This is a genomic window from Novosphingobium aquimarinum (assembly GCF_009746585.1).
Lineage (GTDB): Bacteria > Pseudomonadota > Alphaproteobacteria > Sphingomonadales > Sphingomonadaceae > Novosphingobium > Novosphingobium aquimarinum.
Genome location: NZ_WRPO01000009.1, coordinates 57,672 through 113,741 on the forward strand (window position 1 = coordinate 57,672; position 56,070 = coordinate 113,741).

54 protein-coding genes and 1 other RNA gene (2 of these 55 running past the window's edge) are annotated in these 56,070 nt (G+C 64.0%); 23 read left to right on the forward strand and 32 right to left on the reverse strand.

Annotated features, from left to right (window positions below; all coding sequences use genetic code 11):
- The 4 genes from GQO94_RS10985 to GQO94_RS11000 all read right to left on the reverse strand — a co-directional run.
- Window positions 1-660, reverse strand: the 5' portion of a protein-coding gene (locus tag GQO94_RS10985) for a type III PLP-dependent enzyme domain-containing protein (protein ID WP_156841356.1). Its footprint begins 543 nt before the window's first position; 660 of the gene's 1,203 nt are visible here — the first part of the coding sequence; it begins with the start codon at window positions 658-660; its stop codon lies off the left edge, out of view.
- Between the two features lie 353 nt (window positions 661-1,013).
- Window positions 1,014-2,216: a carboxynorspermidine decarboxylase gene (locus GQO94_RS10990; protein ID WP_156841358.1), complete on the reverse strand. Its 1,203-nt coding sequence runs from the start codon at window positions 2,214-2,216 to the stop codon at window positions 1,014-1,016.
- 118 nt (window positions 2,217-2,334) lie between these two features.
- The gene (locus GQO94_RS10995) at window positions 2,335-2,754 is read right to left on the reverse strand and encodes a hypothetical protein (protein ID WP_156841360.1); all 420 of its coding nucleotides are present in this window, start codon (window positions 2,752-2,754) and stop codon (window positions 2,335-2,337) included.
- A complete protein-coding gene (locus GQO94_RS11000) occupies window positions 2,754-3,977 on the reverse strand; it encodes a saccharopine dehydrogenase family protein (RefSeq protein ID WP_156841362.1) in 1,224 nt (407 codons plus the stop codon). The genes GQO94_RS10995 and GQO94_RS11000 overlap by 1 nt, the downstream gene beginning before the upstream one ends.
- 102 nt (window positions 3,978-4,079) lie before the next feature.
- On the opposite strand from GQO94_RS11000, the gene GQO94_RS11005 reads away from it, so the two are divergent.
- The 4 genes from GQO94_RS11005 (at window position 4,080) to rsmA (ending at window position 8,656) form a co-directional block, all read left to right on the forward strand.
- Entirely contained in the window at window positions 4,080-5,042 is a 963-nt protein-coding gene (locus GQO94_RS11005; RefSeq protein WP_232332885.1) for a threonine ammonia-lyase, read from the forward strand.
- A 491-nt stretch (window positions 5,043-5,533) separates the two neighbouring features.
- Window positions 5,534-6,841: a peptidylprolyl isomerase gene (locus GQO94_RS11010; protein WP_408636618.1), complete on the forward strand. Its 1,308-nt coding sequence runs from the start codon at window positions 5,534-5,536 to the stop codon at window positions 6,839-6,841.
- 1 nt (window position 6,842) lies between these two features.
- Window positions 6,843-7,838, forward strand: a complete 996-nt coding sequence (pdxA, locus tag GQO94_RS11015) for a 4-hydroxythreonine-4-phosphate dehydrogenase PdxA (RefSeq protein ID WP_156841367.1) — start codon at window positions 6,843-6,845, stop codon at window positions 7,836-7,838.
- Window positions 7,835-8,656, forward strand: coding sequence for a 16S rRNA (adenine(1518)-N(6)/adenine(1519)-N(6))-dimethyltransferase RsmA (gene rsmA / locus GQO94_RS11020; RefSeq protein WP_156841369.1), 822 nt, complete (start codon window positions 7,835-7,837; stop codon window positions 8,654-8,656). Before pdxA ends, rsmA begins: the two co-directional genes overlap by 4 nt.
- 195 nt (window positions 8,657-8,851) lie before the next feature.
- Here rsmA and GQO94_RS11025 read toward each other — a convergent pair whose 3' ends face one another.
- Window positions 8,852-10,960, reverse strand: a complete 2,109-nt coding sequence (locus GQO94_RS11025; RefSeq protein ID WP_156841371.1) for a malate synthase G — start codon at window positions 10,958-10,960, stop codon at window positions 8,852-8,854.
- Between the two features lie 273 nt (window positions 10,961-11,233).
- On the opposite strand from GQO94_RS11025, the gene GQO94_RS11030 reads away from it, so the two are divergent.
- Window positions 11,234-11,527, forward strand: coding sequence for a hypothetical protein (locus tag GQO94_RS11030; protein ID WP_232332895.1), 294 nt, complete (start codon window positions 11,234-11,236; stop codon window positions 11,525-11,527).
- 71 nt (window positions 11,528-11,598) lie between these two features.
- Here the strand turns inward: GQO94_RS11030 and ssrA are convergent.
- Together ssrA and mscL are read right to left on the reverse strand one after the other, a co-directional pair.
- Window positions 11,599-11,942, reverse strand: a transfer-messenger RNA (tmRNA) gene (gene ssrA / locus GQO94_RS11035).
- A 15-nt stretch (window positions 11,943-11,957) separates the two neighbouring features.
- Complete coding sequence (mscL, locus tag GQO94_RS11040; protein ID WP_156841373.1) at window positions 11,958-12,431, reverse strand: large conductance mechanosensitive channel protein MscL; 474 nt, start codon at window positions 12,429-12,431, stop codon at window positions 11,958-11,960.
- A gap of 150 nt (window positions 12,432-12,581) precedes the next feature.
- Between mscL and GQO94_RS11045 the strand changes: the two genes are divergently transcribed.
- From GQO94_RS11045 to GQO94_RS11065, 5 genes are read left to right on the forward strand one after another with little or no spacing between them, the layout of a single operon-like run.
- On the forward strand, window positions 12,582-13,187 hold the full coding sequence (locus GQO94_RS11045) for a LemA family protein (protein ID WP_156841375.1): 606 nt from the start codon (window positions 12,582-12,584) through the stop codon (window positions 13,185-13,187).
- A gap of 13 nt (window positions 13,188-13,200) precedes the next feature.
- Window positions 13,201-13,998: a TPM domain-containing protein gene (locus GQO94_RS11050; protein WP_156841377.1), complete on the forward strand. Its 798-nt coding sequence runs from the start codon at window positions 13,201-13,203 to the stop codon at window positions 13,996-13,998.
- 9 nt (window positions 13,999-14,007) lie between these two features.
- Complete coding sequence (locus tag GQO94_RS11055) at window positions 14,008-14,691, forward strand: TPM domain-containing protein (RefSeq protein WP_156841379.1); 684 nt, start codon at window positions 14,008-14,010, stop codon at window positions 14,689-14,691.
- Window positions 14,688-15,224 carry an NUDIX hydrolase gene (locus GQO94_RS11060; RefSeq protein WP_156841381.1) on the forward strand — a complete coding sequence of 179 codons (537 nt, stop codon included), beginning with the start codon at window positions 14,688-14,690 and terminating at the stop codon, window positions 15,222-15,224. Before GQO94_RS11055 ends, GQO94_RS11060 begins: the two co-directional genes overlap by 4 nt.
- On the forward strand, window positions 15,224-15,430 hold the full coding sequence (locus GQO94_RS11065; protein WP_156841383.1) for a hypothetical protein: 207 nt from the start codon (window positions 15,224-15,226) through the stop codon (window positions 15,428-15,430). Before GQO94_RS11060 ends, GQO94_RS11065 begins: the two co-directional genes overlap by 1 nt.
- Window positions 15,431-15,460: 30 nt before the next feature.
- On the opposite strand, the gene mmsB is transcribed toward GQO94_RS11065, so the two are convergent.
- The 6 genes from mmsB to GQO94_RS11095 form a co-directional block, all read right to left on the reverse strand.
- On the reverse strand, window positions 15,461-16,330 hold the full coding sequence (mmsB, locus tag GQO94_RS11070) for a 3-hydroxyisobutyrate dehydrogenase (protein WP_156841385.1): 870 nt from the start codon (window positions 16,328-16,330) through the stop codon (window positions 15,461-15,463).
- A gap of 2 nt (window positions 16,331-16,332) precedes the next feature.
- Entirely contained in the window at window positions 16,333-17,115 is a 783-nt protein-coding gene (locus GQO94_RS11075) for an enoyl-CoA hydratase-related protein (protein ID WP_156841387.1), read from the reverse strand.
- Window positions 17,112-18,155, reverse strand: a complete 1,044-nt coding sequence (locus GQO94_RS11080) for an enoyl-CoA hydratase/isomerase family protein (RefSeq protein WP_156841389.1) — start codon at window positions 18,153-18,155, stop codon at window positions 17,112-17,114. The genes GQO94_RS11075 and GQO94_RS11080 overlap by 4 nt, the downstream gene beginning before the upstream one ends.
- Before the next feature lie 10 nt (window positions 18,156-18,165).
- Window positions 18,166-19,311: an acyl-CoA dehydrogenase family protein gene (locus GQO94_RS11085; protein WP_156841391.1), complete on the reverse strand. Its 1,146-nt coding sequence runs from the start codon at window positions 19,309-19,311 to the stop codon at window positions 18,166-18,168.
- A gap of 25 nt (window positions 19,312-19,336) precedes the next feature.
- The gene (locus GQO94_RS11090; RefSeq protein ID WP_156841393.1) at window positions 19,337-19,849 is read right to left on the reverse strand and encodes a hypothetical protein; all 513 of its coding nucleotides are present in this window, start codon (window positions 19,847-19,849) and stop codon (window positions 19,337-19,339) included.
- A gap of 76 nt (window positions 19,850-19,925) precedes the next feature.
- Window positions 19,926-21,350, reverse strand: coding sequence for an aldehyde dehydrogenase family protein (locus tag GQO94_RS11095; protein WP_156841395.1), 1,425 nt, complete (start codon window positions 21,348-21,350; stop codon window positions 19,926-19,928).
- 296 nt (window positions 21,351-21,646) lie between these two features.
- On the opposite strand from GQO94_RS11095, the gene GQO94_RS11100 reads away from it, so the two are divergent.
- Window positions 21,647-22,141, forward strand: a complete 495-nt coding sequence (locus tag GQO94_RS11100; protein ID WP_156841397.1) for a flavin reductase family protein — start codon at window positions 21,647-21,649, stop codon at window positions 22,139-22,141.
- A 96-nt stretch (window positions 22,142-22,237) separates the two neighbouring features.
- Window positions 22,238-23,023 carry an alpha/beta fold hydrolase gene (locus tag GQO94_RS11105; protein ID WP_156841399.1) on the forward strand — a complete coding sequence of 262 codons (786 nt, stop codon included), beginning with the start codon at window positions 22,238-22,240 and terminating at the stop codon, window positions 23,021-23,023.
- 70 nt (window positions 23,024-23,093) lie between these two features.
- Here the strand turns inward: GQO94_RS11105 and GQO94_RS11110 are convergent, their stop codons facing one another.
- The 6 genes from GQO94_RS11110 to GQO94_RS11135 all read right to left on the reverse strand — a co-directional run bounded on the left by GQO94_RS11110 (window position 23,094) and on the right by GQO94_RS11135 (window position 29,247).
- On the reverse strand, window positions 23,094-24,290 hold the full coding sequence (locus tag GQO94_RS11110) for an acyltransferase family protein (protein WP_232332886.1): 1,197 nt from the start codon (window positions 24,288-24,290) through the stop codon (window positions 23,094-23,096).
- A 99-nt stretch (window positions 24,291-24,389) separates the two neighbouring features.
- The gene (locus tag GQO94_RS11115; RefSeq protein WP_156841403.1) at window positions 24,390-25,172 is read right to left on the reverse strand and encodes an enoyl-CoA hydratase-related protein; all 783 of its coding nucleotides are present in this window, start codon (window positions 25,170-25,172) and stop codon (window positions 24,390-24,392) included.
- A 188-nt stretch (window positions 25,173-25,360) separates the two neighbouring features.
- Entirely contained in the window at window positions 25,361-26,146 is a 786-nt protein-coding gene (locus tag GQO94_RS11120) for a LysR family transcriptional regulator (protein WP_156841405.1), read from the reverse strand.
- 84 nt (window positions 26,147-26,230) lie between these two features.
- Complete coding sequence (apaG, locus tag GQO94_RS11125) at window positions 26,231-26,629, reverse strand: Co2+/Mg2+ efflux protein ApaG (protein WP_156841407.1); 399 nt, start codon at window positions 26,627-26,629, stop codon at window positions 26,231-26,233.
- A gap of 54 nt (window positions 26,630-26,683) precedes the next feature.
- Complete coding sequence (locus GQO94_RS11130) at window positions 26,684-28,060, reverse strand: PAS domain S-box protein (RefSeq protein ID WP_332310842.1); 1,377 nt, start codon at window positions 28,058-28,060, stop codon at window positions 26,684-26,686.
- Window positions 28,039-29,247 (reverse strand): trans-sulfuration enzyme family protein, encoded by a 1,209-nt coding sequence (locus GQO94_RS11135; RefSeq protein ID WP_156841411.1) that lies wholly within the window; start codon window positions 29,245-29,247, stop codon window positions 28,039-28,041. The genes GQO94_RS11130 and GQO94_RS11135 overlap by 22 nt, the downstream gene beginning before the upstream one ends.
- Window positions 29,248-29,344: 97 nt before the next feature.
- Here GQO94_RS11135 and GQO94_RS11140 point away from each other — a divergent pair, with 97 nt between their 5' ends.
- Window positions 29,345-30,643 (forward strand): phospholipid carrier-dependent glycosyltransferase, encoded by a 1,299-nt coding sequence (locus GQO94_RS11140; RefSeq protein WP_156841413.1) that lies wholly within the window; start codon window positions 29,345-29,347, stop codon window positions 30,641-30,643.
- Window positions 30,644-30,673: 30 nt separating this feature from the next.
- On the opposite strand, the gene GQO94_RS11145 is transcribed toward GQO94_RS11140, so the two are convergent.
- The 7 genes from GQO94_RS11145 to GQO94_RS11175 all read right to left on the reverse strand — a co-directional run bounded on the left by GQO94_RS11145 (window position 30,674) and on the right by GQO94_RS11175 (window position 35,846).
- Window positions 30,674-31,846, reverse strand: coding sequence for a glycosyltransferase (locus GQO94_RS11145; protein ID WP_156841415.1), 1,173 nt, complete (start codon window positions 31,844-31,846; stop codon window positions 30,674-30,676).
- A 63-nt stretch (window positions 31,847-31,909) separates the two neighbouring features.
- On the reverse strand, window positions 31,910-32,953 hold the full coding sequence (gene leuB, locus GQO94_RS11150) for a 3-isopropylmalate dehydrogenase (RefSeq protein WP_156841492.1): 1,044 nt from the start codon (window positions 32,951-32,953) through the stop codon (window positions 31,910-31,912).
- Window positions 32,954-32,971: 18 nt separating this feature from the next.
- Window positions 32,972-33,580 (reverse strand): DNA repair protein RecO, encoded by a 609-nt coding sequence (gene recO / locus GQO94_RS11155; RefSeq protein WP_156841417.1) that lies wholly within the window; start codon window positions 33,578-33,580, stop codon window positions 32,972-32,974.
- Between the two features lie 13 nt (window positions 33,581-33,593).
- A complete protein-coding gene (locus GQO94_RS11160) occupies window positions 33,594-34,106 on the reverse strand; it encodes a hypothetical protein (RefSeq protein WP_156841419.1) in 513 nt (170 codons plus the stop codon).
- A gap of 30 nt (window positions 34,107-34,136) precedes the next feature.
- Window positions 34,137-34,388 (reverse strand): accessory factor UbiK family protein, encoded by a 252-nt coding sequence (locus GQO94_RS11165; protein ID WP_156841421.1) that lies wholly within the window; start codon window positions 34,386-34,388, stop codon window positions 34,137-34,139.
- Between the two features lie 56 nt (window positions 34,389-34,444).
- Window positions 34,445-34,999: a TspO/MBR family protein gene (locus tag GQO94_RS11170; protein WP_156841423.1), complete on the reverse strand. Its 555-nt coding sequence runs from the start codon at window positions 34,997-34,999 to the stop codon at window positions 34,445-34,447.
- An 85-nt stretch (window positions 35,000-35,084) separates the two neighbouring features.
- A complete protein-coding gene (locus GQO94_RS11175) occupies window positions 35,085-35,846 on the reverse strand; it encodes a TlyA family RNA methyltransferase (RefSeq protein ID WP_198045925.1) in 762 nt (253 codons plus the stop codon).
- A gap of 48 nt (window positions 35,847-35,894) precedes the next feature.
- Here GQO94_RS11175 and GQO94_RS11180 point away from each other — a divergent pair, with 48 nt between their 5' ends.
- Complete coding sequence (locus tag GQO94_RS11180; RefSeq protein ID WP_156841427.1) at window positions 35,895-36,431, forward strand: hypothetical protein; 537 nt, start codon at window positions 35,895-35,897, stop codon at window positions 36,429-36,431.
- Between the two features lie 12 nt (window positions 36,432-36,443).
- Here GQO94_RS11180 and GQO94_RS11185 read toward each other — a convergent pair whose 3' ends face one another.
- Window positions 36,444-39,245, reverse strand: coding sequence for a M10 family metallopeptidase (locus GQO94_RS11185; RefSeq protein ID WP_156841429.1), 2,802 nt, complete (start codon window positions 39,243-39,245; stop codon window positions 36,444-36,446).
- Between the two features lie 203 nt (window positions 39,246-39,448).
- Here GQO94_RS11185 and GQO94_RS11190 point away from each other — a divergent pair, with 203 nt between their 5' ends.
- Complete coding sequence (locus GQO94_RS11190; RefSeq protein ID WP_156841431.1) at window positions 39,449-39,913, forward strand: low molecular weight protein-tyrosine-phosphatase; 465 nt, start codon at window positions 39,449-39,451, stop codon at window positions 39,911-39,913.
- Here GQO94_RS11190 and GQO94_RS11195 read toward each other — a convergent pair.
- Complete coding sequence (locus tag GQO94_RS11195; RefSeq protein ID WP_232332887.1) at window positions 39,910-40,506, reverse strand: GNAT family N-acetyltransferase; 597 nt, start codon at window positions 40,504-40,506, stop codon at window positions 39,910-39,912. The two genes, GQO94_RS11190 and GQO94_RS11195, sit on opposite strands and share 4 nt — an antisense overlap.
- Before the next feature lie 145 nt (window positions 40,507-40,651).
- On the opposite strand from GQO94_RS11195, the gene purC reads away from it, so the two are divergent.
- The 3 genes from purC (at window position 40,652) to GQO94_RS11210 (ending at window position 46,428) form a co-directional block, all read left to right on the forward strand.
- Window positions 40,652-41,449 carry a phosphoribosylaminoimidazolesuccinocarboxamide synthase gene (gene purC, locus GQO94_RS11200; RefSeq protein ID WP_156841433.1) on the forward strand — a complete coding sequence of 266 codons (798 nt, stop codon included), beginning with the start codon at window positions 40,652-40,654 and terminating at the stop codon, window positions 41,447-41,449.
- A 100-nt stretch (window positions 41,450-41,549) separates the two neighbouring features.
- Entirely contained in the window at window positions 41,550-44,408 is a 2,859-nt protein-coding gene (locus GQO94_RS11205; protein ID WP_156841435.1) for a M16 family metallopeptidase, read from the forward strand.
- A 175-nt stretch (window positions 44,409-44,583) separates the two neighbouring features.
- On the forward strand, window positions 44,584-46,428 hold the full coding sequence (locus tag GQO94_RS11210; RefSeq protein ID WP_232332888.1) for a cation:proton antiporter: 1,845 nt from the start codon (window positions 44,584-44,586) through the stop codon (window positions 46,426-46,428).
- Here the strand turns inward: GQO94_RS11210 and GQO94_RS11215 are convergent, their stop codons facing one another.
- Window positions 46,429-47,100, reverse strand: a complete 672-nt coding sequence (locus tag GQO94_RS11215; RefSeq protein ID WP_156841437.1) for an HAD-IA family hydrolase — start codon at window positions 47,098-47,100, stop codon at window positions 46,429-46,431.
- A gap of 60 nt (window positions 47,101-47,160) precedes the next feature.
- On the opposite strand from GQO94_RS11215, the gene glmU reads away from it, so the two are divergent.
- The 4 genes from glmU (at window position 47,161) to GQO94_RS11235 (ending at window position 53,780) form a co-directional block, all read left to right on the forward strand.
- Window positions 47,161-48,525, forward strand: coding sequence for a bifunctional UDP-N-acetylglucosamine diphosphorylase/glucosamine-1-phosphate N-acetyltransferase GlmU (gene glmU / locus GQO94_RS11220; protein WP_156841439.1), 1,365 nt, complete (start codon window positions 47,161-47,163; stop codon window positions 48,523-48,525).
- A 31-nt stretch (window positions 48,526-48,556) separates the two neighbouring features.
- Window positions 48,557-49,390, forward strand: a complete 834-nt coding sequence (locus tag GQO94_RS11225; RefSeq protein WP_156841441.1) for a TIGR00266 family protein — start codon at window positions 48,557-48,559, stop codon at window positions 49,388-49,390.
- 100 nt (window positions 49,391-49,490) lie between these two features.
- Window positions 49,491-51,314 carry a glutamine--fructose-6-phosphate transaminase (isomerizing) gene (gene glmS / locus GQO94_RS11230; protein WP_156841443.1) on the forward strand — a complete coding sequence of 608 codons (1,824 nt, stop codon included), beginning with the start codon at window positions 49,491-49,493 and terminating at the stop codon, window positions 51,312-51,314.
- Between the two features lie 102 nt (window positions 51,315-51,416).
- Window positions 51,417-53,780, forward strand: a complete 2,364-nt coding sequence (locus GQO94_RS11235; RefSeq protein ID WP_232332889.1) for a putative bifunctional diguanylate cyclase/phosphodiesterase — start codon at window positions 51,417-51,419, stop codon at window positions 53,778-53,780.
- A 6-nt stretch (window positions 53,781-53,786) separates the two neighbouring features.
- Here GQO94_RS11235 and purQ read toward each other — a convergent pair whose 3' ends face one another.
- Window positions 53,787-54,467 carry a phosphoribosylformylglycinamidine synthase subunit PurQ gene (purQ, locus tag GQO94_RS11240; protein ID WP_156841445.1) on the reverse strand — a complete coding sequence of 227 codons (681 nt, stop codon included), beginning with the start codon at window positions 54,465-54,467 and terminating at the stop codon, window positions 53,787-53,789.
- Window positions 54,464-54,700, reverse strand: coding sequence for a phosphoribosylformylglycinamidine synthase subunit PurS (gene purS / locus GQO94_RS11245; RefSeq protein ID WP_156841447.1), 237 nt, complete (start codon window positions 54,698-54,700; stop codon window positions 54,464-54,466). Before purS ends, purQ begins: the two co-directional genes overlap by 4 nt.
- 117 nt (window positions 54,701-54,817) lie before the next feature.
- Here purS and GQO94_RS11250 point away from each other — a divergent pair, with 117 nt between their 5' ends.
- Entirely contained in the window at window positions 54,818-55,720 is a 903-nt protein-coding gene (locus GQO94_RS11250) for an SDR family NAD(P)-dependent oxidoreductase (RefSeq protein WP_156841449.1), read from the forward strand.
- Here the strand turns inward: GQO94_RS11250 and GQO94_RS11255 are convergent, their stop codons facing one another.
- A protein-coding gene (locus GQO94_RS11255; RefSeq protein ID WP_156841451.1) for a DUF2794 domain-containing protein crosses the window boundary here: on the reverse strand, window positions 55,721-56,070 show its 3' portion. The gene runs 19 nt beyond the window's last position; 350 of the gene's 369 nt are visible here — the last part of the coding sequence; its start codon lies off the right edge, out of view; the stop codon is at window positions 55,721-55,723. It abuts the gene before it with no gap.

The following is a 56,070-nucleotide window of genomic DNA, read 5'->3' on the forward strand; positions in this document are numbered from 1 at the left end:
CCCGCCTACATCCACCATGTCGATGACCACGCCCGCTTCGGCGATGGCGGCACGCGCGCGCTCGAGCGCCTGAACGTAAGCGAAGGGCGTCATCGCCTGGCTGCCGACATGGAAGCACACCCCGAGCCAGTCGGCGACCTGACGCGTCGCCTGCAGCAGCGGCGCCGCATCGGCGAGGTCGATGCCGAACTTGGAAGCAAGGCTCAGTTCCGAATACTCGGATGAAACGCGCAGTCGCACGCACAGGCGCAGGTCGGTGGCATTCTCGCCGTTCTCGTCCCGCGTGGCCTCGAGGATCTTTTCGACCTCTTCGATCGAGTCCAAGCTGAAGGTGCGTACGCCATGGACCCTGTAGGCCTCCGCGATCGCACTCTTGGTCTTGACCGGGTGCATGAAGCACAGCGTCGCTTGCGGCAGGGTCTGGCGCACGAGGCGCACTTCGGCGATCGAGGCCACGTCGTAATGCGTGATCCCGCCGCTCCACAGCACCTCCAGGAGATCCGGGGACGGATTCGCCTTCACCGCGTACAGCGACTTGCCCGGAAACTTCGTGGCGAAGAAACGGGCTGCGCGCGTCGCGGCATGCGGGCGGTTCAGGATAACCGGTTCGTCGGGCGCGAGGGCGCCCGCTACAGCCGATGCTTCAGGGTAATGGTGCAACTCAAGGGACCCCCAAACGAAATGTCAGACAAAAGCTGCCTTGCGGTTTGGAAGTCCCCTTGGGGCAGCGGAGGGCGGATATAGGTCCGATAGCGTGAAGTGCAAGTTAAAAACGAGGGCTTTCACAAATACGTCATAGAGTCGGACACGGAGCGCGGGACGTGCGCCGGCCTGGGAGCGATTTTCTTGTCATCCCAGTGTCTTATACGCGGCCATTCAGAACCGATCTTCCCTCCTCCTCCACGACCGATCCGTCGCGATCCAAGCGGAAGACATGTTACCAGCCTGGTCCGCGCAAATCGCACCAGCTGGGATCGATCGGGTCTCGATTGGGATGGGCCGAGCCGAGGCCATCAGCTCAAACGGTTCCGGAAATCTTCGTAATCGAAGCGACGGATACACTCGAGCTGATCGGTCTCCGAATCCCACAGCCAGATCGAAGGCAGCGGCACACCGTTGAACGTAGTGGTCTTGACCATCGAATAGTGAGCCTGATCAAGAAACGCGAAGCGCTGCCCCGGCTTCACCGGCTCGGGCAGCACATAATCGCCGATCACGTCACCCGCGAGGCACGAAGGCCCACCCAGGCGGAACCGGCCACCTTGAGCTTCGTCGACGATCTGGTTTTCGTCGAAGGGCGGCTCGCCCAGCATGGAGGGACGGTAAGGCGCCTCGATCACGTCGGGCATGTGGCAAGTCGCCGATACGTCGGTCACGGCGATCGGCATCCCGTTCCAGCCGGTATCGAGGATCGTGCCCACCAGGATCCCGGCATCGAGCGCGACGGCTTCGCCCGGCTCGATGTAGACTTGGGCCCCGGTATCCTCGGCAAGGTCGCTCAGGAACTGCACCAGATTCTCACGCTGATAGTCGGCGCGGGTGATGTGATGGCCGCCACCGACATTGATCCAGGCGAATTGGCCGAAATAGGGCTCGAGAAAATCGAAAACCTTGTCCCAGGTGCGTTCGAGCGGCGCGAAGTCCTGTTCGCACAAGTTGTGGAAGTGAATGCCCTCGACCATCGCCATGTGCTCTTCGGTCAGCTGGTCGATCGGAAAACCCAAACGCGAGTGCGCGGCGGAAGGATCGTACTTCGGCACCTCGCCTTCCGGTTGCATGGGGTTGATCCGAAGGCCGATATCGAAGGCCTCGCCGCGCGCACGCGCGACTTCGATCACCGGGCGCATCAGCTCGATCTGCTGCGGCGAATTGAAAATGACGTGATCCGACAAGCGCAGGATCTCATCGAGCTCATCGGGCTTGTAGGCCGCGCAGTAGGTCGCGATCTCGCCATCGTAGAACTCCGAGGCCAGCCGCGCTTCCCACAGGCCCGAGGTGCAGACGCCATCGAGAAATTCGCCCACGATCGGCGCGACCGACCACATCGAGAAGGCCTTGAGCGCGGCCAGAACCTTGGCCCCCGAGGCTTCGCCGACGTCGCTCAGGATGCGCAAGTTGTCGCGCAGCTTGGCCGCATCGACGACGAAGGCAGGCGAATCGACGCGCGAGAGATCGAACTGCGCAAAGGCGCCCGGATCACCGGCTCGTGTTTCCATCAGGCGTAAGTCTCCAGGCAATCGTTCATCAGTCACACGAAGCAGGCGAGTTCGGTCTCAGGCAGCATGGGGACGGCGTCCGGGAGTGCGACCAAGCGAAGCGGCGGGAACAACCGCCTCAGTCCACGCAGATCGCATAGGCCGGCTTGCCGCCGAGGATTTCGGAATAGCAGCCGAACAGCTTGTCGTCTTTCTGGCACGAGCCCGCGGTCTGCTGCGTCTCCGGCCCCGGTTGGCCCACGCACTTACCCTCGCATTGCGACGAATCGGTGCAAGCCTTGCCTCCGTCGGCATAGGTATGGAGGCATGCTTCCATGCCCGCCATGCCGCGCGCTTCGACGGTGCCGCCGGATGCCTCGCACTGCGCGCGCTTGGCGGGCGACATCGCCTTCTGGAACGGGCTTTGTAGACTTCGCTTGGCACCGGATGCAGGGGCCGGCGCCACCGTCTCGCTCGTCGTCGGCGCCGGCGGAGAGGCATTCTCCTGCGGCGCGCAGGCCGCGAGCGCCAGGCTGAAAAGAACCGGAAGGATGCGCATCAAAACGGCAACGGCTCGGTCAGTTCCTCGACGGTCCAGGGCAGGCCCTGCTCGCCCAGCATCGCCAGGAACGGATCGGGGTCGAACTGCTCCATGTTGAACACGCCGCCCTCTCCGTTGGCACCCTTCCATTTGCCGGTGACCAGCATCGCCGCGCCGACCATGGCGGGAACCCCGGTGGTGTAGCTCACCGCCTGGTTGCCCGTTTCCTCGTAGGCGTCTTCATGGTCGCAGATGTTCTTGATGTAGAACGTCTTCTCGCCGGACCCGTCGAGTGCTTCGCCGGTCGCGATATCGCCGATGTTGGTCTTGCCCTTGGTCGTCGGACCAAGCGAGGCGGGCTCGGGCAGAACCGCCTTCAGAAACTGCAGCGGGATGATCTCCTGCCCGTTGTAGATTACCGGATCGATCCGCGTCATGCCCACGTTCTGGAGCACGGTCAGGTGCTGGATATAGGCATCACCGAAGGTCATCCAGAACCGCGCGCGTTCCATCTCGGGGAGGAACTTGGCGAGGCTCTCGAGCTCCTCGTGGTACATCATGTACATGTTCTTGGCGCCGACGCCTTCGAACTCGAACGACTGCTTCTTGCCCATCGCCGGGGTTTCGACGAACTCGCCGTTCTCCCAGTGCCGCGCGGGCGCGGTCACTTCGCGGATGTTGATCTCGGGATTGAAATTGGTGGCGAACGCCTGACCGTGATCGCCCCCATTGCAATCGAGGATGTCGAGCAAGCGAATGGTCTTGAGCTTGTGCTTCTTGAGCCACATCGCGAACACGCTGGTGACGCCGGGATCAAAGCCCGAGCCGAGCAGCGCGGTCAGTCCCGCTTGCTTGAAGCGATCGTGATAGTCCCACTGCCAGCTATATTCGAACTTCGCGACGTCGCGCGGCTCGTAATTCGCGGTATCGAGATAATTGGTGCCGGTCGCCAGGCACGCATCCATGATCGCGAGGTCCTGATAGGGCAGCGCCAGATTGACCACCAGTTCGGGGCCGATCTCGCCGATCAGCTTGCTGGTCGCTTCGACGTCATCGGCGTCGATCGCGTATGTCGCGATAGCGATGCCGGTGCGCTCCTTCACAGACGCCGCGATCGCCTCGCACTTCGAGACCGTCCGGCTGGCGAGGTGAATGTCCGTGAAGATGTCGGGGTTCATGGCCATCTTGTGGACCGCCACCGATCCGACGCCGCCTGCGCCGATCACCAGAACCTTGCTCAATTCGCTTCTCCTTGCCGCAGGATCGTTGCCGACCCGCCGAAACGCCGGATATAGGCCCCCATAATGACAACTCAACCAACTCCATCGGTGCGGTCGCCATCCATGCGTGCTCCGACGCGCGCCGGCGTGCTGCGTGCGGCCGAGCGGATTGCCGCCATCCTGCCCCCGACGCCGCTGCTTACGCTCGACGTGGCCGGACGCACGATCTGGTGCAAGGCGGAGTGCCTGCAACCGGTCGGAGCGTTCAAGATTCGCGGCGCCTGGCACCGGCTGAGCGCGCTGAGCGAAGCCGAGCGCGCGCGCGGCGTGGTCGGCGTCTCCAGCGGAAACCATGCGCAGGGCGTGGCCTGGGCGGCACGGCGGCTGGGAATGCAGGCGACGATCGTCATGCCGATCGATGCCCCGGCCGTGAAACTGGCGAACACGCGCGCACTCGGCGCCGAGGTCGTGCTCTACGATCGCGCGGGCGGCGAGGACCGCGACGACGTGGCGAGGCGGATCTGTGCCGAAAGCGGCGCCACTCTCGTGCACGCCTTCGGCGATCCCTGGGTCATCGAAGGACAGGGAACAGCGGGCATCGAGCTGACCGCGCAATTGGCAGCAGCGACCGGTAGCGGCCCGGACCTGCTGCTAGCACCCTGCGGCGGCGGCGGGCTGACGGCCGGGCTGGCACTGGCCTGCCCCGAAGCCACGGTGGTGCCGGTCGAGCCGGAAGGGTGGGACGTCGTCGGTCGCAGCCTGTCACAAGGCGAGATCGTCGGGACTCGAGCCGATCCCCCATCCACCTCATGCGATTCCCTGCAACCGCCGCGCACGCACGCGGTCAATTTCGCGGTGCTGCAGGAGCGCTGCCGGTTCGGGCTGACCGTCAGCGACAGCGAAGTCCGCGAGGCACAGCGGCTTGCCTTTTCGTCGCTGCGCCTCGTCATTGAGCCCGGCGGCGCGGCGGCGCTGGCGTCCGTGCTTGCGGGCAGAATCGAAGCGACGGACCGGACGGTCGTGATCCTCTCGGGCGGCAATACCGACGCCGCTGCCTTCGCACAGGTTCTGACGACGTCCGACTGACCGCGGCCGGAACGGCTAATCAGAGGCGTCCCTGTCGGGCTCACCCATCTCGCGCGCGCCAAAAAGAATGGCCCGCGGAATACCGCGGGCCAGTTGCCTTTGAAAAGGTAGGGAGGTCAGCGCAGAGGGGGTGGGAGGGTGGAGGGAACTGCCGCGCCGGCCTTCACTCGCACCAACGTCGCCCCGCTCATACCGTTCCCGCCTCGCGATCAACCGTGCGCCGCTGTCGCCGTAACGATCGGATCCCTAACTCTGCGAGGTAAGTCCCTCTCCCGTGCCGCGTGACAGGCTGCCGTTGGCAGACTTCCGGAAAGTCGCTATCGGGGCCGCTCAGACAAGGTTAAGCCGCCTTGCGCCAACCGCTCTCTTGCAAATCTGCCCAGAGGAGCCGGCGCATCCGGGTCCTCGTCAGCGGGAGCGCCGGAGAGCCGGCCAGGAACGGGAACGACGCCAGAGTGAAGCAGTCATTGGGTTCGATCAGGGGATTGGGTATCGCGATCGTGCTGGGCTTCGGCCTGGCCGGGATCCAGGGCGCTGCCGCGCAATCGGCGCCCCAGGGCAACATCGTGATTCCGCCCGACGTTACGATTTTCGGCGAAGCCAACCCCAACGTCCGCAAGGCGACCGCGGTCGTCAATGGTGACGTCATCACGGGCACGGACGTCGACCAGCGCATGGCGCTGATTCTCGCAGCCAACGACAACAAGCTCAGCAGCGAGGACATGGAACGCCTGCGCCTGCAAGTGCTGCGCAACCTGATCGACGAGACGCTCGAGATCCAGGAAGCCGAAGCTGCCGAGATCAAAGTGCCCGAGGCCGAGATCAACCAATCTTACGCCCGCGTCGCAGCGCAGAACTTCGGGCAGGACACCGCTGCGATGGATGCCTACCTCAAGCGGATCGGCTCCTCGCCGGCTTCGCTCAAGCGTCAGATCGAGGGCGAGATGGCCTGGCAACGGCTGTTGCAGCGCAACGTCGCGCCTTTCATCAACGTCGCCGACGAGGAAGTGAACGAGGTCATCTCGCGACTGCAGGCTTCGAAGGGCACCGACGAGTATCGCATTGGCGAGATCTACCTTGCCGCCCCCGCCGAAGCGGAGCAGCAAGTCGCGGAGAACGCGCGCCGCATCGTCGAGCAATTGCGTGAGGGCGGCAGCTTCGTCGCTTATGCACGGCAGTATTCACAAGCCTCGACCGCGGCCGTCGGCGGCGATCTCGGCTGGATCAAGCTCGAGCAATTGCCGACCGAACTGGCCGTGGCCGCGCGCGACCTTACGCCCGGCCAGCTTGTCGGGCCGATCGCGGTTCCCGGTGGTTTCTCGATCCTCTACCTGATCGACAAGCGCCAGGTGCTGATGGCCGATCCGCGCGACGCGGTACTGGCGCTCAAGCAGATCTCGATCAGCTTCCCCAAGGGCACGACCGAAGCGCAGGCGCAGGCGCGCGCCAAGTCTTTCGCGCAAGCGATGGGGCAAGCGCGCGGCTGCGGAACCGTCGACGAAGTGGCCTCGAAAATTGGCGCACAAGTCGTCACCAACGATCAGGTGCGCGCGCGCGACCTTCCCGGACCGCTGCAGAATGCAGTGCTCAATCTGAATGTCGGGGAAAGCTCGCCGCCGTTCGGCTCGATCGACGATGGCGTGCGCGTGCTGATGCTGTGCGGCCGCGACGATGCGCAAAGCCCCTCGGGCCCCAACTTCGACCAGCTCATGGCGCAGATGGAGGAGGACCGGATCAACAAGCGCGCGCAGATCTATCTTCGCGATCTTCGGCGCGACGCGGTGATCGACTACAACTGAGATGGCACTCGCGGTCTCGCTCGGCGATCCCGCCGGGATCGGACCGGAATGCATCGTCGAAGCCTGGACGAAGCGGAACGAGGAGCAACTGCCCCCGTTCTTCGTCGTCCATGGCGCCGACGTGCTGGCGGCGGCAGCGGCGGCGCTCGGCAAGAGCCTCGCCATTCGGCGGATCGATGATCCCGGCGAGTGCGAGACCGTATTCGCCACCGCCCTACCCGTGCTCGGGTCTCAGGATGCGCCGTATCGCCCGGGACAGCCCGACCGGACCGGCGCCGACCTCGCACTGGCATCGCTGACCGATGCGACCGCGCATGCCCGCGCCGGAACTGCAGACGGCGTGGTCACGTGCCCGATCGCCAAGGCGCAGCTTGCCGAAGTCGGCTTCACGCAGCCGGGACAGACCGAATTCCTCGCCGATCAATGCGGCCTGACGCACGAGGATGTGGTGATGATGCTCGCCGGACCTTCGCTGCGCACGGTGCCGTTGACGATCCACGTCGCGCTGGCTGACGTGCCCCGGCACTTGTCGAGCGACTTGATCGTCCGCCGCGCCCGGATCGTCGCCGCGGCCTTGCAGCGCGATTTCGGCCTCGCGGAACCGCGCATCGCGATGACCGGCCTCAATCCCCATGCCGGTGAGCAAGGCCGGTTCGGCGACGAGGAAGCGCGCATCATCATTCCCGCGATCGAACGCCTGCAGAACGAGGGTATCACGGTTACCGGCCCGCATCCGGCCGACGCCCTGTTCGCGCCGCACGAGCGTGCGGGGTACGATGCGGCGCTGTGCATGTATCACGATCAGGCGCTCATCCCGATCAAGGCCCTGGATTTCGACTCCGGCGTCAATGTCACGCTGGGATTGCCGATCGTGCGCACTTCGCCCGATCACGGTACGGCGTTCGGGATTGCCGGAAAAAGAGTCGCACGAGCGTTCGCGACGATCGCTGCAATCCGGATGGCTGGTGAATGCGCCGCACGCCGTAGCGCGGCATGAGCGAGGCTCTGCCACCCATGCGCGAAGTGATCGCGCGCCATGGCTTGTCGGCGAACAAGGCTCTCGGCCAGAACTTCCTGTTCGACGAACAGTTGCTCAACCGGATCGCGGCGATCCCGGGTGACATCGCAGGAAAGGACGTCCTCGAAATCGGGCCGGGCCCCGGCGGCCTCACGCGCGCCTTGCTGCGCGCCGGCGCGAACGTGACCGCGATCGAGATGGATCGCCGCTGCCTGCCCGCGCTTGCCGAGCTGGAAGCGGCGTTTCCGGGACAACTCCGCGTGATCGAGGGCGATGCGACGAAGATCGATCAGCCAGGCTTGTTCGAAGGCCCCTTCGCGGTCGTGGCCAACCTGCCCTACAACGTCGGCACACACTTGTTCACGGGCTGGCTTTCCGGCGCGAGCTGGCCTCCGGCCTGGACGTCGCTGACACTGATGTTCCAGGAGGAAGTGGCGCGGCGGATCGTATCGGAGCCCGGATCGTCGGCATACGGACGGCTCGCCGTCCTCGCGCAGTGGCGCTCGAAACCTCGACTGGCGCTCAAGGTGCACCGCAGCGCGTTTACCCCGCCGCCCAAGGTGATGAGCGCGATCGTCCATGTCGAGCCCTCGACTGCGCCCGCCGGGGTCGAGGCCCCGATGCTCGAGCGCGTGACCGAGGCTGCTTTCGGCCAACGCCGCAAGATGCTGCGGCAGAGCCTCAAGGGCCTGCCGGGCGCGATAGCGGCGCTGGAAAACCTGGGGATCGATCCGCAACGGCGCGCGGAAACGCTGTCCATCGCGGAGTTCGTGGCGGTCGCGAAAGCGCTGAGCTAATCCGAGACGGTATCGCGCCGGCTCTCCCTTCACCTACTCGTCATGCTGAACTCGTTTCAGCATCCATTTCGCCTCATAGGGCGGTTGTGTCGGGGGGCCACATGGATGCTGAAACAAGTTCAGCATGACGATGGGGCGAAGTTAAGTCCCGAGGCGCAGACGTAGCTCTCTGCCCTCGGGATATTGAAGCCGCTTCTATTCAGCCGCCTTCTTCTTGAGCCGCCAGGCGTGCAGCAACGGCTCGGTATAGCCGTTCGGTTGTTCGACACCCTTGAACACCAGATCGCAGGCGGCCTGAAATGCCAGGCTGCTGTCCCAGTTGTCCGCCATCGGTTCGTATAGCGGATCGCCCGCGTTCTGGGCATCGACCTTGGCCGCCATGCGCTTGAGCGAATCGAGCACTTGCTCCTCGGAACAGACGCCATGCAGCAGCCAGTTCGCCATGTGCTGGCTGGATATGCGCAAGGTCGCGCGATCTTCCATGAGACCAATGTCGTTGATGTCGGGCACTTTCGAGCAGCCGACGCCCTGGTCGATCCAGCGCACGACGTAGCCGAGCAAGCCTTGCGCATTGTTGTCGAGCTCCTCGCGCACTTCCTCGGCGGACCAGTTGGTGCCGAGCGCGAGCGGGACTTGCAGCAACTCGTCGAGCCCGGAAATGGCCTCTGCTTGCTTCTCCGGCTGTACCACGCCGAACACGTCGATTTCGTGGTAATGCATCGCGTGCAACGTCGCGGCCGTCGGCGACGGGACCCAGGCCGTGTTCGCGCCCGTCTGCGGATGACCGATCTTCTCGGCGAGCATCGCTGCCATGCGATCGGGCGCGGCCCACATGCCCTTGCCGATCTGCGCCTTGCCCGACAGGCCGTGCTTCAGGCCGATCGCGACGTTGCGCTTCTCGTAGGCCTTGATCCAGGTCGAACCCTTGATCTCGCCCTTGCGGATCATCGGACCCGCGCGCATCGAGGTGTGGATCTCGTCGCCGGTGCGATCGAGGAATCCGGTGTTGATGAAGACGATGCGATCCTTCACCGCGGCGATGCAGGCCGCAAGGTTCGCCGATGTCCGGCGCTCCTCGTCCATCACGCCGACTTTCACCGTGTGACGATCGAGCCCGAGCAGATCTTCGACGGCGTCAAACATATCGTTGGTGAACGCGCATTCCTCGGGGCCGTGCATCTTCGGCTTGACGATGTAGATGCTGCCCGTCCGGCTATTGCCGAACTTCCCCGTGCCCCGCACGTCCTGCGTCGAAATCGCACTGGTGACGACGGCGTCCATGATGCCCTCGGGAACTTCGCTGCCATCGGGCAGGAGGATCGCCGGGTTGGTCATCAGGTGGCCGACATTGCGCACGAACAGCAAGCTGCGGCCCGGCAGGCTGGCACTCCGGCCATCTGCCGTGGTGTAGGCCTTGTCCGCCGCGAGCTTGCGAGTCAGCGTCTCGCCGCCCTTCTCGAAGGTATCTTCCAGATCGCCGCGGATCACGCCGAGCCAGTTGGCATAGGCGAGCGTCTTGTCTCCCGCGTCGACCGCCGCGACCGAATCTTCCAGATCGACGATCGTGGTCAGCGCCGATTCCAGCACGATGTCGCTGATCCCGGCCCGATCGGACTTGCCGACTTCGCTGGTGGGATCGACGACCACTTCGATATGCAGGCCATTCGAGCGGAACAACACGCCGTTTTCGGTCGTGCCCACGCGTTGGTCGGGATGGGCCAGAGCCAGGTCGAGCGTCGCCGCATCCTTCCAGCTCCCCTGAGCGAGCGGGAGCGCCTTGTCCAGGAACGCGCGCCCCGCCGCGATGACCGCCGCGCCGCGCTTCGGATCGTAGCCCTTGCCTTCGGCGGCAGGCGCATCGAGCGCATCGGTGCCGTAATAGGCATCGTAAAGGCTGCCCCAGCGCGCATTGGCCGCGTTGAGCAGGAAGCGCGCGTTGAGGGAGGGGACCACCAACTGCGGTCCCGCCATCGTCGCGATCTCGGGATCGACATTGGTCGTGCCGACGGTGAAATCGCCCGGCTCGGGGACGAGGTAGCCGATCGCCGAAAGAAAGGCGCGATACTCCTCCATGTCGATGGGCTTGCCCGCCCGCGCGAGGTGCCATTCGTCGATTTGCGCCTGAAGCGCGTTACGCTTTTCGAGCAATTCGCGATTGCGCGGAGCGAAGCGGCTCAAGAGCTCGGCAAAGCCGCCCCAGAACGGCTCTGCGGCAAGCCCGATCGGCTGCAGCACTTCGGTTTCCATGAAAGTCGCCAGGCCGGCATCGACCTTGAGACCTGCGCATTCGATCCTGTCCGTCATCGTTCCTCGCATTGAATGGCCCGACGTCCATTGGGCTCGTCGGGGCTTGGCGTGATTCAAGATGCCCTGGGGAAGGAATGCGTCCGGCTATGGCGCATGGCCAAGCCGCTTGCAACAGTGTGCTGGCGCCTGGCACGGGGGTCGTGATATCGAAGGTTTGGGACACGCTGTCGGGAAGTCTTACAGCCGGGCTTCGCGAACTTGGTAAAAAACCCGCAAACCGTGAATTGGCACGATCGTTGCTGAGGGACGGTGAAGGAAAAAGGGTTGAATATGCTCAGGAAAATCGGTCGACTGTTCGTCATCAAGACCAATTGGGAAGCCTACCTGATCATCTATGCCCTCGGCCTGGGCGCGGCGGAGCGCGGCAAGGTCTATCTGGATGTGATTCCAGGATATGGCGGCAAACTGCTGTTTCTGGCCTGCACCGGCGCGGTGTTTCTCGCCGGCGCCAAGATCCTCGACTGCCTGAAGTACGAGAAGGCCGCGCGCGAACAGGGCTTCACGCTCAAGCCCGCGGCGAACGATACTCAAGGGCCGGCCACGAAGGAACGGCGGCGCGCCTGATCGCGCCGCAACCCAAGATATCATCGCTGGAAGAGGTGGGGGTTTCTGTTGCTAGGCACCCCCGGGCCCCCGGAATCCACTTCTGTTGCCCGGTGGGTCCAACCGCGTTCTAACTTTGTAACTTCAGGGCGTTAGCCCCTAGAATTACGCCGCGAGAGCAAGTGCTTCGTTGTCGTTGGCACTTATGAGTTTTGAGCCTTTAACGGGTTACTCAGCCCGGGCAAAAACAGCGCCTTTCAACACACGTCGATCCTAGTTCGGCCCCATCATTTCCCCCGCGACAACGGGAAAGGTGGTGGAGCCGCCGGGTACCGCCCCCGGGTCCGCTGCGCCTATTGCACGCTGCAGTTTATCGCCATATCCGGCCGAAGCCGGCACCGACCCATATAGGGCATTCGCCATGAATGTGAAGTGAGCGGAAAGCAGAAGCTTAGGCCTTGGGCACCTTGCGCATTTCGGCCAGGATCGCATTCAGCACGTCGAGCTGCGGATCGGTGGGGATCGTCGGCTCGTCCGACGTATTCGCGGCCTTCTTCTTTTCGGCTTCCATCGCATCCGTGAGCCGGTTGACCGAGCGCACCAGCATGAACAGCACGACCGCGACGATCAGGAAGTTGACGACCTGCGTCAGGAACGCACCGTAGCCGATCATCGCGACACCCGATTCCTTGAGCGCGTTGTAGTCGGAAAGGCTGCCCTTGTAGTCGGCCGGGACCGATCCGAGCATGAGGAAATATTTCGAAAAATCGATGTTGCCGAAGGCCCAGCCAATGACCGGCATGATGACGTTCTCGGTGAGCGAGGTCACGATCTTGCCGAAGGCGGCACCGATCATCACGCCGACCGCAAGATCGAGCACGTTGCCACGCGCCACGAATTTCTTGAATTCCTCGAACAGCGTCATCCATCGGGTCTCCGGCAATTGCGGGCAAACAAATGGCAAAGCCGCGCGCCGGGGACAAGATGGCCACAGTTGCGCCTTCGTCGCCGCTCGCTATTTATCCCCACTGGAACGGCACGGGCCGCGCCGGTGCATCAGGAGGATTTGCTTGCCATGACTCACGGATCGTTCGTCCGCGCCTGGCGTCTCGCCGTCGTCGCGCTGGCCGCGGCCAGCCTTGCGGCTTGCGGCATCAATTCGGTGCCGACCAAGCAGGAGACGGCGAAAGCCCGGTGGGCCGACGTCCAGGCCGCTTTCCAGGAGCGCGCCAACCTCGTTCCCAACCTCGCCGCCGTGGTCAAAGGCGCGGCCGAGCAGGAAAAGGAAATTCTCACCAACGTCATCAACGCCCGCGCCCGCGCGACCAGCGTGCAAGTGAGCGCCGACGAGCTCGACGATCCGGCCAAAGTGAAGCAGTTCCAGCAGGCGCAGGACCAGTTCGGACAAAGCCTTGGCCGGTTGCTGGTGAGCGTCGAGCGGTACCCCGATCTCAAATCGATTCCCGGCTACACCAAGCTGCAGGACCAGATCGAAGGTCAGGAGAACCGCATTCGCATCACCATCAAGGACTACAACGAGGCCGTGCGCGATTATAACACGGAGGTACGCGTCTTCCCGACGATGATCGGGGCGATGGTTCGCGGCGCGAAGCCGATGACGCCATACAGCGCGGTCACGCCCGGCGCCGAAGTCGCGCCCAGCCTCGAAGGCAAGCTCTGAGCCGGAATTGACCATGCGGGCCCTGCTCGCCTTGCTGCTGGCAATGGTCGCCGCGCTCTGTGCGGGACCGGCGCTGGCTGCGCCCGAATTCCCCAAGCTGACCGGGCGCGTGGTCGATGCGGCGAATATCATCCCCCCAGACGAGGAAGCTCGGCTCGACAGCAAGCTGGCGGCGCTCGAAGCGGAATCGCAGCGCCAACTCGTCGTCGCTACCTTGCCGAGCCTGCAAGGCTACGAGATTTCGGATTACGGCTACCAGCTTGGCCGCGCCTGGGGGCTCGGTGACGAACAGCGCAATGACGGGGCAATCCTGATCGTCGCTCCCAACGAGCGCAAATTGCGGATCGAAGTCGGCTACGGCCTGGAGCCGATCGTCACCGACGGCTTTTCCTCCGACGTTATCAACCAGATTATCGTGCCGCGCTTCAAGGCGGACGATCTTCCCGGCGGGATCGAAGCCGGGACCGACGCACTTATCACCCAGCTCCAACTGCCCCCCGACGAAGCGGCGCAAGTCGCTGCCGAGGCGGATCGCGCAGCCACCGCGAACGCGAGCGGCGGAGTCGACATCATGGCGGTGCTGCCCATCCTCATATTCGTGTTCTTCTTTTTCATCCTGCCGATGCTGCGCGGCCGCTCGCGCGGGGGATCGCGGCGTCGTTCGCGAATGGGCCCGGTCGTTTGGATACCCGGCGGCTTCGGTTCGTCGGGCGGCGGCGGCTGGTCCGGGGGCGGCGGCGGTTTCGGTGGGGGCGGATTTTCCGGTGGCGGCGGCAGCTTCGGCGGCGGCGGCGCGAGCGGAAGCTGGTAGGGACGAACCATGGCACCCCCACTCTCCCTTTCCGCTGAGGATCACGACCGCATCAGCAAGGCCGTCGCCGCGGCCGAGGCCGACAGCGCCGGCGAGATCGTGACGATCCTCGCCGAACGCTCGGACGGATATACCGACGTCGCGCTCAGTTGGGCGGCCTTGGCGGCGATCGCCACGCTCGCCGCCCTTGCCGTCGCGCCCGGCGCCTTTCTCGAACCTTATGCCTGGCTGCGCGGCGGCTGGGTGAGCGAATGGACCATTCGCGATGCCTTGTTGGTCGCACTCGTCGTCACCGCATCGGAATTCCTGGCGGTGCTGCTGATACAGCTGTGGCCGCCGTTCAAATTCTGGCTGGTGCCGCCGCCGATCAAGTCCCTGCGGGTGCGCGATCAGGCGGTGCGGGCCTTTCGCATCGGCGCCGAACGGCGCACGCATGGGCGCACCGGCATTCTCATCTACCTTTCGATACGCGAGCGTCGGGCCGAGATCGTTGCCGACGCCGCCATCGCGGCGCGCGTGGATCCCGACGTATGGGCCGACGCCATGGCGGCGATGCTCGCTCGCGTCGGGCAGGGCCATGTCACCGACGGCATGATCGCGGCCATCGAGCGCGTCGGGGCGATCGTCGCGGAGCACTTCCCTCGCCCCGCGGACGACCAGAACGAACTGCCGGACAGGTTGATAGAAGTATGATCGAAGATGCCGACGCGCCCGAGGAGATCGTCTGGGAAGGCCAATACATCGTCACGAAGAAGCGTGGACGGTGGGAATACGTGGGCCGCGCGCGCGGGATCCATGCGGCGGTGATCCTGGCCGTCGATGACGCCGATCACGTGATCCTGGTGGAGCAGTTCCGCGTCCCGCTCGGCCGCAAATGCATCGAGCTTCCCGCCGGCCTGGTGGGCGATCACGACGATGTCGCGGGCGAGGATGCCGCCACGGCCGGTGCTCGCGAACTGGAAGAGGAAACCGGATATGCCGCGGGCCGCATCGACGTGGTCGGCGAATTCCATTCCTCGCCGGGGATGGTGAGCGAGAGCTTCACTCTACTGCGTGCGCATGATTTGAAGCAGGTCGGCGAAGGCGGCGGAGTCGACAGCGAGAACATCACCGTCCACCGCGTACCGCTGGCCGGGATCGAGCAAGCCATCGCCGGGTGGCGCGAGCAAGGCTACGCGATCGACGTAAAATTGCTGCTGCTGCTGGGGGCGAAGCTGCTCGGCTGATGCGCACCAAGCCGGGGCACTGCGCGCGCAAGCGCCGCTTCGCGAGCGAGGCTGCCGCCAATGACATGGCAGCGATCGCGCAAGTCACCCTGCGCCCCTATCGTTGCGGGCTGTGCCGCCAGTGGCACCTCACCAGCCGCACCAAGGGGATGAAGCTTCCCCCCTTCGAACTGGCAAGGCGCAAGGCAGCAGCCCGCGATCGGTGACCCGACCCCGCCACTGCCTCGCAGCGCGATTTACAGCGTGGTGAAGATGGCCCCGAAGTCCTTGCCGCCACCGCCGGCTTCGCAAAAGGCCTCGTAGATCTTCATGGCGTGCTCGCCCATCGGCACAGTAGCGCCGGCGCTTTCGGCGCCTTGCATTGCGAGCCGGAGATCCTTCAGCATCAGCGCCGAGGCGAACCCGCCAGCGTAATCGTTGTCCGCCGGGCTCGTGACGCCGACGCCTGCAGCTGGAGTGTAATCGTTGAGCGACCAGTTGTAGCCGGTGGCATTCGAGCTGATCTCGTAGAACATCTGCGGGTCGAGCCCAGCCTTTTCCGCCAGCTTCAGCGCTTCGCAGGTCCCGATCATATGGATCGCCAGCAGCATGTTGTTGCACATCTTGGCGACCTGCCCGGCCCCGATCGCACCGGCGTGGATCACCTTCTTGGCCATCGGCTCGAGGACCGTCTGCGCCTTGGCGAAAGCCGCTTCGGTGCCGCCGACCATGAAGGTCAGCGTCCCACCGTTGGCCGCAGCGATCCCGCCCGAGACCGGCGCATCGACCATTTCGTAGCCCGCCTCGCGCGCCAGCTTCTCGACTTCGCGTGCGGTGTCGACGTCGATCGTGGAGCAATCGAGAAAGAGCGCGCCAGCAGGCGCCCTGCTGAACACGTCGCTGGTGTAGACGCTCTTCACGATCCCGCCATTGGGCAGCATCGTCACCACGGCATCGACGCCCGCCACCGCCTCGGGGACGGTCGAAAATGTGGCACAGCCGTTTTCGCCTGCGCGCGCCAGAGCCTCCTCGGACAAGTCGAAGGCCTGCACGTCGTGCCCCGCCTTGACGAGGTTCGCGGCCATGCCGCCGCCCATGTTGCCAAGCCCGATAAACGCGATTTTCATGTCTACTTGGCCTTCCAGACGCCGGGACGCTTCTCCACGAAGGCGGTCATGCCCTCGGTCTTGTCTTCGGTGGACGCGAGAACCTGGAACATGCGGCGCTCGGCCAGGAGGCCCAATTCCAGCGTGGTCTCGAAGGCGACGTCGACCATCTCCTTGTTGATCATAGCGGCAAGCGGCGGCATCGACGCGATCGTCTCGGCCGCCTTCACTGCTTCGTCCATCAGCTGCTCGTGCGGAACGACGCGGCTGACGAGGCCAGAGCGCTCGGCTTCGGCCGCATCCATGTTGCGACCGGTCAGACACATGTCCATCGCCTTGGATTTGCCGACCGCGCGCGTCAGGCGCTGCGAGCCACCCATGCCGGGCGCGACGCCCAGCTTGATCTCGGGCTGACCGAACTTGGCGTTCTCCGAAGCGATGATGAAGTCCGCCATCATCGCCAGCTCGCACCCGCCGCCCAAGGCGAAGCCGTTGACCGCTGCGATCCACGGCTTGCGCACGCGGCGCACGATGTCCGCCTGCCACCCGGAGAAGAAGTCCTGCTTGAAGAACTCCGCGCTCGATTTTTCGACCATTTCCTTGATGTCGGCGCCGGCGGCGAACGCCTTGTCGCCGGAACCGGTGATGACCGCGCAAAGCTGGCCGTCGTCCGCCTGGTATGCCTTGAAGGCTTCCGTCAGTTCGGCGAGCACCGTCGAGTTGAGGGCGTTCAAGGACTTGGGCCGGTTCAGCGTGATCAGCGTCACCGCGCCCTTGGTTTCGACCGTGATCGTTTCGTAGCTCATAGCGGTTTCCATTCCTCGTTTGCGGCAAGCTGCGCGAAGATCGCGTCCAGCGTTTCAGCGCTCACGCCTTCGGGCGTGGCGGGGTTCCATTTGGGCGCATGGTCCTTGTCGACGATCACCGCCCGCACGCCTTCGGCAAAGTCGGGCTTCGTCAGCACCCGCGAGGCGATGCGGTATTCCATCGCCATGTTGTCGGCAAAGTCGCCAAGCGACTTCGATTCCTTCAATTGCCGCAGTGAAACCTTGCAGGCCTGCGGACTCTTGGACCTCAAAGTGGCCAATTCCTTGGCGGCCCATTCACTATCGTCCTTCTCGAGCGATGTGAGGATGTCTTCGAGGCGATCCGACGCGAAGTGCCTGCGGATCGTCGCGGCATGCGGAGCGATCTTCGGATCGGGCGGGGTTGTGGCCAGAGAAGACAAAACGCCTGCGATATCGTGCCCGGCCTCGATCCGGCGCTTAGCCTCTGGCAAGGCTTCGGCCGGGAGGTAATGCGTCGCAAGCCCCGCCCAGAGGCATTCGGCGCCATCGAGCCGCGCGCCCGTAATGGCGAGAAACTGGCCGATGCGCCCCTCGAGGCGGGAAAGATACCAGCCTCCGCCGACGTCGGGAAACAGCCCAATCCCCGTTTCGGGCATGGCGAAGCGCGTGTTCTCGGTCGCCACCCGGAACGTCGCGGGCTGCGAGATGCCAACGCCGCCGCCCATCGTGATCCCGTCCATGAACGCGACCACGGGCTTGGGATAGGTGAAGATCTGGTGGTTCAGGCGGTATTCGTCGTAGAAGAAGGCGCGACCCGCCTTGCCCTCATCGTTCAGGGCCGACTGGCGAAGCAAGTTGATGTCGCCGCCCGAGCAGAACCCCCTGCCCTCGCTGTGATCGATGATGACCGCCTTGACGGCATCGTCGCCTTCCCACGATTGCAACGCTTCGCTCATGTCGCGGCACATCTCATGCGTCAGTGCATGGATCGCCTTGGGTCGATTGAGTGTACAGTAAGCCACGGCGCCCGCGCGCCGGGTCAGCAGTTCTTCGGTCATAGCCCCCTCCTCACTGGCGCAGAAGTTCGCGCCCGACGATCATCCGCATGACCTGATTGGTACCCTCCAGGATAGAGTGCACGCGCAAGTCGCGCCAGAAGCGTTCGATGGGGTAATCCTTGAGGTAGCCATAGCCCCCAAACAACTGCAGCGCATCGTTCACGATCTGCGAACCGCTATCGGTTGCAAGCCGCTTGGCCATGGCCGAAAAACGCGTCTTATCGGGCGCGCCCGCGGTGACCTTGGCGGCGGCGAGATAGAGCAAGGCACGCGCCGCTTCGAGGTCGGTCGCCATGTCGGCGAGCATGAACTGCGTGTTCTGGAAATCGCCGATCGGCTGATCGAACTGCTTACGGTCCTTCACGTACTGGATCGCTTCGTCGAGGCAACGTTGCGCGCCGCCCAGCGAGCAGGCGCCGATATTGATGCGCCCACCATCCAGCCCCATCATCGCGAAGCGGAAGCCCTCACCCTCTCCACCGACGCGGTTCGCCACCGGCACGCGGACGTCCTCGAAGATGACCTGCGCCGTAGGGGATGCGTTCCAGCCCAGTTTCTTTTCAGGCGCGCCGAAACTCAGGCCCGGCGTGCCTTTCTCGACCACGAAGCAGGATATGCCCTTCACTTTGTGGTCGCCCGTGCGAGCCATCACGACGTAGATATCGTTGACGCCGCCGCCCGAGATGAATTGCTTGCTGCCGTTGAGAACGTATTCGTCTCCTTCGAGCCTTGCGCTGGTCTTGAGCGCCGCCGCATCGGAGCCCGATCCGGGTTCGGTAAGGCAATAGGAGGCAATTTTCTCCATCGTCACCAGCTCGGGGAGGTAACGGTCCTTCAGGTCCTGCGATCCGAACATGTCGATCATCCACGCCGCCATGTTGTGGATCGAGATGTAGGCGCTGGTGGTCGGACAACCATAGGCCATTGCTTCCATGATCAGCGCGGCTTCGAGCCTCCCCAACCCGATCCCGCCATTCTCCTCGGAAACGTAGATCGCGCCGAAACCGAGTTCGCCTGCGGCCTTCCACACGTCGATAGGGTAGTGATGCGTCTCGTCCCACTCCGCCGCGAACGGCGTGATTCGGTCTTCGGTGAACTTGCGCGCGGTATCCTGAATCGCGAGCTGGTCTTCGGTCAGCGCAAACTGTTCGGTCATCTCAAGCCCCCCTTTTTTCTGATCTTCAAGTAGTGCAGCGGCTGTAGACCAGCGGCTCGGGCATGGCGTCGGGCCCCTTGTCGCGGCGGGTCAGAGTCTCGCCGTCGTCGCTCAGTTCCAGCGCGACTTCGAGAATCCAGCTGTGCCCCTCACCGGAGAATTTGAACGACGCGGCCAGCAAATCCGCATCGACCCGCTGGATCATCCCCAGCTTCGCCACCGACTCGTAGAACTTGAGGGTGTCGGGGCTCACGACCATGAGGCCTTTGGCATCGCCTTTGGTAGACGTGCAATCGGCGGCGACGAGGCCCCAGCGGCCCCGCATCGCCGGGGGAATCGCGTCGCTCGGGATGGCTGGTGCTGCGCTGGCGCTGGCGGCCGGCGAGGCTTCGACTGCTTCCTCGCGGTCCGCGCCGGCCGAAGCGCTTTCCATAACCGAGGCGTCGGTTCCCTGGGCTTCGGGCTCTGCATTCTGGCTCGAACACGCCCCTAGCGTCAGCAACGCCGTACAGGCGAGCAGCGGCAACATGATTTTCATCGATCTCTCCAGTCGACTCGTGCCTCGGCGCGCGGCGATCCGCACCCGCGCGCCGAGAAAACGCTTTCGGCTGCTATCAGCCGATCAGTTCGATGATGTCCTTGCCGAACAGGTCCTCGTCGGCGGGAATGGACTTGGTCTGCGCCAGCGGCTTGGAAACCCAGGTCTCGTTGATGAGATCGCGCCAAGTGATGTTGTTGTTGGTGCCATTGCCGCCCCACGAGCCGCAGCCCAACGAGAAGGTTTGGCGCATGCCGTTCCACAAGTTGCCCGAGTTCGAGGCCGACTGCGGCTGGTTGACCATCACACGGCTGGTGCGCGTGTTGTTCGCCAGCTTCATGATGTTTTCGTCGGAGTTCGAGTAAATCCCGCAGGAGTGACCCTGGCCCTGATAGGCCTGGATGTTGTTGGTCAGCGCGATCGCCTCATCGATGTCCTTGGCCCGATAGAGCGCCATCGTCACCGTCATCTTCTCGCCCGAGAACTTGTAGTCGGCGCCGTGGCCCGTTTCCGGCACGATGAAGAACTTCGTCCCCTCGGGAATCTGGAAGCCGGCATAATCAGCGATGAAGTCGGCGGGTTGGGCCACGACTTTAGCGTTGATGTGCTCGCCATCTTCCCAGATCGCGTTCTGCAGCTTGGTCTTGTTCTCGCCCTCGATGATGAATCCACCCTTCTCGATGAGCTTCGCCAGCATCTCGTCGTAGATCGCGTCGAGTAGGATCACCGCGTTGTCGGAAGAGCACGAAGCCGCGTTGTCGAGCGTCTTCGACAGCAGGATCTTGGCGGCCGCGTCATCGAGGTCGGCGGTATCGTCGACGGTGATGACCGCATTGCCCACGCCCACGCCCAGCGCTGGCGTGCCCGACGAATAGGCCGCGGTCACCATCGCGCCGCCGCCGGTCGCGAGCACGCGATCGCACTGCTTCATCACCTCGTTCGTCTTTTCGACCGAAGGCCGCTCGATCGCGATCACGAGGTCGGCGGGCGCGCCCATCTTCTCGAGCGCATCGCGCATCAGGCCGCAGATCTTGGCGTTGACGAACTTGGCGCGCGGGTGCGGACAGACGATGATCGAGTTGCGACCCTTGACCGCGCTGATCGCCTTGATGACCGGGGTCGCCTCGGGGTTGGTCGAAGGCGACAGCGCGCCGATCACGCCGACGGGCTTGGCGATCTTGACGATGTTGCGCTCGGGCAGCTCCTCGATGATCCCCACCGACTTGTCGTCGATGATATCGTACAGCGTGGCGCGGGTCTTCACCGAGATCTTCTTGAACTTGCCCTCGTAATTGCCGAGCTGCGTTTCCTCGACCGTCTCGCGAGCGATCTCTTCATCCATACCCGGCTTGCAGACGGCATAGACCATGCCCTTGATCCAGGTATCGACCTGCTCCTGCGTGGCATGCTCGATCTGCGCCTGCGCCTTGCGCGAGCGAGCGACGAGTTCCGCGACTTCGTCCGCGATAGTGATTTCCGCTACGTCTTCAACGGTGGCCATGGCATCGTTCCCTTTTGATCATCGAACGTCGCGAACGTTCGCGCGCCGTGTTTCGGATTGGTTCCTGCACAATCCCCAGATGGGGTGCAAACAGTTTAATCGATCAATTAAATTGGTGCAGTTGCCATTCTTGCAAGCAATCGTTCGCACCTTGCACCTGCAGAATGGGTCAGGTTATCGCACCACCGTCGGTCGCGGCGGGACTCTTGCCCTTGAAACTGCGCGCTCGTGCCGACAGGTTGCGCGTCAGCGAAAGATTCGCCACCGGCGAAGGACAACATGGAGCATAACGCGCTTTGGGCATGACAACGATCGATCCGGAAGATTTTCGCAAGGTTCTGGGGAGCTATCCCACGGGAGTTTGCGTGATCACCGCGCTCGACCCCGAAAACCGGCCGATTGGAATGGTCATCGGCTCCTTCACCTCGGTATCTCTCGACCCGCCATTGGTCGGCTTCTTTCCCGACAAGAAATCGACGTCTTGGCCGCTGCTGGAAGCCGCGGGGCACTTTTGCGTCAACATATTGGGCAGCAATCAGCAAGCGATCTGCCGCGCGGTAGGGGCCAAAGGCGAGGAAAAGTTCGTCGGCGTCGAATACGCCATTTCCGACCATAACCTTCCCGTCATCGCCGACTCGATCGCCTGCATCGAATGCCGACTTCATTCGGTCACCGAAGCGGGAGACCACTGGTTCGTACTGGGCGAAGTCCTCCGCCTGGAGACGACTCGCGACGAGGATCCAATGCTGTTTCATCGTGGGCGCTATGGCGGCTTCGCGGAGGTGATCTGAGGCTTCGGCGCGGATGTGCGAGAGGCCCGGCCGAAGCGTGCCGGTGGAATCGCCGTTCAGACAACCTCGATCCCAATACGATGAGATAGTCTCTGCATGACCGAACGCTTCACAGTCGAGCTCCAAGGAGCGCGGATCGTAGGAGACCGCCGGGGAACCGGTGGTGTGCCACTCGTTCTGCTGCACGGTTTTGGCGGGTCGCGATTGGATTGGGATCCGGTCATGGCCGCAATGCCCGAAGATCACGCCATCGTGCGCTACGACCAGCGTGGTTTCGGCGAATCGGGGCTCGCGCTGACGCCATATTCGCATGCGGACGACCTCGTCGCCGTGCTGGACAAGCTGGCGATCCCGCAGGTCGATCTATGCGGAATGTCGCTGGGTGGTGGAACCGCCGTCACTTTCGCGCTGCAGCACCCGGAGCGGGTCCGCCGTCTGATCCTGGTCAGCCCGCTGATTGCGGGATGGAATTGGAGCGAGGAATGGATCGCGCGCTGGAAGCAGATCGGTCGCGCGGCGCGCGGCGGCGAAATGGCAACCGCGCGCGCCCTATGGCTCGATCATCCGCTGTTCGCGCAAGTTCGCAGCTCGCCGGAAGAAGCCGATCTCCGAAAGTCGGTTGGCGCCTTTCAAGGACGGCAATGGATCGAGGATCCGGCCCGACCGGCCTCGCCCGACCTGGAACACCTGCCTGCCCTCACCGCGCCAACTCTCCTACTGACCGGCGAGCGGGACATGGAGGATTTCCGCCGCATTGCCGAGCTGATCGCGAACAATGCGCCGAAAGTGAAGCGGATCGATTATCCCGAAGCCGGTCACATGCTGACGATGGAGCGGCCAGGACCGGTGGCTGAGGCCATCCGTCAATTTCTGAGCCAGTAGATCCCGCTTAGGCATCGCATCGCAAGTCGGCGAAACCCGAAGCCGGGTTGCTACCCTCGCGACCGAGGCGTCAGGCAGTGGCCGGGTTCGGCACGCGGGCGCGCTGTCTGCGGTCGGGGCCCAGGCCGATCAGCGGACGAAGCGGCGCGATCTCCCTGCCGAGCAGGTAGAAGGCGACGCAGCCGATGCTCGTTGCCGCGACGAGGACGAGAAATTCGCCCAAGGCTCCAAGCCCGAAGTCGTTCAGCCACCAGCCCGCGCCGATGTAGAGCGTCTGGTGAATGATGTAGAACGGGAACACCGCTTCGACCAATGCCGCGCGTATCGGCGCATCGTGGTTCCAGTAGCGGCCGGCAATCCCGAACAGGGCGACGATCGCGCTCCAGCCCAGCAGGGCCTTCGCGGCGCTGAACAGCGGCTCGATCCGCGCCGGAAGCAGCGCTTCGCCGGGGAACGCCATCTTGCACGCGACGATCACGCCATAACCGATTGCGGCTGTGACGAGCGCGATGCGCCACTGGCGCCTGATCGCTTCGAGCAAGGCGGGGGACTGGCGCAGCAAAACGCCAAACAGAAACATGGGCAGATAATGGGCATGCGCGGCAAGATCATCGACGAGTTGGTGGGTGTCGGTCCAGCCGTTGCCGAGGAGGCGTATGCAGAAGAGGAAGGCGACGGGCAGCGGCAGAAACAGCGGGCCCGCCAGCACCCATTCGAAGCCTCGCTTGAAGCGCGACTTCACCGTCTCCGGCAGCTGCATCAGCGCGCACAGAACGCCTGTATAGACAAGCAGATACGCGACGAACCAGAGGTGGATCCATCGAGGCACCGGTATGCCGTTGACGTTCTGAAAGAGGGAATAATCGTTCGTCAGGAAGGTCAGATAGCTTCCCGTATACCCCGTGTCGCGCATCGCCCCGACCCACGGCTGCGGCGGCACTATCACGAGGATGCCGAAGATGAGCGGGACCGCAAGCCGCGTCACACGACTGCGGAAAAAGACCCCGACGCCTTGGCGTCGTTCCAGCATGGCTGCACTGGAATAGCCCGAGATCGCGAACAGCAGCGATAGACGCCAGGGGCTGAGCGCCAGCAGCAGCACGTCCACACCTTCGACGACGCCGCGCGAAGGGGTCTGATAGCCCCAGGGCGTGAACATGAAACCGATGTGATAGAGGATCAGCAGGACGAAGGCCGCGATACGCAGCCAGTCCATTCCATAGTGCCTCGCTTGCGGCGGCGACGTCAGCGATCCGGTTTCCTGCACGCAACGCCCCTAGCACTGTAACTCGCGGCTGCAAATCGGGACGTTCTGCAGGCGATCATACCGGAGCGCTCGGCATCCGACGCCTTCGCAAAGGTCGCGTTAGCGCCCCTTGAACGCTGGCTTGCGCTTCTCGCCGAAAGCGGTGACGCCTTCGATGAAGTCGTCGCTGCGACCGGCTTCGCGCTGCATGCGGCGTTCCGTATCGATCGCGGTTTCGAAATTGCTGTCGAGCGCGTCCCAGGCCATGCGCTTCATCATGCCCAGCGAGCGCGGGCCCGTGGCGAGCTCCCGGGCCATCGTCATGGCCGCATCGTCCAGTTCGGCATCCGGCACGACCTTGGTGACAAGGCCCCACTCCAGTGCGCGATCCGCCTTAAGCTTCTCACCCAGCAGCATCAGTTGCATCGCCCGGACGCGGCCGATGGCCCGGCTCAACAGCCAGGTCGCGCCGCCGTCCGGAACGAGACCAACGTGGCGGAAGGCGAGGTAGAAGTAGCCGCCCTCGCCCATCATGATGATGTCGCCCGCAGCCGCCAGACCCGCACCGTAGCCCGCTGCTGCGCCGCGCACTGCGGTTACGACCGGGATTTCGAGGCGCTTCATCGCCACCAGCACGGCATTGAGCGAAACTTCGAGCTGTTCGCCAAAATCGCGCCGCGGATCATCGAGAATGGCGGCCGCCGAAGCGAGGTTGCCACCCGAGCAGAACGCCTTGCCTTCACCTGTGAGCAATACCGCCCGTGCCTCCTTCGATGCGCGATCGAGAGCGTCGACGATCTCGAAGCCCATGTTGGGGCTGACCGCGTTCATCGTCGCCGGATCGTTCAATGCGATCCGCGCGACATCGTCGGCCAGCTTATAGGTGATCCACTTGTAGTCCATGTCGTCTCCCTTAGCCTGCCATGCTGACAAAGCGACTTTTCACGATCTTTAAGGCCTCGCCGGCGATACGGTCCAACAATTCCTGGCACGAGAGGATCTTCTCGATCGGCCCCTGCGTCCTGCCCACCGAGCAGATACCGCAATCGTCGCCCCTCGTTCGTCATCCCATCGGTAAACGCTCACCCGCGTCAGGATGCCGTCAGCGCGGCGACGAGGCTGCGGACTTTCGCTTGTCGCCATTGCGGTGCGGGTGCCACCAACCAGTAACCCCGTCGGCAGCTCGCGCACTCGCCGATGAACGCCTCATCGTTCCTTGAGGCTTGAGCTTCCGCCAGCAGCCCCGGCACGCGCGCGCGACCGATGCCGGCGCGGGCCGCGGCGATCGCCTGGCCGGCATCGGCAACGATTACGGGAGGCTTTTCCTCGCTCTGGCCGGGATTGGGATCGCCGGGCCAGCCGATCCAGTCGCCGGACCCGATGATGGTCCATTCGGGCTTGCCCAAGGCTACGCCTTCGAGATCACCCGGTCCTTCGACCCAGCGCACCGCGAAGTCGAGGTTCGCCTCGGTGAACTCGGCCGCCTCGTCCTCGACCAGGACATAGCGGACGTCGGGATGCTCGGTGCGGAACGCGGCCAGTCTCGGCGCGAGCCAGGCCGCGAAGAAGTCGCGTGGGGCAGCGATCGTATAGACCTGGCTCGATTGGCCGGCCTGCATCGCGCGCACCGATTCTTCGAGATAGAGAAAGCCGGTGCGCAAGCCTTCCAGGCCGGACTCGCCTTCTTTGGTGAGTTCGAGCCCCTTGCTGGTGCGGCGGAAGAGAACCACGCCCAGCACGTCCTCGAGCGCGCGGATCTGTTGCCCTACAGCGGCGGGCGTCACCGCCAGCTCGTCGGCGGCACGCGTGAACGACAAGTGGCGCGCGGAGGCATCGAACACGCGCAGGGCATTGAGCGGCAAGTGAGTTCGCTTCATGCCATTTTCCTAGGTTCTGACCGTCGCGAGGGCAATCACCGCAGCAAGCCTGTCGGCGTCATACCGCTGGCAAGCTCCGCTGGATCAGCCTGCGGTCGCGGGAGCGGCCAGGGGGAAAAAGGGAATGGCCGCCTTGATCGGCGCGCCCGTCGGGCCACGGAAAGTGTAATGTCCCTCCATGCTCCCGTGAGGCGTGGAAAGCGGGCAGCCGGAGACGTAGTCATGCGTCGCGCCCGGGCGCAGAACGGGTTGTTCGCCAACGACTCCGTCCCCCTCAACCAGACTGACGTTGCCGTTACCGTCCGTGATCCGCCAATGGCGAGTCATGAGCTGGATGGTTTCGCCACTCTCGTTCTCGATACGGATGTGGTACACCCAAAACCACTTGCCTGCCTCGATACGCGACTGTTCGGGCAGAAAATTGACCGCCACCCTGATGATGACGCCATCGGTGATGGCCGTATGCTGAAACAATTCCTTCATCGCAGGAGCAAGCCTAACGCCTAATTCGCGGCGCTACAACCGCATAGGCTCAGGTCAGCGGAGCGCGCTGCGGTTGCAGGACAATGTCCAGACGAAACCTTCTGGCGGGTAGGCGACGTCGACATCGGCGAAAAGATTATGCCGCGGCGCATCGACGATGACTCGCGTTCCGAAGCCCTTCGACCGAGGCTGTTCGACCATTGGACCGCCGCTTTCCTGCCAACGCATATGGAAACGAGGTTGGGTGTCGTCCGCATCGGACAGCGACCAAACTATGGATACCTGGCCGGTCGAGACCGACAAGGCCCCATATTTGAGGGCGTTGGTCGCCATCTCGTGCAACGTCATCGAGAGGCACTCCGCAGCCTTGGGAGACAGCATGACTCGAGGGCCGGACGCCTGACACTGTGCTGCCGCCTCTCCCAGAACCCGGAGCTGCGAGCTGACCATGTCAGCGAGCGGGACGTTCGACCAAGACCGACTGACCAGCAAATCCTGATTGGCGGCCAGCGCAGTCAACCGCTGGTCGAATCGATTCAGGAAATCGGGCTTGTCGGGATCGCTGCGCCGGGCAAGCGACCGGATGATCGCGAGCAAGTTCTTGGATCGGTGGTTGACCTCCTGCAACAGCAATTCGATGCGCTGTTCGGCATCGCGCATCTCGGTCACGTCGGTGTTGGTTCCGAACCAGTACGTGATGGCTCCGTCTGCATCGCGAATAGGAACGGCCCGCGAAAGGAACCAGCGGTATGTGCCGTCGGCGCCTCGCAGCGGGAAGGTGTCTTCCCAATCGACACCCGTATCGAAACTATGCTGAATTCGTTCGACCACCCGGTCGACTTCGGCAGGATCGTGAACCGTGGTCCAGCCCCAGCCCACCATGTCCTCCAGGGACGTGCCGGTGTAGTCGAACCAACGCTTGTTGTACCAGAAGATCCGGCCCTCGCTGTCGGCGATCCATGCCAGCTGCGAGATGTTGTCGGCGAGCAGGCGGAAATGGTGTTCGCTTTCGGCCAGCCGGTCCTGCACGGCCTTCTGGCTCGTGATGTCCCGCGCAATCTTGCTCGCCGCGACGACCTTGCCCGTGGCGTCGCATATCGGGGACACTGTCACCGCAACGAAGACCTCGGAACCGTCCTCATGAAGGCGGATGGTTTCGAACGTGGGAACACGTTCGCCGCGCAGGATCGTGGCGATAATCCTGTCTTCCTCGGATTGCCGGTCGGCGGGGATGAGATCGCGCACATTGCGACCGATCATTCTTTCGGCCGTATAGCCAAAGACCCGTTCCGCACCGCGGTTCCAGCTCAGGATGGTCCCGTCGAGAGCCTTGCCGACGATCGCGTCGTCAGTCGATTCGACGATCGCCGCGAGAAACGCGTCAGGCGCCAGTCCTGAAATCGCGGTGCTCAGAGGCCGGCTTTCGAGAATGCCTGATCCAGATCCTCGATGAGGTCATCCGGATCCTCCAGGCCAATGTTGATGCGCAGCATGCCTTCACCGATACCCATCGCCTCGCGACCTTCCGGCCCCATGTTGTGATGCGTCGTCGAAGCGGGATGGCACATCAAGGACCGTGAATCGCCGATATTGTTCGAAATGTCGATAAGTTCGAGCGCGTCCAGCACCGCATGCGCCTGCTCGCGCCCTCCGTCGAGCACCATCGAGAAGATCGGCCCGCAGGCATCCATCTGCTTCATCGCCAGCTTTTGCTGCGGATGGCTGTCGAGCCAGGGATGGCGGATGACCGGGACCCGATCGGCAACGAACTTGCCGACCTTGAGAGCATTCTCGCTCTGGCGGCGTGCGCGAAGATCGAGCGTCTCGAGCCCCTTGAGCACCACCCAGGCGTTGAAAGGCGAAAGATTGGGCCCCGTGTTGCGCTGAAAGGGCAGCAACTTGTCGTTGATGAATTCCTCGTTGCCGCAGACTGCGCCCGCCAGCACCCTGCCTTGCCCGTCCATCAGCTTGGTCGCCGAATAGGCCACCACATCGGCTCCGAACTCCAGCGGTCGCTGGAGCGCGGCGGTACAGAACGCATTGTCGATCACCGAAGTAATTCCGTGCGCGCGCGCCAGCCCGCAGATATATTCAAGGTCCGCGACATCCATCGTCGGATTGGCCGGGGTCTCGAAAAAGAAGACCTTGGTGTTGGGCCGGATCGCGGCTTCCCAGGCCGCATTGTCCGTCGCGTCGACCACCGTCACGTCGATCCCGAAGCGCGGCAGCAGATGATCGCCGAGCCAACGGCACGAGCCGAACGCCGCGCGGGCCGTGACCATATGATCGCCGGCCGAAAGCTGGCACAACAAGGCAGCCGTCATCGCCGCCATCCCGGAGGCCTGCACCCGGCAAGCATCGGCCCCTTCGAGCAAGGCAATGCGCTCTTCCAGCATCGCCACGGTCGGGTTTTGCAGGCGCGAGTAGGTCATGCCGTCCTGCTCGCCCGCGAACCGGGCCGCGACCGTCGCCGCATCGTCGTAGGTGTAGCCCGAGGTGAGGAACAAGGCTTCGCTCGTTTCGCCTTGCTCGGATCGCCAGGTGCCACCGCGCACCGCCTGCGTGGCAGCGCGCCAGCGCGTGGTTTTCGAGCGGTCTTGTCCAGTGGTACGTTTCATGCGGTCGCCTTAGATTTGCGCCGGGTTACGCGCAAGCGTCTGCGCGGCCAAACACCATTGCTTGCGGCGGACGGCGATCGTGCTATCGGCGCGCGCGATGTCCTTAATCCGCGGAACCGCCAACAGCACCGAACGCGATCCGATAGTCTGGTGCTGGGCGATCGCGCTCGCGTTTCTGACGCTGTGCATCTGGGGCATCGCGATCCCGACGCGGCTCTATTTCGACGAGATCCACTACGTGCCCGCCGCGCGCAAACTGCTGCAACTGCAGGCCGCCAATCGCGAGCATCCGCTGTTCGGCAAGGAGATGATCGCCCTTTCGATTGCGGCCTTCGGCGATAGGTCCTGGGCCTGGCGACTTCCCTCAGTTCTGTTTGGCGCGCTGGGATTGTTCGCGTTCGTCCGGCTGGTGTGGTGGTCGAGCCGGCGACGATGCGCCACGATCCTTGCCGGGCTGCTGCTCGCGACCAATTTCACCTGGTACATCCAGAGCCGGATCGCGATGCTCGACATGGTGAGCGCGGGCCTGCTGATGGTCGGACTGTGGCAGTTCGCTGCCGCGCTTGGGCAGGAGATCCGGATCGCAAGGCTGCGACTGGCTTGCTGCGGCGTGGCCCTCGGCCTGGCGATGGGCGCGAAATGGAGCGGGGTTCCGGCGATCGTAATGCCCGGCCTCGCCTTCGTCGCCTTGCGCCTACGCGAGAGCGGCTGGCGCATCGTTGGCCGGGCTGGCGCGGGGCCGATCCCCGGCGTATCGCTGGTGGAGGCTTTCCTGTGGCTCGGAGTCCTGCCGCTCGCGGTCTACTGGGCGACGTTCACTCCGGCGATGTTCTATCCCGGATCGCTCAAGCTCGACCCCTGGGATTTCATCGGCCAGCACGAAACCATGATCCGGCTTCAGGACAGTGTTCGCAAGCCGCATCCCTATCGCAGCGTCTGGTACCAATGGATCGTTGACTGGCGCGCGATTTGGTATCTCTACGAGCCCGTGGACGGCGCGCAGCGCGGGATCGTGCTGATCGGCAATCCCTTTTCCATGCTTGCCGGGCTTCCCGCACTGGTCTGGTGCCTGTGGCGCGGGTTCGTTCGGCGCGAGGGATACCGGATCGCGTTCGCGATACTCTACCTCGCCTGCCTTTGCGTCTGGATCGTCAACGGAAAGCCGATCCAGTTCTACTATCACTACTTGCTGCCCGGCGCGTTCCTGATGGCCTGCCTCGCCTTCGCGCTCGACGATATCGGCCAGCGCCGCGACCACTGGCGCTGGATTGCGCCTGCCAGCCTCGTCGCCGCCTTCGGCATGTTCGGCTGGTTCTTCCCGATCATTTCGGCAACGAAACTGGCGGGTGGGAAACAGGCTTTCGCCAAATGGATGTGGCTGCGCTCCTGGCGGTGAGCCACCCTGCCCCGGCCGAAGCCGAAGTCCTTACGTCCCGTATTTGCCCCAGACGAACTTCGACGACAGGGCGAAGTTCCAGACCGACGCGATCACGATGCCGACGAGCGCCGCCGGGTATTCGTGAATACCATAACGCACGAGAATCGCGGCGACGCCGACATTGGCAGTGAGGCCGACGAGACAGGTCAGTCCGAATTTCGCCCAACCGCGCAGCAGCGGGACGAACCCGGTGAGCCGCTTGTCCGCGTAAGTCAGCGCGTTGTTGAGGAAGAAGTTGAACGTCATCGCCGTCAACGCGGCGACGGTCTGACCGACTTCGAAGGCCGTGACCAGCTGACCGCGGATCGGCGGACCGCCGAACACGGCGAGAAACGCCGAGAGCACGGCCATGTGGACCAGGACACCGAAGGCGCCGATCGTGCCGAACAAGGCAAATCGCGTGGGGATGATGCGCCCCAGCCACTTGTCGTAAAGACCGACGAGGAACTCGAAGACGACGGTACGATCGAGTTTGCTCTCGCCGTCGGCGCGGGCCGCGAAGCTGAGCGGGAATTCCTTGACGCGCAAGGGGGTCTCCACGGTGGCGAGGATATCGAGCAGGATCTTGAAACCGACCCCGGACAAGCGGTGCGCATCGGCGCGCAGCGTGGATGTCCGCAGCATGAAATAGCCGCTCATCGGATCGGTCAGAGTGACGCCGGTCACGCGGCGAGCGAGGTTGTTGGCAAAACCTGAAGCTTTGACCCGATCGGGTCGCCCCCAGGCAGCGGTGCTGGCGCCTTCACAAAAGCGCGAGGCATAGGCGAGATCGAATTCGCCCGAAGTCACTGCCGCGAGCATCTCTGGAAGCAGCGCCGGATCGTGCTGATGATCGGCATCCATCACGGCGACCACCGGAGCGGCCGTCGCGCACATTCCCTCGATCGCCGCCGAGGAGAGACCGCGGCGGCCAATCCGCTCGATCACGCGCACGCGCTGGTCGCGCAGGGCGATGGCGCGGGCTTCGTCCGACGTGCCGTCCGGGCTGTTGTCATCTACGATGATCGCTTCCCAGGCGACACCCTTCAAGGCGGCGTCGAGGCGATCGATCATCGGTGCCAGATTGTTACGTTCGTTGAACGTCGGCAGGACGACTGCAAGCTGCAGCGGCCTTGTCGCCACGCTGACCGTATCAGTCAGATCATCCTGCAAGAGTGTCATCGGCGTCCTATTAGGCGACATAAATGAAGCAACGCTTACTTATCTAACGGAACCGGCTTGATATCAGAGCCGCGCAATGACCGCATCGCCGATTTCCCGCGTTCCCGCACTTCCCCCCAGATCGCCGCCCCGTACGCCGTCGGCAAGCGCCTTGGAGACTGCTGCTTCGATCCGGGACGCTTCGGCCTCCAATTGATAACTGTGGCGCAGCAACATGGCAGCGGACAGAATCGTCGCCATCGGGTTGGCCAGGCCCTTGCCAGCGATGTCCGGCGCGGAGCCGTGAATCGGCTCGTAAAGGCCGAAAGTCCCTTCCGCCAGCGACGCCGACGCCAGCAACCCGATCGAGCCGACACACATGCTGGCCTGATCGCTCAGGATGTCGCCGAACATGTTGCCGGTCACGACGACGTCGAACTGGCCAGGATCCTTCACCAGCTGCATCGCCGCGTTATCGACATACATGTGGCTGAGTTCGACCTCGGGGTATTCAGCCGACACCTCGATCATCACGTCGCGCCAGAGCTGCGAGGTATCGAGCACGTTGGCCTTGTCCACCGAGCACAGTCTGCGGCCGCGGCCCATCGCCGCCTTGAACCCCGTGTGCGCGATGCGGCGCACTTCATCTTCGGCATACGACATGATGTCGTAGCCCTGCCGCCGCCCGTCTTCGAGCGTGCGGATGCCCTTCTCGCCGAAATAGACGTCGCCATTGAGCTCGCGCACGATCAGCAAGTCAATCGCTGCGGCCACTTCAGGCCGCAGCGTCGTGAGATCTTCGAGCCCCTTGAAGACCGTCGCGGGCCGCAAGTTGGCAAAGAGCCCAAGCTCCCGGCGCAATCCGAGCACTGCCTGTTCGGGCCGCAACTGCCGATCCAGATGATCCAGCGAGAAGTCCCCGACAGCGCCGAACAGGATCGCCCCGCACGAGCGGGCGATGTCAAGGGTTTCAGGCGGCAGCGGGTGACCGTGCTTGCGATAGGCGGCGCCGCCGACGTCGCCCTCGACCAGTTCCAGTCCATCGATCCCGAGCGCTTCGAGGACGCGTACCGCTTCGCCAATCACTTCGGGACCGATCCCGTCACCCGCGAAAACCGCGATCCGCATGTTTGCCCCGCTCACTCGTCAACCTCCTTCGATCCGTGCCAGCCGCTCCCGCAGCATGGCGCGCGCCGCCATAACATCGGTTCGGCGATCGGCAAGCGGGTAGGCTTCGAGCAAGCGCCCCATGCGGTCGAACGATCGCAGGAACTCCGGCCATTCCTGCTCGTTGGCGCGTTCGAGCGCTCCGCCGTAGCCGAGCTCGCGCAGCAACAGCGTTTCGTAGGCGACCAGCGCACCGGCCCAGCCCCGGGCTGACGGTGCGACACAGATTGCCTCCAGCAGCCCGGTGAGCGCTTCATGAATCGAGGGATAGGCCTGGCGCTCGGGCAGCGCCGCGGCGGCCAGCGCCGTGACCCAGACGATGGCGGCCGCCGGCAGCGGCTCGCTCATCCAGGGCCCGCGACTGCGCATCAGTTCGATCCGGGCGAACGGCAGCCGGCCTTCGGTCTTCGCGCGGATTTCGGCTTCGACCGTGTTGCCGGGGATCAGAACGGGGCGCATCAGCCGCCCGCGACCGCCCGCGACATAGGCCGCGACCATGCCTTCCTGGGCGGTGAGGAGGCGGACGATCACCGCTGTCTCGCCATGCGGCCGCACAGCGCAGACGATTGCGGACGCGCGTAAGTTCATCTTGGCGCGAACGTCACCGTGCGACCGGCCAGCGCCGGAGCATGCCCGGCAGGCTCAGCATACCCCACGCCATGCCGAAGATCAGGCATGTCGCCGCCGCCTCGCCCGCAAGCAGGATGACGAAGGCGTTGCGTTCAAGCGGCATGTCGCGCGGTGGTCCGACAATGCGCCCCAATACGAACGCGACATAAAGGTATGTTGACAGGATCGGGAACGCTAGCGCGGCCAGCGGGATGCGCCGGATGAGCGCACTGAACGACAGCCACAAGGCAACCACCCCGATCGGCACCACCAGTTCGAGGTAGCCGAAGTCGGCCGTTTGCGTGGGAAGATAGCCGCGCGCGAGACCGAGAACGTGCTGATAATGCCACGACAATGGCAGCAGCGCGGGCAGCAGAATCAGACCCGGGAGCCAAGCTGGGCTATTGCCGGGCGAGAGACGTTCGTCGATCGCCTGCCCGATTACGCGCCCGACCGCTAAGGCAAGGACGCAACCAAGGCAGAAGACGACGGCAACCGGCCACACCGATAGAATGCCTCCGGCTCTCAGCCCCGCTTACTTGGCGGCGAGCTTGCTCTCGAGATCGTCAATGCGCTTCTTCAGCGTTTCGGCCTCTTCGCGCGCCGTCGCGGCCATGAGCTTGACCGCCTCGAATTCCTCGCGGCTGACGAAGTCCATGTCGCCCATCAGCTCCTTGAAGCGTTCACGCGCCGAGTCGCGCGCTTCGCGCCCCATTCCGGCAACCGTGCCGGCGGCGCTGTTCATGAGCTTGACGAAGTCGGAAACGATCGGGTTCTGGCTTTGCATGACCCTAGAATGGGTGTCTTGCGCGCACAAAGCAAGGCCCCCATGCCGCAGGTCTGTCAGAGTTCGATGCGCTCCACCGCCCCGCTGACGTCGGCCCCGTCATACCCCGGGTTGAGCCGCAGGATGTCCCAGTTGAGGTACGTCGCGAACCCGGACCACAGCAGGTATGGCACGAGCATCAGTCCGGCCAGAGGTCGCACGCGCCAGAACAGCACGATCGTCGCGACGATCGCGAGATCGAGCACGCCGAGCACGATCAGCGCACCGCTCATCGAGTGATACGCGAAGAAGATCGGAGACCAGGAGAGGTTCAGCAGCAGTTGGATTGCGAAGGCAATCACGGCGATGCCCCTGCCCCGCGCGCCCCGGGCCGACAGCACCAGCGCGAGCGCCACCCCCATCAACGCGTAGAGGATGCTCCAAACGATCCCGAACGCCTGCGGCGGAGGATAGGCATCCGGCTTGAGCAGCGCTGCGAACCAAGGGTTCTCCGGGCCATTTCCGGCCAGCTTGCCCGAAAGCATCCCCAGCAGAAGCAACGTCGGAACCGTCACGAGTGTCCAGCGCAAGAGCGAAACCCGTAACTGGCCCCGCGAGGCGATCACATTCATGGGTCTCAACAACTCCCGATTCGCGCCAATCCGGCGGATTTATCTACGGGAGTTAACGTTTGTGCAATGTCCGCGCAGGGATCGGTCATCCCCGATTGGCACAGATCAGGAATTCCACGTTGCCTTCCGGCCCCCGGATCGGGCTCTCGACAACCCCGGCGACGGCCCAGCCATTTTGCTCCAGCCAGTCCCGCACTTCCTCGCAAACGCGCGCGTGCAGCGCCGGATCGCGCACGACGCCGCCCTTGCCCACTTCGCCGCGTCCGACTTCGAATTGCGGCTTGATCAGCGCGACCAGGGTGCATCGCGGCGCCGCGAGCTGCAGCGGGATCTCGAGCACTTTGGCCAGACCGATGAAACTGGCGTCGCACACGACATAATTGCACGGCGCGTCGATCAGTTCGGGCGTCAACACGCGCGCGCTGGTCTTTTCCAGCACCGTCACGCGCGGGTCCTGTCGCAATTTCCAGGCGAGCTGGTTGGTGCCCGAATCGACGGCAAACACCCGCTCGGCCCCGTGCGACAGCAGCACATCGGTGAAGCCCCCGGTCGAACTGCCGATGTCCATCGCGAAGGCGCCCGCCGGATCGAGCCCGAAGTGCGCGATCGCATGCGCCAGCTTGATCCCGCCGCGCGAAACCCACGGATGATCGCGCCCGCGCACTTCGAGCGGCGCGTCCGCGGCCAGGGTCTGCCCGGCCTTGGCGATCTTGGTTTCGCCCGAATAGACGAGCCCCGCCATGATCAGCGCCTGAGCGCGCGTACGGCTCTCCACGAGCCCGCGTTCGACGAGCAAATGGTCGGGACGGGCCTTTGCGCCGGTCGGGGACTTGGGTGGGACGGTCATCTGTGTGCAGGGCTTGTGATGGGCGGCGTCTGATCCCATACGGGCGGCATGAACGCAATCCTGCGCCGACGTGCGCTCGCCCTAGTCGCCTCGTTATCGGTCATCGCCCTTGCGGCATCTTGCTCGGATTCGCGCATCGCCCCGACGCCGACACCGACGCCGACCGCGACCCCCGCGCCGACCCCGACGCCGGTCGCGCCTCCCATCGACTGGCAGGACGCGCCCATCACCCCCGGCAACTGGACCTGGGCCCAGATCGCCGGCCAATCGACCTCGCGTTTCGCCGGCGACTTGTTCGCCATGCGCTGCAACCGCGCCGACGGCACGATTCGCCTGCTGCGCGCGGGCTCCGTGGACGGACAGCTCCCGATGACGGTCGTTACCGAGAAGGCCACCCGCCAGATCATGGCCCGAGGAGTCCCCGGTTCGACCCCGGTGATCGAGGCGAGCCTGAGCGCGCGCGACCCGTTGCTCGACGCCATGGCCTTCAGCCGCGGCCGCTTCGCCATCGAAGTCAATGGCCTGGCGACGCTCTACATCCCGAGCTGGCCGGAAGTCAGCCGCGTGATCGAGGACTGCCGCTAGTCGCGCGGGCCTTCAGCCCCAGGACATCGCGTCGACCGCCATCGCCATCGGCGCGACTTGATCGGTAGGATCGAGTGTCAGAGCCGTCGCAAGGCTGGTGGCCGTGACTGCATCGCCGCCGATCGTAATGGCTCCCACGGTCGTATCGAACCTCAGTTCGCGCTCATCTCCGCCCTCGAACACGAGCGTCGTAGCCTGCTGCCCCACGGGTATGCTGAGACTTCCATTCTCGGCCACCAGCACCACCTGCGAGCCGTTGCGATAGGCAGAAAAATCCTCGGCCGCACCGCCCACGGCAATCGTGTCTCCGCCGCGATTGAAGGAGGGATCGAAGGAGAAAGCGCCCCAAAGCCGCACGACTGTTTCCGCGTTTTGCGGCGTCCCGAAAATCCGATAATCGCCGCCAAGCGTGGCTTCGCCTCCTGTGTCGAGAATTACCCTTGCAACGCTGTCCTCCAGCGCACCACTCGGCAGTGTCCCGCTCTGCGGCGGCGCCACGATCTGCTCGGGCACGTTCAGAAAGTGCTGGCTGCCAATTGCGGCCGACTGAGTGTCGAGATCGTAGTAGAGACGCCGCGCGCCATCGGCGAAGACGATTTCGTTCCCGTCCGGACCGAGCGGGATCCAGACCGATCCGGCAAGCCCCACAAATCGAGCATTTGAGCCGTCTAAGGAGACCGTATATTCCTTGGCATCGCCCGGCAGGCGGATGATGTCGCCACCGCGGTTGAATGAGGGATCCAACTGGATCTGCGAGCCAGATCCGGAGATCGTGAGGTCTTGGAAGCCATTGGTGCCGAAGACCCGCACTTGGCCCGCGATTTCTCCCACGAAGCCGTTCGTGGTCAACAGTCGGAACCCATCGGCCAAAGTGGGAGGCTCGGGTTCAGTCATGAGCGGAGTAATCGTACCCGCTTCATTGATGCGATATATTGTGCCACCGAAATCGAAGAATTCGACGCCCGAGACCCGATCGATGCCTTCGCCGGTGATGGTCAGCACGCCGGGCGCCGCCGCGATCGTGTAGTTAGAGATGGGCCCCGCAAAGACCGCGGTATCTTCGCCGCCTGCGCCGTAGATAGTGTCGTCTCCGCCTCCGCCGCGCAGTCGGTCGTCACCTTGGCCGCCAGCAAGCACGTCGTTGCCAGTTCCACCTTCGAGAACGTCGTCTCCGTATCCGCCTTCGAGGAAAGAGCCGATCAGCGTGCTCTCGGACGAGGTAACCGTCGCTTGCATCGAGACGCTGAGTTCGTAGCGCGCATCCGGGCGGACCTCACCGCTGAATTCGGCAACCTCGATGACATAGCGATTGCCCGCGACCAGCCCGGTCAGTTCCAGATAGCTGTCTGTCAGCGTAGCGCTGCCGGGATCGAATTCAGTGGTGTCGTCGGACTGGCCGATGACGTCACCAAATAAATCGACCACGCGCAGCAAGCTGTCGAACGCGAAAGTATTGTCGATATCGATGACGACCGGGCCCGACTGGGGCGCAGTGAAACTGAATGAATCCACCACACTGCCTGGCGCATGGATGCGGATCGATGTCATGGAGCTCGAATCGGGAATGGTCGGATCACCGCGAGAAGAGGCAAATCTTCCGTCCAGATCGAGCCGGGGCCGATCGGTGGACGGGGGAAGAAACAGCTCGTTCAATGCATCGGCGTCGACGACGCCGTCGCGAGCGACGAGGCGGTCGTTGCCCGAACCGCCGATGGCGCCCTCGATGGAAATCAGCGTGTCATTTCCGTCTCCGGTGGCCGTTCCCTTCGACAAATCGATCACGACATTCGCCGATACGCCGACGTAGCTGACGATGTCGAAGCCGCCGCCCCCGTCAAGCCGGTTCGACGCCGAATTGCCGTGAAGGATATCGTCTCCAGAGCCGCCCAAGGCGTTCTCGACGACCACGCCGTTGGCGATCGTCACGCCACCGAGGATTCCGCCAACCCACGATCCGAAACCGCCGCCGCCGAGTTCGGCCTTCAGCGTCGCGGCGCGCAAATCGATCGTTGCGCTTGCGCCGTTTGCCGATGCAGCCGAAATCACGTCGATCCCGCCGGTATCCCAGATCGTATTCCACCCCGTGCCGTTGGCATTGGCGCTGGGCAAAGTGTAAGTCGTCGCGCCAATGTTCGTCTGGGTATTCGCACCGTAGATCGCCTGGGCCGCCGCGATGTCGAACGCGCCCGGCCCGACATTCCAGCCGAACTCGAAAGAGTTGGGAAGGCCGACTTCCCGATAACCTGAATTGTACGACATCGTCGTGAAAACGCCTTGGTTGAGCTGGTAGTCACCAAGATCGTCGGAGCCTTTGACGCCGGGAAAGATCAATCGGTCAGCCGGATCGCCTTCGTCGAGATGCGGATGCACCAGTCCCAGGCCATGCCCCACCTCGTGCACGAATGTCGCAAACGTGTAGCCGCCCGCCGAGAATGCGCCGCGCGTGGTCAGTTCGGCCGCATTGCTGAAATCACCGCGCATCGTGCCCGCAAAAGGCAGCGTGTGTTCGCCCAGGGTGCCGTCGTCGAACGTCTTGAAGCCTTCGATGAAGTCGTAAGCGGCGGTGCTGCCGGTGCCGCGGTACGGGCCCGCTTCCTCGACGAAGCGCAGGTTGGCGACTGCGGACCAGCTCGCCAAGGCCGCGGCGAAGCCCTCACGCGCGCCGTTGCCCCAGGTGGTGCCGCCATAGGCGCCGTTGCCTTCCAGGACGTAGTTGATGACGATGCCGGGGATCCAGGCGCGATTATACGTGATCGCATCGATAAAGACGTTGCCCGTCTGCCTCGTCGCGACAAGCTCAGCTGCTGTGAACACGGTCCGATACCTCAGGGGTAAGATAGCCGGCCCGCATTGTGGCGGACCCGTCAGACGTGCAGCGGCCTTGCGCGTGCCAGGCCGTCGCCATACTCACGAACGTGAACGGTGCCCCCCACCGCCTTGTCGCCTTTCCTATACTCAGTATTTTTTTGATTCGGAACGAATTTCATGGGCTTTTACTTAGCTGGATCGAAGCGGAAGTGACGCGGCCCCGCGTTCTGTTCGTATGCCTCGGCAACATCTGCCGTTCGCCGCTGGCCGAAGCCGCGCTGCGGGCGGAAGCCGACCGCGTGGGCCTCGATATCGAGGTCGATTCGGCGGGAACCGGCGACTGGCACGTCGGCGAGCCGCCGGACTCGCGCGCGATCGCCCAGGCCAGGCGCCACGGGATCGACATTTCCGGCTATCGCGGTCGGCAGGTCCGCAAGGCCGACTTCGACGACTTCACCCATGTCCTCGCGCTCGATCACGACAACCTCGCGGCACTGGAAGACCTCGTGCCGCCGGGCCGGGAGAACCGTCTCTCGCTCCTGCTCGATCATGTGGAAGGGTGCGAGGGTCAGCCGGTGGCCGATCCCTATTTCGGCGACGCCGATGGTTTCGAGCGGACCTGGTCGCAAGTGACTGCCGCCGCGCGCGCACTCGTCTCGGAACTGGCGCGCTAGTCGAGCTCGCGCATCCAGAACTGCATCGGCTTCGCACTCGCGCGGTCCTCGCCATGCTCCTGCCAATCGAGGCTGGTGACGAGCCCGGGCACGGGCGCATAGCCGCGCCTGCGCCAGAAGGGCGCGAGATCGCGATAGTCGCCGGCTCGCGCCGGATGGTCGGGCGGTCGCACCACCGCGGCGAACATCGCGTAGCGCGCGCCGCACCGCCTTGCATGCTCCTCGCGGTGATCGAAAAAGGCGCGCCCGATGCCATGCCCCCGCCACCGGGCCAGCAACACGCTTTCGCCGAAATAGAACACCTGCGCGGGATCGAGCGAGGTGGCAGCGACGGGATCGCGCAGCTCTGCTTCCTGCGCCGTCATCGGCGAAGCCGTCGCGATCCCGACAACGTCGCCGTCGCATCGTGCGACGATCGCCACGGCATCGCGGGCCGCCACGAATGCGCGCAGATAGTCGCGCTCGTAGGCAGCATCGCCCTGATAGAGATAGGGATACTCGGCGAAGACCGTCATCCGAAGCTGCGCGAGATCGTCGATGATCGCGTCAACGGCGTGGCCCGTCATCGGTTCGATACGAAGTTTGCTGTCCATTCTCACCTTATCAGGCCGCCTCGCCGGTTTGCTTTCGCATGGCCATGTCCTATATGCGCAACGCATTGCCCCGGCCGAATGGATCGCTGTTTGCGCGATCCATCGCGCTGGGGCCAGTTATCTATTGTTCCCAGGGGATACCGCTATGTCGCGTCGGCGCCAGATCTACGAGGGCAAGGCGAAGATCCTGTACGAAGGGCCCGAGCCCGGCACGATCATCCAGTATTTCAAGGACGATGCCACGGCCTTCAATGCCCAGAAAAAGGGCACGATCCAGGGCAAGGGCGTCATCAACAACCGCATCAGCGAGTATGTGTTCACGCGCCTCAACCATATCGGCGTGCCTAACCACTTCATCCGGCGTCTCAATATGCGCGAGCAACTGGTTCGCCAGGTTGAGATTATTCCGATCGAAGTCGTCGTGCGCAATGTCGCGGCCGGCTCGATCTCGAAGCGCCTGGGCATCCCCGAAGGCGAGCCGCTGCCGCACACCCTGCTCGAGTATTACTACAAGGACGATGCTCTGGGCGATCCGTTGATCGCCGAAGAACACATCGCCTGTTTCGGCTGGGCCTCGAACGAGGAAATGCAGGATATCTCTTCGCTCGCGATCCGCGTGAACGACTTCCTGTCTGGCATGTTCGCCGCGATCAACATCCGACTCGTGGACTTCAAGCTGGAGTTCGGGCGGATCTGGGACGGCGATTTCAGCCGCATCATCCTGGCTGACGAGATCAGCCCGGACGGCTGTCGCCTGTGGGACATGCAAACCGGCGAAAAGCTCGACAAGGATCGCTTCCGCCGCGATCTCGGCGGCGAGGAAGAAGCCTATCAGGAAGTCGCGCGTCGCCTCGGACTGCTTCAGGACGACGGTACGCCGGGCGAAGTGTTCGATCTGAGCGCGCACCGAGGCAAGCTGCGCGGCGGCAAATCGCACAAGTAACAATTCGCCAGCGACCGGACTTCGCCGTCAGAGTTCCAATGCCGAATTCTCTCGCCCTAACGCGAGTGTCATGTCTGCCCTCGGCCGGATTCGACGACGCATGAGATCCTTTCGCCTTGCCTGGCTCGGTCTGTGTCTGGTCCTGTGGTCAGCGACGGGTATCGCTCAGGATGCGGCGCCGGATCGTTCCACGGAAGAACCGGACTGGGCCTTCGAAACCAGCGACATCCCGCTCGATCCCGGATACCGCTTCGGGCGGCTCGCAAACGGCATGCGCTATGTCGTGCGCAGCAACGGCACGCCCGAAGGCACGGCGCTGATCCGCATGGTGATCGAAGCGGGCTCCTTCGACGAGCGCGATGACGAACAAGGCTTCGCCCATTTCGTCGAACACATGGCGTTCAACGGGAGTACCCACGTCCCCGAAGGCGAAATGATCCCGCTGCTCGAGCGCGACGGGCTGGCTTTCGGTGCCGATACCAATGCGTCCACCGGCTTCGAGCGCACGACGTACAAGCTCAACTTGCCGCGCACCGATCCCAGGCTGCTGCAGACCGCGCTCATGCTCATGCGCGAAACGGCGAGCGAGCTGACGATCGCGCCGGATGCGGTCGAGCGCGAACGCGGCGTCGTGCTTGCGGAAATGCGCGATCGCAACACCTGGCGATATCGTGACCTCGTGGCCAACACCAAGTTCCAATACCCCGACTCGCGCTTCGCCACGCGCTTTCCGATCGGCGTTCCCGAAACCGTTGCCGCCGCGACCGCGGATGCCCTTCGCGCCTTCTACGAGCGGACTTACGAACCCGCGAATACGACGCTCGTGGTCGTGGGCGACTTCGACCCGGACCTCGTCGAGCGGGAAATCCGGGCGCGGTTTGCCGACTGGCGCGGCCAGACGCCACGTCCGCAGCCCATGGCAGGCCCGATCGACCCGCAAGACAAAGATCGGGTGGCGATCTATGTCGATCCGGCCGTGTCGGAACGCACCATCGTGCAGCGGCTCAGCCCCTATCGCGATCTGCCGGACAGCATCGCGAACCGCCGCCAGAAAATGTTGGCCGGCATTGGCTATTCGATCGTCAATCGACGTCTGCAGCGCCTCTCGCGCCAGCCCAATCCGCCGTTCCGCGGTGCCGGTTTCGGCACGGGCGACGTATTCGAGGCAGCGCGCGCCACGCGCCTCATCGTCGATACCGTCGACCGCAAGTGGCGACGCGGCCTGATCGCGGCTGCCCGTGAATATCGCCGCGCCCTGCTCTATGGGTTTGATAACGCGGAAGTGGCGGAACAAGTCGCCAATATCCGCACATCGATCGAGAACGCCGCAGCCTCGCGGGACACCCGCAGCAATGCCACGCTGGTGCAGGCGATCGAAAACCTCCTCGAGGACGGAACCGTCCCCTCTCCCCCCGCAAGCGTGCTCGAACGGTTCGAGGCCCTGGCGCCGCAGATCACGCCCGAGACAGTGATGGCCGCGTTGGTTGCGGATGCCGAGCCGATCGAGGATCCGCTGATCCGGCTACGCACCCGTTTCGCCCCCGCGGGCGGCGAGGACGCGCTTCGTGCCGCGTGGGACGAAGCGATGGAGGCCGCGATCGACCAGGAACGCAGCACGAACCTTGCCGGCTTTGCCTATACCGACTTTGGCGCGCCCGGAGTTGTGGTGAGTGACCGGCGCGAACCGGTGCTCAACATCCGTGAAGTCGTCTTCGCCAATGGCGTCATGCTCAATCTCAAGCGGACCAGACTGGAAGAGGACCGGGTCCGCATTTCGCTGAGCCTCGATGGCGGGGACAAGCTCGATACCCGGGAAAATCCGCTGGCCACTGCGATGGTATCATACCTCGACGAGGGCGGACTTGGGAAACACAGCACCGACGAACTCCAGTCGATCCTCGCCGGGCGCACGGTGTCAGTCAATTTCGGCGTCAGCGAAAGCAGCTTCGACGCGCGCGCCCTGACGACGCCGCGCGACCTTCAAATGCAATTGCAGTTGCTTGCTGCCGCCGTCAGCGATCCGGGTTATCGGCTGGAGGGCGAGATCGCCTACCGGCAGCAGATGAACACCTACTTTCTGCGCAAGGACGCGACGCCCGCATCCGCGCTCGGTGCCGCGCTCGGCGGCATCTTGTCCGACGGCGATCCGCGTTTCACTCTGCAGGATGTGGACGCATATCGAGCGCGGACCTTCGCCCAGCTGCGGGACGACATTTCCGAACGGCTGTCTCGAGGCGCGATCGAGATCGGCATCGTCGGCGACATCGACGAGGATCAGGCGATCGCGCTGGTCGCGGCGACGTTCGGTGCCCTGCCCGCCCGCGAGCCCGCGTTCCGCAGCTATGACCAGCAACCGCAACGCCCGTTCTCCGCCGACCGCAAGCCGCGCGTCGTCTACCACGACGGACCGGCCGATCAGGCGCTGCTGCGGCTCACCTGGCCCACTCGCGACGATTCCGATGCCGACGAAGCGCTGCGCCTCCAACTGCTCGAACGCATCGTCCGGGTCGAACTCACCGACACTTTGCGAGAGGCGCTCGGCAAAGCCTATTCGCCAAGCGCATCCAGCGCGCTGTCCCGCTACTGGAGCGGATACGGCACATTCGCGATCTCGGCTTCGGTCGATGTCGGAGAAGTCGCCGCAACGCGCGCGGCTATCGACGAGACCATCGCAGCCTTGCGGTCGAGTCCCCTGCCCGCCGACGTAGTGCGCCGTGCTCGAGCGCCCTTGGCCGAAGCCTATTGCAATGCGCTCAAGTCGAATGGCGGCTGGCTTTCGCTTGTCGACCGCGCGCAGAGCGAGCCGGAACGCATCGCGCGATATATGTCCGCCAGCAAACGACTCGACGCGATCACCCCTGCGGAAATTCAGACGCTGGCTTTGCGCTATCTGGATCCGCGGGCAGCGCTGGAAATCCTGGTGTTGCCGCGAGAGCCCGCGGCGTCGGACGCAGATTGAGCGGAATGTCTGCCGTCCTGGCAGCTTTTGGCTCTTATCTCATCCAAATCCGCGCGGAACTTGTGCTGGTCCGATCGGTTGCATGAAGCTACCAAGCTGACAAGCGCCTCCTCCCTTCGCCCGGGCGGGGCAAATTGCCAACGTTTCCAAGCCCTGACCGAATAGAGGAACGCCTTTGCCCGAACCCCTGATGCTGAAGATCGCGCTGATTGGCGCACTCGGCATGGCGGCCCAATGGATCGCCTGGAGGACCCGCAAGCCCGCCATCGTCTTCATGCTGGCGGCGGGAATCATCGCCGGACCGATCTTGGGCCTGCTCGACCCCGCGCGCGACTTCGGTGATCTCCAGCAGCCCATCATCAAGCTGGCCGTCGCGGTGATCCTGTTCGAAGGCGGGTTGCAGCTCAACTTCCGGGATTTGCGCGAAGCCGGCCGCTCGGTGAAGCGACTGATCTTTCTCGGCGTGCCGCTCGGCTGGGCGGCCTGCACCTTTACGGTGCACTGGGGCATCGGCCTGAGCTGGGAGCTTTCCGCACTGTTCGGCGGCATTCTGGTGGTCACCGGTCCGACGGTGATCGGACCGATGCTGCGCGCGATCAGCGTGCCGCGGCGCGTGGCCGATACGCTGAAATGGGAAGCGATCATCAACGATCCCATCGGCGCGCTGCTGGCGATCATCATTTTCGCGCAGATGACCTTTGCGGAAGAAGTCGGTCACCATAGCACCAGCATACCGGCAGTGCTGGGCGCGTCCGCCGCTGCAGCGGTCCTGGGCTTCGCCTTGGGTTTCGCCGTGACCTGGGCTTTCCCGCGCGGTTACGTGCCTGAATACCTCAAGGCGCCGATGCTGCTGGTGCTGGTCATCGTTTCCTTCGTCATCGCGGACACGTTGCAGCACGAAAGCGGTCTCATCACCGTGACCGTCATGGGCGTGACACTCGCGAACCGACCGACATTCTCGTCCGGCACGATCCGCCGCTTCAAGGAGGATCTCGCGGTCCTGCTGATAGCGGGCGTGTTCATCATCCTGTCGGCAACGCTCGATTGGCAAGTGGTGAGCCGGGTCCAATGGAACTTCATCGTCTACATCCTTATGCTGATGTTCCTGGCGAGGCCGTTGACCGTTGTGATCTCGTTGCTTGGCAGCGACATGCCTTGGCGCGAACGCCTGTTCATCGCCTGGATCGCGCCACGCGGCATCGTCGCCGTCGCCATCACCGGCCTGTTCGCGCTGCGGCTCACCGAAAACGACGTACCAGGCGCGGAATTGCTGGTTCCGCTGGCGTTCTTCACTGCGATCACGACCATCGTCGCGCACGGTTTCACCGCCCGATGGTGGGCCGGGCTGCTCGGGATCGCGCGCGGCGAAGGCAATGCCTTGATGATCGTGGGCATCAATCAATGGTCGGCCGCCGCCGCGGCGGCACTGAAGGACGCCGGCGTCGAAGTGATGATGACCGACAACTCGAAGTTTTCGCAACGTCATGCGCGAGCCCTCGGCCTCGAATCGCTCAAGGGCGACGTCTTGAGCGACAAATTCCGCCACCGCTTCGATTGGATCGAATACCATCATGTCATCGCCGCTTCGGACAGCGACGCGTACAACGCGTTCGTTTGCGCCGAACTCGGTCCGGAACTGGGGTATGACAAAGTGCTGCAGATCGCGCCCGACAAGCGCGATGGCATGACGCAGCCCAAGGGAGGCACGGTGTTTCCCAGCCCGGTCGACATCTACCAACTCCAGACCCGAGCGACGGAGGGTTGGACGTTCAGCCCGACCCGGATCACCCAGGAATACGATTTCGACGCCTTCCAGGCCAATCTCAGCGACGGCGACCTCGCCTTTGCCGTGGTTCGCGCCAACGGCACTTACGAGATCTTTTCCTCGGTGCGATCGCCGGCGGTCGGAGACGGCGACACGGTGATCACCTTCGTACCGCCCGAAACCGGCGCGGAACGCAAGGCCAAGCGCGACGCGAAAGGCGACGGCAAGAAGCCGACGAGTCCCGTTTCGGCCTGATCAGAGTCGCCGCAGTGCGGGCACCAGCTGGTCGAAGTGATCGATCACGGCGCTGGCGCCGAGTTCCGCCGGCGGCGCGTCGCAGAAGCCGAAGCTGACTGCGACGCAGGGCACCCCGGCTGCGCTCGCCGCGCCGGTATCGTAAGTCGTGTCGCCGACGAACGCCGCGCGCCCGCCGCCCGCCCGCGCCACCATCTCGTTCAGCAAGTCGGGCTTCGGCTTGGCGCGTCCGGGGCCCAGCGTATCGCCGCCGATGATGGTGAAGAACCGGTCGGTCAACTGCAATTCGTTCAGCAGCCGGCGCGCCAGATGCTCGAGCTTGTTGGTGACGACCGCGGCGCGCACGTCAAGCTCGGCCAGTGTACGGAGCATGTCTGCTCCGCCGGGAAACAAGCGCGAGTGGACCGCGATGTTGTCCTCGTAATAGACGATCAGTTCGCCATGCAACTGCTCGAACCGGGCTTCGGGAACGGCGCCGCCCGTGAGGTCGAGGGCGCGTCCGAGCATCTTGCGCGCACCGCCGCCGATCAGATCGCGAATCCTGTCTGCCGGAACGGCTTCGCGCCCTTCCAGAGACAGCGCGTGATTGACGGCTGCCGCCAAGTCGCCATGAGTATCGAGGAGTGTCCCATCGAGGTCGAAACCCACGATGTCGAAAGGAAACGTAGTCATCCACGCTCCGTTGGCCTGTCGTAGTGGAAACGGCAAGCATTTGCTGGCAAACGGCGCTCCATGACCAAAACCGCTGCGCCTCTCGCCGTCGTCATTCTCGCCGCCGGAAAAGGGACCCGGATGAAGAGCGACTTGCACAAAGTGCTTCATCCCGTCGCCGGCAGGCCGATGATCGAGCATTTGCTGGCAAGTGTCGCCGAACTCGAACCGGAGCGGCAAGTGGTCGTCGCCGGTCATGGGCGCGAGCAGTTGGAAAAGGCGCTAGCCGGGCGCGTCGGAATTGCGTTGCAGGAACCGCAACTCGGCACCGGTCACGCGGTTCAGCAGGCTGAGACCGCGTTGGCGGATTTCGCAGGCGACATCCTCATCCTCTACGGCGATGTGCCGTTCGTGAGCGCAGCGACCATGCGCACCATGCTCGATCGCCTGCACGGAAGTCACCAACCGCCCGTCGTGGTGCTTGGCTTCGAACCGCCCGATCCGCTTGCCTACGGCCGCATCGTCGCCGACGGTGATCGGATCATCTGGATGGTCGAGCACAAGGATGCGACCCCTGAACAGCGCCAGGTAACTCTCTGTAATTCGGGCATCATGGCGGTTCGCTCAGCGGACCTTTTCGCCCTGCTTGCACGCGTGAAAAACGACAATGCGGCAGGTGAATACTACCTGCCCGATATCGTCAACATCGCCATCGACGATGGCCGGCATGCCGCGGTCGTGATCACCCCCGACCCCGAAGAAGTGGGCGGGATCAACAGCCGCGCCGAACTGGCTCTGGCGGAGCAGCACTGGCAGGCCAGCCGGCGTGAACGAGCGATGGCGGACGGCGCCACTTTGATAGCGCCCGACACTGTCTGGTTTTCGTGGGACACCGCGATCGGCCGCGACGTCCTGATAGAACCCAATGTCGTTTTCGGTCCCGGCGTGACCGTCGCCGACGACGTTACCATTCGCGCTTTCAGCCATATCGAGGGCGCGACCATAGCCGGCGGTGCCGAAGTGGGCCCTTACGCGCGGCTGAGGCCCGGAGCGGACCTTCGCGTAGGCTCCAAGGTCGGCAATTTCGTCGAGATCAAGAACGCCGTGATCGGTGCCGGAGCGAAAGCCAACCATCTTTCGTACATCGGCGATGCCGATGTCGGCCCCCAGGCGAACATCGGCGCTGGCACGATTACCTGTAACTACGATGGCTATTTCAAACACCGCACGGTGATCGGGGATCGCGCCTTCATTGGTTCGAATTCCGCTCTCATCGCTCCGGTCCGGATCGGGGCCGATGCGATCGTGGCTGCGGGCAGCGCGGTCAGCCGCGATGTCGGCGATGGCGAGTTACGCCTGGTCCGGGGCGAGCAGCTGGTGAAGCCCGGCTGGGCAGACCGCTTCCACGATGCGATGAAGAAGAAGAAAGCCGACAAGGCGCAGTAGGGCCAGTTATCTCAAGCGGAGGAGCGCGACCATGAGCAGCAGTCCTTGGAACCATACCCGCAGCAGCAGCCTGTCCGACGATATCGATTTCGAGATCAAGGGCCAGGAGCTGCAATTCGTCGAAATCGAGCTCGATCCGGGAGAAAGCGCGGTCGCCGAGGCCGGCGCGATGGTCTGGAAGGATTCCAGCGTCGAAATGACCACCGTGTTCGGCGACGGCTCGCAGGCGGGGGCCGGCGGCGGCTTCATGGGCAAGCTGCTGGGCGCGGGCAAGCGCTTGGTAACGGGCGAGAGCCTCTTCACCACCGTCTTCACCCACCACGGTTCGGGCAAGGCGCGCGTGGCTTTCGCCGCTCCCGTTCCCGGCGCGATCCTGCCGATCAAGCTCGACGACGTCGGCGGACGGCTGATCTGCCAGAAAGATGCCTTCCTGTGCGCCGCCAAAGGCGTTTCGATCGGCATCCATTTCCAGCAGCGGATCATGACCGGCCTGTTCGGCGGCGAAGGCTTCATCATGCAGAAGCTGGAAGGCGATGGCTGGGTCTTCGTCCAGATGGGCGGCACCGTGATCGAGCGCGAACTCGCGCCCGGCGAGGAATTGCACATCGACACCGGCTGCGTCGCCGCCTTTACGTCGGACGTCGATTTCGACCTGGTGCGCGCGGGCTCGATCAAGTCGATGTTCTTCGGCGGCGAAGGCGTATTTTTCGCCAAACTGCGCGGGCCGGGGAAAGTCTGGGTACAGTCGCTGCCGTTCTCTCGCCTCGCCGGTCGCATGCTTGCCGCGGCCATGCCGATGGGTGGGCAGAACCGCGGCGAAGGTTCGCTACTCGGGGGGCTCGGCGATCTGCTAGACGGCGATTGACGAACGCGCGCGGTTCGGTGCGTTAAACCCAAATTCAATCCGGCCATGCCATGTCCGGCACTCAACCCATTAACCCTCAATAGCGGGGCATGACCAGCATATGTGCGGAATTATCGGCATCGTCGGCAAGGATGAAGTCGCGGACCGGCTCGTCGACGGCCTCAGGCGCATGGAATACCGCGGCTACGACAGCGCCGGCGTGTGCACGGTCAAGGACGACACGCTGATCCGCCGCCGCGCCGAGGGCAAGCTGATCAATCTGGTGCGCGAGCTCGAACGCGATCCCGCGCCCGGCAAGATCGGCATCGCCCACACCCGCTGGGCCACGCACGGCGCACCGACTGCGGCCAATGCCCACCCTCACGCCACCGGCGAACTGGCGCTGGTGCACAACGGCATCATCGAGAATTTCCGCGCCTTGCGCGATGCCTTGTCGGCGCGAGGCCGCAGTTTCGAAAGCGAGACCGATAGCGAAGTCGTCGCCCATCTCGTTTCGGAACGGATCGAGGCCGGCGACAGTCCGCAGGATGCGGTGGCGGCCGCCCTGCCCGAGCTGCGCGGGGCCTTCGCGCTCGCGATCGCGTTCCGTCAGCATCCCGATCTGCTGATCGGCGCGCGCCTCGGGTCTCCGCTGGTGGTGGGCTATGGCGAGGGCGAGATGTTCCTGGGCTCGGACGCGCTGGCACTCGCCCCGTTGACCCAGCGAATCAGCTATCTCGAGGAAGGCGACTGGGTCGTCATCACTCGCGAAGGCGCGCAAATCTACGATGCCGCCAATCAGCCGGTCACGCGCGAGATCGTCACCTCCGGTGCGTCTGCCGCCGCGATCGAGAAGGGCAATTATCGCCACTTCATGCAGAAGGAGATCTTCGAGCAGCCGACCGTGGTTGCGCAAACGCTGCGCAGCTACGTCCGCCAGATCGATCAGAGCGTCGCACTGCCGCAGATCGACTACGACCTCTCCACCATCAAACGCGTCACCATCGTCGCTTGCGGGACCAGCTACTATGCGGGGATGGTCGCGAAGTACTGGTTCGAACAATTCGCGCGACTGCCGGTCGATATCGATGTCGCCTCCGAGTTCCGCTATCGCGACCCCGTGCTCGAGCCAGGCGGCCTGGCGCTGTTCATTTCGCAATCGGGCGAGACCGCCGATACACTGGCCGCACTGCGCCACTGCAAAGCCGCGGGGCAGACGATCGCGGTCGTCGTCAACGTCCCGACCAGTTCGATGGCGCGCGAAGCGGACCTCCTGCTGCCGACGCACGCCGGACCAGAGATCGGCGTCGCTTCGACCAAGGCCTTCACGTGCCAGCTTGCGGTGCTTGCGGCTCTCGCGACGCACTTGGCCGTCGTGCGCGGGCGGATGGACAAGGCCGAGGAAGCCGAAGTCGTCCGCCACCTCACCGAAGTCCCGGCCTGCCTCAATGCGGCGCTAGGCTACGACGAGGAGATCGCAAAGATGGCGCACCTCATCGCACCGGCGCGCGACGTGCTTTATCTGGGGCGTGGACCCGATTATCCGCTGGCCCTGGAGGGTGCACTTAAACTGAAAGAAATCAGTTATATACACGCCGAAGGCTATGCTTCGGGTGAAATGAAGCATGGGCCGATCGCGCTGATCGACGACGACGTTCCGGTGATCGTCCTCGCGCCATCGGGGCCGCTTTTCGAGAAGACCGTCAGCAATATGCAGGAAGTCCGCGCGCGCGGTGGCAAGGTCGTGCTGATCAGCGACTGGGAAGGTATCGCCGATGCCGGTGAGGACTGCATGGCCGTGATCGAAATGCCCAAGGTCCATCCTTTGATCGCACCTCTGGTCTACGCGATCCCGGCCCAGCTGCTCGCGTATCACGTCGCCTGCATCAAGGGCACGGACGTGGATCAGCCGCGCAATCTGGCCAAGAGCGTCACGGTCGAATAGCGACCGTTTCCGCCGTTTCTCGCGAGAGCGAGCGAGCCACGCAAAGGCTCCTTCGTTCGCCAACTTTACCCGGCGCTAATACCTCTGGGCTAGAGATCGCGCGTGCCCAACAGATTTGCCTCGTCCGTCGCTCTGCCGACAGAACTCCCGATCCTTGCATTGCTCGGGATTTCGGACCCCAAGGAAGGCGATTGGGAACGGCTGCGGGGGCTCCAGTTCGCTGACATTCACAGCGCAACGGTCACGCGTACTTTCGCGCAAATGCTGGCTGCACTGGCTGCGACCGTGCTGTTCCTTGGCAGTATTCCGGCCATCGCCATCCTCGTCTGGCACTTTGCCCTGACAACGACGCTCATTCAGCTATGGCGCATCGAATCGCGCCTTGCCGCGTCGGACCAGCGCCGAATCGCCCGCGAGGAGACCAAGGGCCAGGCCATCGCCACGCTGGCCAATGGCCTAGTGTGGATCGCGCCCTTGGCTGGGTTCGGTCCCTTCGTGGATCCTGCGATCGCGATCAAGTTCTGGTCGGTTCTCGCCCTGCTGATGACGGCATCCGCCGTTCTCCTCCCGGCAGTTCCGATGGCGACCACTCTGTTCCTCGGCTTGCTTGCATGTTCCAGCATCGCGTATTTCGTTTCGGTCCAGATGTGGGACATGGTCGTCCTCGCGATCACCTTCGGATCGGTCTGCATTTCCGGCACGGTCTTCACCGCCCGGCGCTTTCTTCTGACGAAGATCGCCCAGGCTGGTGTGGCCGAGAAGGATCAGGTCGTCTCGCTGCTGCTGCGCGAGTTCGAGGAAGGCGATGCCGACTGGCTCTGGCAGATCGACACCGCCAGACGGATCCGGCTGGTCTCGCCCCGGTTCGCTTATGCACTGGGCAAATCGCCTGCCGAGATTGAAGGTTTGCCCTTCCTTCAACTGATCGCGGGCGAAGCCTGGAACACCGGCCATTTTTCTTCCAGCATGCACGATCTTGCCGAACGCCTGCAGCGTCGCGAGAGCTTTTCCAACTTGCTCGTCCGAGTCACGATCAACGGCGAACCGCGGTGGTGGGAGCTTTCGGGAACGCCGAAGATCGACGAGAACGGCATGTACGACGGGTTTCGCGGTGTCGGCTCCGACGTCACCGAAGCACGCGAGAATTCCGACAAGATCGCCTATATGGCGCGTTACGACACGCTGACGAGCTTGCCGAACCGGATGATGCTTACCGAGGCACTCGGAGAGGCGCTCGACTATGCCGAGAAATGGCACACCCGCTGCGCGTTTCTGATGATCGATCTCGATCGCTTCAAGGCGGTCAACGACACGCTTGGCCACCTCGTTGGCGATCAGTTGCTCGCCAGGGTATCGGAACGACTGCGCGAGCACTTATCCGAAAACGAGCTATGCGGGCGTCTCGGCGGGGATGAATTCGCCATCGTGATCCGGGACGCGACCGATCTCGCCAAAGTCGATCACGTTGCTGAACGCGTCATCGCGAAACTCTCGCAGCCCTACGAAGTGGATCACCATACGCTCTACGTCGGTGCCAGCATTGGTTCCGCGATCGGCTTGCGCGATGGGGCGACGGTCGAGACGATCATGCGCAACGCCGACCTCGCGCTGTACCGGGCCAAGGACGTCGGCGGCGGGCAGCACTACAGTTATGAGCCGGCGCTGCACGCCCATGCCGAGGAGCGGCGAAAGCTGGAGTTCTCACTGCGCCGGGCTCTCGACAGCAACGAGTTCACCCTGAATTTCCAGCCCGTGGTCGATGCTGTCGACGAAACCGTCGTCAGCTTCGAAGCGCTGCTGCGCTGGAACAGCAAGGATCACGGCCCGGTCAATCCGGGCAAGTTCATCCCGTTGGCTGAAGACACCCGCCTGATCATCCCGATCGGCGAATGGGTGCTGCGCAAGGCGTGCGAGGAGGCGGTAAACTGGCCCGACCATGTACGCGTTGCCGTCAACGTGTCGGGCGAACAGCTGCTGGACCCCAATTTCGCGCCCAGCGTGGTCAATGCGCTTGCCGCCAGCGGACTGCCCGCCCGGCGACTCGAGATCGAAGTGACCGAAAGTATTTTCCTGCGCGATGCGACGATGGCGCGCGCGGCGCTCGAGCAAATCATGGCGCTGGGATGCGGGGTGGCGCTCGACGACTTCGGCACCGGCTATTCCTCGCTCGGTTATCTGCGGAAGCTGCGCTTCTCGACGATCAAGGTCGATCGAAGCTTCGTGCACGGGGCCGCGGGCGGCAATCCAGAAAGCCTCGCAATCATTCGCGCGGTCGTCGCGATGGCGGACAGCCTCGAGATGTCGACCACCGCCGAGGGCGTCGAGACCGAGGAAGAGCTGGCGATCGTGCGCAGCCTGGGCTGCCGCAAGATCCAGGGCTATTACTTCGGCCGTCCCATGACCGCGGCCGAGGCGCTTAAGCTGTTTCGCAAGACCAATCCCCGACTGTCCATGCAGTCGGCCTGATTCGAGTCAGGCTCCGACCAGCCCGCGCACTGCGCTTTCGAATAGCATTCGTCCGTCGTCATTGCCTTGCGCCGGTTCGATCGCGCGTTCGGGGTGGGGCATCATTCCCAGCACATTGCCCGCGCGATTGAGGACGCCTGCAATGTCACGCGCCGAACCATTGACCGGCTCGGCATAACGCAACGCGACCCTACCCTCGCCTTCGAGGCGATCCAGCGTCTCTTCATCGGCGAAGTAATTGCCATCGTGATGCGCCACGGGCAGCCGGATCCGGGCGCCGGCGGTAAAGCCCGAAGTGAACAGCGAATCGGTGTTGACGACCTCGAGCGGAACCTCGCGGCACACGAAGCGGATCGCCGAATTGCGCAGCAGTGCGCCGGGCAGCAAGCCGCTTTCGGTCAGGACCTGGAAGCCGTTGCACACGCCGAGAACCGGCACGCCGCGCTCGGCCGCCGCGATCACCGCGCGCATGATCGGCGAGCGCGAGGCGATCGCGCCGCAGCGCAAGTAGTCGCCGTAAGAAAACCCGCCCGGGAGCGCGATGAAATCGAGACTCTCGGGCAAGTCCGCATCGCCGTGCCACACCCTGATCGGCGCCGTGCCCGACACTTTTTGCAGCGCGACGGCCATGTCGCGATCGCAGTTCGATCCGGGGAACGTGACGACCGCAGCGCGGAAGTCGCTCATGCCGCGACCTTCTCGATACGATAGTTCTCGATCACCATGTTGGCGAGCAGCTTGCGGCACATCTCATCGAGCGCCGCGTCGCTCGTGCCATCGTCCACATCCAGCTCGATCAGCCGACCGGCGCGGACGTCGTTGACGCCCGAAAACCCCAGGCCTTCGAGCGAGTGATGGATCGCGCGGCCCTGTGGATCGAGCACTCCGGGCTTGAGGCTAACGTGCACACGCACCTTCATCGCAGGGCCTTTCGCTTCGACATGCCTGACATCGCGACGCCTCTGGCATTCTCCCCCGCCTGGCGCAAGGCATCGTCGGCAGTTGTACGATCGACCGGGCCGTGCCATCGCCTGCCTATGAGCATCGATTTCGGCGGCAGAGTGGCCATCGTGACGGGCGCGGGCAACGGCCTCGGTCGAGCCTACGCGCTCGCGCTGGCGCAGCGCGGTGCGCGAGTCGTCGTGAACGATCTCGGGGCCTGCCGCGACGGGACCGGCCAGAGCGAGGCCGCGCTCGAAGTGATCGAGCAGATTCGCAAGGGAGGCGGCGAGGCCATCGCCGACGGCGGCGACGTTACCGAGATAGAGCACATGCACGCCATGGCCGCCCGCGCGCTCGAGGCCTGGGGGCGGATCGACGTGCTGATCAACAGCGCCGGGATCTTGCGCGACCGCACCTTCGCGAAGATGGATCCTGCCGATTTCGAGACGGTCGTGCGGGTGCACTTGTTCGGGAGCGCCAATGCGACCCGGGCTGTGTGGGATGCGATGCGCACGCAAGGCTACGGCCGCGTCCTGATGACCACGTCCTCGGCGGGGCTCGGCGGCAACTTCGGGCAAGCGAATTACGCGGCCGCGAAACTCGGTCTGGTCGGCTTGGCGAAGACGCTCGCGCTCGAGGGCGCCAAGCACGACATCCGCGTCAACGCGCTGGCCCCCACCGCCGGTACGCGCATGACCGAGGACATCTTTCCCGAGGACGTCTACCGCGCCTTCGGCATCGAGAACGTCGTACCCGCAGCGCTGTTTCTGGTGAGCGAGGCAGCCCCGACCAACGCGATTCTGGCTGCCGGTGGCGGTGTCTTCCAGAGCGCGCGCGTGGTCATGAACGAGGGCGTTTTGCTTCCCGAAGGGCAACGCACGCCCGAGGGCATCGCCGCGGCGTGGGAGACCATCGCGAATCCCGACACGGACAGGCCCGTCGCGCACGGCATGGAGCAATCGCGCGACACGATGGAACGCCTCGCGAAAGGCAAGTGATCAGTCGACCAGCTTGAGCAGCCGTCGTTCGAGCGGAACCAGCACGCCGGCCAGTTCGTGGCCGCGCTTCAGCACTTGCCCGACTTCGCCGAACAGCGTCCACATACCCTGCTTGCCGCGCAGCGCGGGGCGTTTCTCGATCCGGGCATGGGGTCGTTCGGCGGCGCGACGGAATGCCGCGAAGCTTGCCGCGTCCTTGCCGAAGTCCATCGCGTAGTCGCGCCATTGCCCGGCAGCGACCATGCGGCCGTAGAGATCCATGATCTTTTGCAGTTCGAGCCGATCGAAGCCGACTTGTGCGCGTCCCTGCCCGGGAAACGCGATGATGGTTCCTGAAGCCGGGTTTCCGC

Bases quoted from the DNA above. Each gene is read 5' to 3' on its own strand.
- GQO94_RS10990 (WP_156841358.1), bottom strand. From the start codon at position 2,216: ATGGAAACACGAGCCGGTGATCCGGGCGCCTTTGCGCAGTTCGATCTC.
- GQO94_RS10995 (WP_156841360.1), bottom strand. From the start codon at position 2,754: ATGCGCATCCTTCCGGTTCTTTTCAGCCTGGCGCTCGCGGCCTGCGCG.
- GQO94_RS11005 (WP_232332885.1), top strand. From the start codon at position 4,080: ATGCGTGCTCCGACGCGCGCCGGCGTGCTGCGTGCGGCCGAGCGGATT.
- pdxA (WP_156841367.1), top strand. From the start codon at position 6,843: ATGGCACTCGCGGTCTCGCTCGGCGATCCCGCCGGGATCGGACCGGAA.
- rsmA (WP_156841369.1), top strand. From the start codon at position 7,835: ATGAGCGAGGCTCTGCCACCCATGCGCGAAGTGATCGCGCGCCATGGC.
- GQO94_RS11025 (WP_156841371.1), bottom strand. From the start codon at position 10,960: ATGACGGACAGGATCGAATGCGCAGGTCTCAAGGTCGATGCCGGCCTG.
- GQO94_RS11030 (WP_232332895.1), top strand. From the start codon at position 11,234: ATGCTCAGGAAAATCGGTCGACTGTTCGTCATCAAGACCAATTGGGAA.
- mscL (WP_156841373.1), bottom strand. From the start codon at position 12,431: ATGACGCTGTTCGAGGAATTCAAGAAATTCGTGGCGCGTGGCAACGTG.
- GQO94_RS11045 (WP_156841375.1), top strand. From the start codon at position 12,582: ATGACTCACGGATCGTTCGTCCGCGCCTGGCGTCTCGCCGTCGTCGCG.
- GQO94_RS11050 (WP_156841377.1), top strand. From the start codon at position 13,201: ATGCGGGCCCTGCTCGCCTTGCTGCTGGCAATGGTCGCCGCGCTCTGT.
- GQO94_RS11055 (WP_156841379.1), top strand. From the start codon at position 14,008: ATGGCACCCCCACTCTCCCTTTCCGCTGAGGATCACGACCGCATCAGC.
- GQO94_RS11060 (WP_156841381.1), top strand. From the start codon at position 14,688: ATGATCGAAGATGCCGACGCGCCCGAGGAGATCGTCTGGGAAGGCCAA.
- GQO94_RS11065 (WP_156841383.1), top strand. From the start codon at position 15,224: ATGCGCACCAAGCCGGGGCACTGCGCGCGCAAGCGCCGCTTCGCGAGC.
- mmsB (WP_156841385.1), bottom strand. From the start codon at position 16,330: ATGAAAATCGCGTTTATCGGGCTTGGCAACATGGGCGGCGGCATGGCC.
- GQO94_RS11075 (WP_156841387.1), bottom strand. From the start codon at position 17,115: ATGAGCTACGAAACGATCACGGTCGAAACCAAGGGCGCGGTGACGCTG.
- GQO94_RS11080 (WP_156841389.1), bottom strand. From the start codon at position 18,155: ATGACCGAAGAACTGCTGACCCGGCGCGCGGGCGCCGTGGCTTACTGT.
- GQO94_RS11085 (WP_156841391.1), bottom strand. From the start codon at position 19,311: ATGACCGAACAGTTTGCGCTGACCGAAGACCAGCTCGCGATTCAGGAT.
- GQO94_RS11090 (WP_156841393.1), bottom strand. From the start codon at position 19,849: ATGAAAATCATGTTGCCGCTGCTCGCCTGTACGGCGTTGCTGACGCTA.
- GQO94_RS11095 (WP_156841395.1), bottom strand. From the start codon at position 21,350: ATGGCCACCGTTGAAGACGTAGCGGAAATCACTATCGCGGACGAAGTC.
- GQO94_RS11105 (WP_156841399.1), top strand. From the start codon at position 22,238: ATGACCGAACGCTTCACAGTCGAGCTCCAAGGAGCGCGGATCGTAGGA.
- GQO94_RS11115 (WP_156841403.1), bottom strand. From the start codon at position 25,172: ATGGACTACAAGTGGATCACCTATAAGCTGGCCGACGATGTCGCGCGG.
- GQO94_RS11120 (WP_156841405.1), bottom strand. From the start codon at position 26,146: ATGAAGCGAACTCACTTGCCGCTCAATGCCCTGCGCGTGTTCGATGCC.
- apaG (WP_156841407.1), bottom strand. From the start codon at position 26,629: ATGAAGGAATTGTTTCAGCATACGGCCATCACCGATGGCGTCATCATC.
- GQO94_RS11135 (WP_156841411.1), bottom strand. From the start codon at position 29,247: ATGAAACGTACCACTGGACAAGACCGCTCGAAAACCACGCGCTGGCGC.
- GQO94_RS11140 (WP_156841413.1), top strand. From the start codon at position 29,345: ATGTCCTTAATCCGCGGAACCGCCAACAGCACCGAACGCGATCCGATA.
- GQO94_RS11145 (WP_156841415.1), bottom strand. From the start codon at position 31,846: ATGACACTCTTGCAGGATGATCTGACTGATACGGTCAGCGTGGCGACA.
- leuB (WP_156841492.1), bottom strand. From the start codon at position 32,953: ATGCGGATCGCGGTTTTCGCGGGTGACGGGATCGGTCCCGAAGTGATT.
- recO (WP_156841417.1), bottom strand. From the start codon at position 33,580: ATGAACTTACGCGCGTCCGCAATCGTCTGCGCTGTGCGGCCGCATGGC.
- GQO94_RS11165 (WP_156841421.1), bottom strand. From the start codon at position 34,388: ATGCAAAGCCAGAACCCGATCGTTTCCGACTTCGTCAAGCTCATGAAC.
- GQO94_RS11170 (WP_156841423.1), bottom strand. From the start codon at position 34,999: ATGAATGTGATCGCCTCGCGGGGCCAGTTACGGGTTTCGCTCTTGCGC.
- GQO94_RS11175 (WP_198045925.1), bottom strand. From the start codon at position 35,846: ATGACCGTCCCACCCAAGTCCCCGACCGGCGCAAAGGCCCGTCCCGAC.
- GQO94_RS11180 (WP_156841427.1), top strand. From the start codon at position 35,895: ATGAACGCAATCCTGCGCCGACGTGCGCTCGCCCTAGTCGCCTCGTTA.
- GQO94_RS11195 (WP_232332887.1), bottom strand. From the start codon at position 40,506: ATGGACAGCAAACTTCGTATCGAACCGATGACGGGCCACGCCGTTGAC.
- purC (WP_156841433.1), top strand. From the start codon at position 40,652: ATGTCGCGTCGGCGCCAGATCTACGAGGGCAAGGCGAAGATCCTGTAC.
- GQO94_RS11205 (WP_156841435.1), top strand. From the start codon at position 41,550: ATGAGATCCTTTCGCCTTGCCTGGCTCGGTCTGTGTCTGGTCCTGTGG.
- GQO94_RS11215 (WP_156841437.1), bottom strand. From the start codon at position 47,100: ATGACTACGTTTCCTTTCGACATCGTGGGTTTCGACCTCGATGGGACA.
- glmU (WP_156841439.1), top strand. From the start codon at position 47,161: ATGACCAAAACCGCTGCGCCTCTCGCCGTCGTCATTCTCGCCGCCGGA.
- GQO94_RS11225 (WP_156841441.1), top strand. From the start codon at position 48,557: ATGAGCAGCAGTCCTTGGAACCATACCCGCAGCAGCAGCCTGTCCGAC.
- glmS (WP_156841443.1), top strand. From the start codon at position 49,491: ATGTGCGGAATTATCGGCATCGTCGGCAAGGATGAAGTCGCGGACCGG.
- purQ (WP_156841445.1), bottom strand. From the start codon at position 54,467: ATGAGCGACTTCCGCGCTGCGGTCGTCACGTTCCCCGGATCGAACTGC.
- purS (WP_156841447.1), bottom strand. From the start codon at position 54,700: ATGAAGGTGCGTGTGCACGTTAGCCTCAAGCCCGGAGTGCTCGATCCA.
- GQO94_RS11250 (WP_156841449.1), top strand. From the start codon at position 54,818: ATGAGCATCGATTTCGGCGGCAGAGTGGCCATCGTGACGGGCGCGGGC.